Here is a 57,671-nt window from a genome sequence, read left to right on the forward strand (position 1 = left end):
GCGCCGGCCAAGCAGGTGCCGCTGCCGCAGGGCTCCCAGACCCCGCTGCCCGCTCCCCCGCCCAGCCCGTCCAAGGCGCCCGAGCCGCCGCCGTCGGCGCCCGCGCCCCAGCAGCCCAAGCCCAAGCCCGAAGGCGGGTCGGGGAGTTCCGGCGGCGGGGGTGGTGGCGGTGGCGGTCCGAAGAAGCCCCAGTACGACCCGACCAAGCTGGTACGCATCCAGTCCGGGCTCGGCAAGTACCTGACCACGGCGACGGACCAGAAGCCCGAGGGGCGCTACGTCTACAGCTGGGCCGAGATCAAGGACAACCCCACGTGGGACCAGTACTGGTACGTCCGGCCGCTGCCGCGCGACGAGTTCGCGTTCACCACGTCGTCCGAGCCGTGGGCCGTCGCGGACAACACCCGCGAGGGGAACCAGGTGCAGATGTGGGGGGCCTCGGGGGGTGAGCCCAGTCTCACCAACGGGCAGATGACCAGCAACCAGAAGTGGTCGATTCAGCCGATCGAGGGGGGTGAGGGGTTTGTGAAGCTGGTCAGCAAGGACGGGGGGTGGTGTCTGTCCGACCTCTCGCCCAATGACAAGGTCATGCAGGTGGCGGAGGTGCGGCCCTGCGGGGCGCTGCCCACCGAACAGCAACGCTGGCGCATCGTCCCGTAGCCCAGGGGCTCCGCCCCTCGAACCCCGGGGGTTTGCCCACCCGCCCGCCCGTGCAGCGGGTTGTAGAGGCTGAGCTCCCGGGGCTCCGCCCCAGACCCCGAGGGGTTTGCCCACCCGCCCGCCCGTACAGGGGGTCGGATAGGCCCGGCCCCTGGGGCTGCGCCCCAGACCCCCCGAGGGGCTCCGCCCCAGACCCCGAGGGGTTTGCCCACCCGCCCGCCCGTGCAGGGGGTTGAAGGGTGCCTGGCCCTGGGGCTGCGCCCCAGACCCCCTGAGGGGCTCCGCCCCTCGAACCCCGGCGGGGGCTCCGCCCCCTGCACCCCCCCATCGCGCCTGAACGGCGCTCGTCCTCAAACGCCGGACGGGCTGAGGTGCCCGGTGCTGGCCAGAACCGTGCCGCTAAGGGGCGCGGGGAACTGCGCGAGCAGCGACCACGGCCCGCAGACGGACGGGGGGTTGAGGGGCGCGGGGAACTGCGCAGACCCCGGGCACCTCCAGCCCTGCCAGGGGCGCGGGGAACTGCGCGAGGAGCGGGCACGGTCCGCAGGCAACCGGGGGGTTGAGGGGCGCGGGGAACTGCGCAGGCCCCGGGTGCCCAGCACCGCCAGGGGCGCGGGGAACTGCGCAAACCCCGGGCGCCCAGCACCCCAAGGGGCGAGGGCCCCGGGGTCAGGGGGACCACGGGGTGCCGGGGCTGGGGACCAGGCGGCCGGATTTTATGTACTCCCGGCGGGCGCCGACCCGCGCATCCCCGGCCGAAACCCCCTCCCCCCGCCCCGCCGCCAGATACCCCGCCGTCACCGCAGCGGAGCGAATCGCCCCACCCGCCAGCTCGAACTCCTTCGCCAGCACGTCGAGTTCCGCGTCCAGACCCGGCTCCTGCGGCACCCCCGCCAGGCAGCTGCGCCACAGGACGGCGCGCAGCGACTCGTCGGGGAAGGGGAAGTCGACCACCAGGTCGAGCCGGCGGGTGAAGGCCTCGTCGATGTTGGCCCGCAGGTTCGTCGTCAGGACGGCGATCCCGTCGAACGCCTCCAGCCGCTGGAGCAAGTACGCGCTCTCCAGGTTCGCGTACCGGTCGTGCGAGCTCTTCACCTCCGACCGCTTCCCGAACACCGCGTCCGCCTCGTCGAAGAGCAGCACCGAGTCCGTACGGTCCGCCTCGACGAAGATCTTCTCCAGGTTCTTCTCGGTCTCGCCCACGTACTTGTCGACCACCGACGACAGGTCCACCACGTACAGGTCGAGGCCGAGCTCCCCCGCGACCACCTCCGCCGCGAGCGTCTTGCCGGTGCCGGAGTCGCCGGCGAACAGGGCGACCACGCCGCGCCCGCGCCCGCCGCCGGTCCGCAGCCGCCACTCCCCGAGCACCCTGTCCCGGTGCCGGGCCCGGCCCGCGAGTTCGTGCAGCATGCCGAGCGGCTCCTCGGGCAGCACCAGATCAGCGAAGCCGACGGCCGGACGCACCCGGCGGGCGTGCCGGTCGAGCAGGGGGGCCGACAGGAGCCGCGCGCTCTGCTGGACGTGTCCGAGCCCCACCGGCACCCCCTCGAACCCCGCCAGGGCGAGCGCTCCCCGCGCGGCCCGCCGCACCTGTCCGGCGCCGAGCCGGTAGGGGCCGACCGCCTCGGCCAAGTCGCCCTCGTAGTGCGGGAGTTCCTCGGTCCAGGCGGTCAGCGGGTCGGTCTCGGCCGTGGTGTCCTCCAGGGCGAGCAGCGCCGCGCCCGGGGCCCAGGTGGGGTCGTACGGCGCGGTGCCGGCGAAGACCGCGGTCACGTCCGCGGTCGCCAACTCGCGCACCAGCGCGCCCGGATCATCGCTCGGCAGCTCGACCACCACCGCCGTCCCCGCACCCCGCAGGCGCGCCTCGCGCAGCAGGGCGCGGGCGGCCGTCGCGTCGGTGCGCTCGGGGCGGTGGCGCAGTACGGTCCGGCCCGCGCCGCGCAGGGCCGCGGTCACCGCGTCCGCGCCGCTGCCGGGCCGCCGCTCGCGCAGATGGACCGCGACCGGGTCCGGGGCGTGGGCGATCCGTGCCGCGAGGCCCTCGGCGGGCGCGGCGTCCGACGGGGCGAGCAACTCGACGTGTGCGTGGCGCAGTTGGCCGTCCAGCGTGTCGTCGCCCAGGAGGTGCGCCACCACGCGCTCGGGCACCCGCAGCGCGCGGCCGGGCAGCGGACGCTCCTCGTCCTCCAGGACCACCAGGCCACCGGTGATCAGCGGCGCCGCCGCGTGCAGCCGGCCGCGCGCGACCGGGTCGTACGGGCCCGAGCCCGAGAGTTCGAGGGCCAGCGCCACCGAGGCCCTGCGCCGCCCCACGTCGTCGTTGAGGTAGCCGTACAGCGGCTCGAAGCGCCGGTCCACGTCGGGGGCCAGCGCCGCCGTCAGGAGCAGGGTGTCGATCGGGCCGAGGCCGAAGTTCTGTGCCAGCTCGGTCAGTCGGTCGCCGGGAGCGGGCGTGAACGAGGCGTCCAGCGGCGCGAGTTGAGGCGTCTCCAGCGGGCCCGGGGCCGCGGCCAGGCGGGAGGCCGTCTCCGGGGCGACGTACAGGCCGCGCAGGGGGTCCTGCGCGGTCGGATCGTCGGCGGAACGTGCCTCCACCAGGGCCGCGACCGAGGTCCGCAGATGATCGAGCCGGAGCAGCAGGGCGCGGGCGGCCTGGTTCAGATCCCCCGCGGCGGAGCCGTCGAGCACCCCGCTCATCGCGCCCCGCCGTCCTGCGCACGGCGGGCGTCCGCCGAGGTGCCCGAGGTGCCCGAGGCACCCGACGTACCCGAGGCATCCGAGGCATCCGTGGCGTCCGTGGCACCGCGCGCGCCGCCGGTCCGCGTGCTGCTGCCCTGCCCGGCCCTCCCCCCGGTGCCCGGGCCCGAGGCCCCCGGTCCGCCCTGCCGGTCCGTCCGCATGAGGCGCGGCTTCGCGTCGGCGGGTACGCCGTCCCGGCCGCGCACGGTGATCACGCCCTCGGTGACCGGCGGGGCCACCGGGTAGACCGGGGTCACCGGGAACGGCGTCGTGATCACCACGTCGAGCGACGGCTTCAGCTCGCCGCCCAGCGCCGACCAGATGTCGGCCAGGGAGCGCGACTCGGCGGGCGGCACCGCCACGGTCAGCGGTATGGACACCTGGTAGGCGTCGAGCGCCTGCGGGACGTACTCCTGCGGCAGCATCTCGTGCGGCAGCAGACACGCCAACGCGCCCGACAGCAGGCGGTGTTCGTCCTCGGGCCGGGACGTCCAGGCCGTCAGGAGGTACGAGAGGCGGTACCAGCGGGGCGGCTGCCGCCTGCGCAGCACCACGCCGTTGGCGTCGCGCTCCGCGTACGAGCCGCGCTCGCGGCGGGCCACGTCCTCGCGGATGTCGTACAGATAGGCGTTGAGGGTGGGGGTGTTGCGCCGGGCCGCCCAGTCACGGGTGGGGGCCTCGAAGACGACCTCCCCCGTTCCCTCGGGCAGCGCCCCGCCGCGCAGGATGCGCCGCAGCGCCTCGTCGATTTCGTGGATCATGGAGCCAGTTTCCCGAGTTCCCGGACACGGCCGCGCAGGCGGGCGCGGCCGTGAGTGAGCGGTGCGGGCCCGCGGCGGCGCGTACGCCCGGCCGCGGGCCGGTGCGGCTAGATGTAGCCCTCGCGCAGGGCGTAGGCCACGGCGTGCGCGCGGTTGGTGAGCTGGAGGCGGGTCATGAGGGCGTGCAGGATGTTCTTGACGGTGCGCTCCGAGTAGGCCAGCTTCTCCGAGATCTGCCGGGTGTCCAGGCCCTCGGCGACGAGCCGCAGCACGTCCACCTCGCGCGGCGCCATGCCGAACAGCGGGGCGGTGGAGGAGGAACCGGCGGACGCCGAGGTGGTCTCGGAGCGCCGCAGCCGGCCGACCTGCACGAGCAGGCGGCTGATCAGGTCCGGCGGCAGCTCGCCCTCGCCGCGCGCCGCGCTGTGCACGGCCTTCAACAGGCGCTGCTCGGTGGCCTGGTGGCGCCACAGGATGGCCCGCACCCCGTACTCGACGACGGTCAGGAGGTCGGGCTCGCGCAGTTCACGGGCTATGAGCACGACGCGCTGTTCGCCGCCGCGCACCACCCGGCGCAGCTCGGCCGACGCCGTGTCGTCGACCTGGTCGACGAGCATGACGGCGACCGTGGGGTCGGCGGGGCGGCCGTCCGTCTCACGGCCCTCCCGGGTGTCGCGCAGGACTTCGACGGTCGGCTGGTGCTGAAGATGACTGATGACTCCGGCCCGGCTCAGCGGATCGGAGGCGTGAACGGTCACCGTGACACGATTCGCGAGCAATGGCATTCCCTGTCCTTTCCTTCCCCGTGCGTACCGACCGGCACAGACTGGTCGGCCCCGATCAACAGCGAATCAACAACCGTTGAATGGGCCACGGATACGGCCAAGAACAGTCGAGGTCGGCAGGAAGGGTGGGGCGGGGTGGGGCGCGGTGGTGCGGGCCGCCCGGGGCCCCGACGCCCCGGGCCGCCCGGTACCGCGACGGCCACGGGCGGGCCCGGCTCGGTGGCGGGCTCGTCGTGGCCGTCCGGGTGCCGGGGGCGGCGCCGTGCGTTACGGGCGGTACGAGCTGAGCAGGCCGCGGTAGACCTCGGCGTCGCTCAGTTCGCGCGGTGCCGGGCCCGCGTGGAAGAACCCCACGTGGCCGTGCTCGGCCTCCGCGGCCCGTGCGAAGTCGAACGCCTTCGAGTCGTCCTCGCCGAACGCCACGAACTGCCAGTACAGCGCCTTGTCCGCGACGTCGGCGAGCGCCTGGCGGGCGGGCAGCTTGGCGTCCGGGGCGCCGTCGGTCTGGAACACCACGAGCACCGGTCCCTCGTGCCCCGCCTTCTCGGCGTGCTCGGCGACCTCCTCGACGGCCCGGTGGTAGCTGGTGCGGCCCAGGCGGCCGAGCCCGGCGTGCGTCTCGTCGACGACGCCCTCGTAGGCGTCGAGCGTCAGGTCCACCGCGCCGTCGATGTCGGTCGAGAAGAACACCGTGTGCACGGTGGCCTCCTCGTCGAGGTGTGCGGCGAGCGCGAGCACCTGCTCCGCCAGGCCCTGGGCGCTGCCGTCCTTGTAGTACGGCCGCATCGACCCGGAGCGGTCGAGCACGAGGTACACCTTGGCCCGCGCCCCGGTGAGCCCCGCCTTCTTCAGCGCGGCCCCGGCCGCCTTGTACGCCCCGGCGAGCCCGGGCGCCCGGGACTTGACCTTGGCGGCGGACAGGGCGGGCTTCCCTGCGGGCGCGGGCTGCGGGGTGGGCTCGGCTTCCGCGGGCTGCGCTGGGGGGTTTGCCTCGGTGGAGGCGGGGTCGGCCTGGGCGGTCTGCGGTTCGGCCCTGGCGGTCTGCGGTTCGGGGGTCGCCTCGGTGGCGGGGGCGTCCGTCTTCTCGGGGGCTGCCGGCTTTTCGGTCGGCTGGGGGGCTTCGGTCGGCTGCGAGTCGTGGTCGCTTGTCGCGCCGTTCCCCGCGCCCCTGGCGGGGCTGGTGTTGGTCGGTGTTGCGGTCTGCGGCTCAGCCTGTGGCTCGGGGGCTGTTGGCTTTTCGGTCGGCTGCGGACCGTGCTCGCTTGTCGCGCCGTTCCCCGCGCCCCCGGCGGTGCTGGTGTCGGTCGGTGCCGCGGTCTGCGCGCCCCCGGCGGTGCTGATGTCCCCCGGTGCCGCGGTCTTCGCGCCCCCGGCGGTGCTGGTGTCGGTCGGGGATGCGGGGGTGGCGGTGGCGGCCTCTGTGCGGGGCTGGGGCACCTCGGCCGGCGTGGGCGCGGGGGCGGGGGAGTCGTCCGGGGTCGTGGCCGGGGGGCGGGGTCCGTCGAACGCCGCGGCCACCAGCTTCTCCGCGGGGGACAGACCGCGGCGCCCCGGCGCCGGGACGGACGGCGCCGGCGCCTCGACGGCCTCGGTGGCGCGTTCCGCCTGGGGCGGTACGGATGCCGCCGTCGGCTCGGCACGCTCCGTGCGATCGCGTCCGAACACCTTGCGCAGCAAGCTCCGAATGCCCATGGGCGAGGCCTTTCGCATGAGTTGGGTGCGATGAGTACCGCACTGCACCACGGTTCCGGGAGGAGACCCCTGGCCAGCGCAGACACGTAAGGTTAGCGACCCGGCGGGCCGATTCCCGGAAAGGGGCCGGGCCGAGCCCCGGGACGGCCGCCCCGCCCACCGCCCGGCACCCCACGCCCCGGGGGCTCACCCCGTCGCCGCACCCGCGCGCCAGCGCGTGATCTGCTGTGCGGGATCGCCGGTGTACACCCAGGGCACCGTGGCGACGCGTTCGCCGAGCAGCCCGACCAGGGCCGTGCCCTCCCGGGTCAGTCCGGCACTGCAGGCCGCGTGCGCGAGGTAGTTGAGCTCGGCCGCCTCCTCGGCCAGGACCGGTCCCGGCGCCCGGCCGCCGAGCCAGCGGTCGTAGGTGCGCAGCAGCTCGGTGACGGCGAGTTCGTGCGTCCAGTGCTGCCCGAAGCCCCGCACCGGCCGCCCCTTCGCGGCGTCGGCGACGTAGCGGTACTCCTCGACGCGGGCGATCTGCACCAGCACCGGCAGCGGCGAGCCGGCCGGGGCGGCGCCGGCCGCGTCGCGGGCGAAGTCGTACATGGTGCCGTGCGTGCCGTGCCAGCGGGCCGAGAAGTAGCGCAGCATCTGGACGTGCCCTTCGAGGTGGTACGGGTCGCGCCGCCGCAACTCGTCCCACCAGCCGCGCAGTTCGCGCCGCGGCACCCCGCCGTCGTACAGGCGCACCACCGTGAGCAGCGAGGCCCAGGGCATCGGGTCGGCGGGGCGGGCGTCGGCCGCGCCGAGGCAGGCCATCACGGCGACGTCCACGCGGTCGCGGTCGACCCCGGCGCCGCGTCCCGCCGCGATGGCGCCGTTGAAGACGCGGGTCACCTCGGTGGCGGCCCGCAGCACCGCCGCGTCCCCGCTGTCGGGCTCGGCGGCCCGCCAGGCCTCGACGAGCGAGGACCCGGCGGCGGCGCCCGCGAGCGCGCGGATGCGGTGGGTGCGCAGCGGCCAGTTGTCCCCGGTGGCGCGCAGCAGGTCGCGTACGCCCTGCCAGCGGCCGATGAGCAGGTCGTGGCGGGCCACGGTGAGTGCGCGGTCACCGAGGTCGGGGTCGAAACGAAGGGCCGTCCTGCGGTCGGGACGGCGTCGCAGTCCTGCCATCCGGGTGCCCCTCTCAGAAGTCGGTGGGGTGCCCGGCGTTGACATAACTGGGCCCGCGCGTCGCACTGTTGCTCTGCCCGGCGCCGGCCGCGAAGGAGCGGGCCGCGTCCAGGGGGGCGGGCCGGTAGTAGGCGCTGCCGCGGCGCCAGTACCAGAGCATGGGGATCACTCCGGCGAGCAGGCTGCCGATGCCGATCGCGATGGCCGCCGCGCTGAGCTGGGTCAGTGAGGCGCCGAAGACGCAGAACATGAAGACCGAGCCGAGCAGCGGCCACACCCCGCCGAGCAGGAACGAGGCGAGGGACTCGGTGAGCGTCCTGCGGTAGGCGACCACCGCGGCGAGACCGGCGAGCCCGTAGTACAGGGTGGTCTGGAGGCCGATCGCGGCGAGCGCGTCGGACATGATGTCCCGTACGGAGCCGAGCGCGTTGGAGGCGACGAACAGGAGCAGGGCCACCGCGCCCACGACGAGCACCGCGACCCACGGGGTGTTCCAGCGCCGGTGCACGGAGCCGAGGGCGCCCGGCATCGTCCGGTCGCGGCCCATCGCGAACAGGGAGCGGGTGACCTGGATGAGGGTGGTCTCCAGGGTGGCGATGGTGGAGAGGACCACGGCGAGCACCATGAGCTTCCCGCCGACGCCGGGCCAGATCCGGGCGCCGAGCAGAGCGAGCACATTGGTCTGGCCGGCCTCGATCTCACCGCTGGTGAGCAGGGCGTCGATGGCGACCGTGCAGGCGACGAAGAGGGCGAAGACGACGCCGACGCCGACCAGTGCGGACAGTCCCGCGGTGCGCCGGCCGTCGCGGGTCTCCTCGCTGAGGTTGCTGGTGACGTCCCAGCCCCAGTAGTAGAACGCGGCGATCAGGGTGCCGGCGGCGAACCCGGAGACCCCGGCGAAGTGGCCGAAGCCGAGCCATGCCCAGTCGAACGGCACGACCCCGCCACCCTCCCCGATGCGCACGAGCGCGCCGGCGCAGAACCCGCCGAGGATCGCCAACTCGACGCTCGATACGACCAGTTGGGCCCGGGCCGAGAGCCGGGCGCCGCCCAGGACCACGCCCAGCATCAGCAGGAACCAGCCCGCGCCGGTGGCGGTGGCCAGGGCCGTGTCGCGGGCCAGGGCGGGGTCGAAGAGGCCGAGGGTCATCTGCCCGGCGGGCAGCGAGCCGGCCACCATGAACAAGGTGGCGGCGACGACCAGGGCCCAGCCGCTGATGAAGCCGAGGAAGGGGTGCAGGGTGCGCCCCACCCAGGAGTAGGCGGCGCCCGCGTTCACGTCGATCCGGCCGAGCCGCCCGAAGGCGAGCACGATGCCGAGCATGGGTATCGCGCAGTACAGCAGGGCCGCGGGGCTCGCGAGGCCGACCGTTCCCACGAGGACGGAGGTGGTGGCGGCCAGGGAGTAGGCGGGGGCGCTTCCCGCCACCGCCATGACGACCGTGTCGAAGGTGGACAGGGCGTTGGGCTGGAGCCCGCGCCCTCCGGTGCTGTTGCTCATGCCCGTACATCCTTTGACGGCGCGACATATGGCGGTATGTCAGAAACCTCGGGCTTTGCGGCACCCCGACGACCCGAAGTGGACCGCATCGTAGCCGCCGCCGCTACGCCCGGCCGCCCCGCTCCCTCAGCCAGGCCCGGTAGGGGGGCGAGAGCGCGGCGGCCTCCCAGTACGCCGCCGCCAGGTCCGCGCCCACCCCGGCCAGTTCGCCGGCGTACGCGCCGCTGCGCACCGCGAGGAAGAGCCGCACCCCCAGCGGGTCGCCCCGCAGCGGGCGCACCACCATGTCGGCGCGGGGCAGCGAGGAGGGCTGGCACAGGGTGACCACCTCGCCGGTGGCGACCAGCCCCGCCGCGGTCAGGTAATCGCCGTGCAGGACACGGGGGTTGAGGCCCGCCGCGTTCAGGACCCGGCGCAGGCCCTCCCACTCGCCGTCCACGCTGGGGTCGATCATCCACTGGTCGGCGGCCAGGTCTGTCAGGTCCACGACCTGCTGGTGGGCCGCCGGGTGGTCCACCGCAAGGCAGACGAACTGAGGCTCGCGCTCGACGAGCGTACGGATGTCGAGGCCCGGCGGCACCCGCAGCGGGCAGCCCTCCACCTCGTGCACGAACGCCACGTCCAGTTCGCCGTCCGCGACCCGGCGCAGCAGCGCGCTGGCCGAAACCGCCACCTGCAGTTCGGTCTCGGTGGCCGGAAGGCGCTCCCGCAGCCGGCGCAGCCAGCCCGGGATCGCGCGGCTCGCGGTGGAGCCGATGCGCAGCCGGCCGCCCTGTGCCGCGCGGGCCGCCGCGGCCCGGGTCTCGGCGACGAGCGTGCCGAGCGAGGCGAGCAGGGGGCGGGCCCGGCCGACCACGTTCTGGCCCAGTGCCGTGGGCACGCAGCCGGTCCGCTCCCGCGAGAAGAGCCGCCCGCCCAACATGTTTTCGATGCGCCGCAGTTGGGTGGTCAGGGCCGGCTGACTGGTGCCGAGCGAGCGCGCGGCGGCGTGCAGACTGCCCGCGTCGGCGATGGCGCACAGCACCTTCAGATGTCTCACCTCCAGCTCCATGCGGCCGAGGTTAAGCCGCGGCCACTGATCGCACCAGGTGACCAAAACCACTCTGATACGCGGGAGTTATCGCAGATCGACATCATTCCCGTACGGCGCCGTGGCCTCCAGAATCACCAATCACCGGGACGAGGCCGCACGGCTTCCTCCCGTCATCAGCAGCGTGACCGATCAGTGAACACCCCCACCCGTGTGCGGCCCACCCAGCCGGGCGCGGATCCCCCCAACGATTGGTAACCCCCCATGAGACACCCCCGTACCTTCGCCGTGACCGCTGCCCTGGGCCTGGCCCTCGCCGGGTTCGGCGCGATCCCCGCCACCGCCGCCACCCCCACCGCCGCCACCTCGGCCGCGCCCACCGCGCACTACACCGCCGCGGGCAAGCACACCGCCGCCAACGACCGGGCGTTCTACGACGCCGTCATGAAGTCGGTCGCCAAGAAGCGCGCCGCGAACCCGCTGGCCGCCGCGGTGACCGTGTACTACAGCGCCTCGAACGCGCCCAGCTTCCGCTCCCAGATATCGCAGGCCGCGCAGATCTGGAACTCCTCGGTGCAGAACGTGCGGCTCGCCGAGAGCGGGTCGGGGGCGGACTTCTCGTACTACGAGGGCAACGACCCGCAGAACGGGTCGTACGCCTCGACCGACGGGCACGGCAACGGGTACATCTTCCTGGACTACGGCCAGAACCAGCAGTACTACTCGGTGCGGGTCGTGGCGCACGAGACCGGGCATGTGCTCGGGCTTCCCGACCACTACTCGGGGCCGTGCAGTGAGCTGATGTCGGGTGGCGGGCCGGGTACGTCGTGCCGCAACGCGTACCCGAACAGCACGGAGAAGTCCCGGGTGAACAGCCTGTGGCGCAACGGGCTGACCTCGGCGTTCAAGCCGGCCGCGTAGCGGTTTGCCCGGGGCCCGGGTTGTCCTCTGCCCGGCCCGGGCGGTCTTGTGTCCGGGTTCTGGGCGGCCTTGTGCCCGGGTTGTCCTTTGCCCGGCCCGGGCGGTCTTCTGCCCGGGTTCTGGGTTGTCCTTTGCCCGGGGCCCGGGCGGTTTTCTGTCCGGGTTCTGGGTGGCTCTCTGCTCAGGGCCGGGATGGTCCCTCGGTCGGCTGGGCCTCTGCCGAGGGGCTGGTCAGATCGGGGCCGGCCCTGAGCCGGGCTCTGGCAGCATGGGGGGATGTCGTCCAGCGCTTCTCCCCGTCGATCCTGTCCGTCCTGCGGTCGTGTGGTGGCCGTGGTGGCGGGCAGGATCGTGCGTCATGATCCGCCTACGCGGGTGCTGGGTGAGCTGACTCTGTGCCCGGGCTCCAAGATGCGGGCGCCCGCAGACCCGGGCCAGCGAACCCTGGCGGCCTTCGAGCTGCCCCCGACCCCGGGGCAGCTTCCGCTGTTCTGACCCTGGGGGGATTTGCCCACCCGCCCGCCCGTGCAGCGGGTTGGACCGGCTGAGCCCTGGGGCTGCGCCCCAGACCCGCTGAGGGGCTCCGCCCCTCGGACCCCGGCGGGTTTGCCCACCCGCCCGCCCGTGCAGGGGGTCGGATGGGCCCGGCCCCTGGGGCTGCGCCCCAGACCCCCTGAGGGGCTCCGCCCCTCGGACCCCGGGGGGTTTGCCCACCCACCCGCCCGTGACGGGGGTTGGAGGGTGCCTGGCCCTGGGGCTGCGCCCCAGACCCCCTGAGGGGCTCCGCCCCTCGGACCCCGGCGGGGGCTGCGCCCCCTGCACCCCTCTCGGGGGCTGCGCCCCCGGACCCCCCTTTCGCGCCTGAACGGCGCTCGTCCTCAAACGCCGGACGGGCTGAGGATGCCGGTGCGGGCCAGCACCAGCCCTGCCAGGGGCGCGGGGAACTGCGCGAGAAGCGACCACGGTCCGCACACGACCGCAGGACCAGGGGCGCGGGGAACTGCGCACACCCCGGGCCCCGGTCCCGCCAAGGGGCGCGGGGAACTGCGCGAGAAGCGACCACGGCCCGCACACGGACGCGGGACCAGGGGCGCGGGGAACTGCGCACACCCCGGGCCCCGGTCCCGCCAAGGGGCGCGGGGAACTGCGCGAGAAGCGTCCACGGTCCGCACACGGACGCGGGGTTAGGGGCGCGGGGAACTGCGCGCACCCTGGGCCCCCAGCACCCCCAGGGGCGCGGGGAACTGCGCGAGCTACCGGGCGCGGTCCGCACGCGAGCGGGAGGTTCAGGGGCGCGGGGAACTGCGCGTCGGGGCTACGTGTCGCAGGGCAGGACCGTGCGGCACAGGGCGCAGCGGACTCGTACCGCCCCCCGAACCCCCACCCGCACCCTCTGACAGCACACCGGACACGCGAAGCGGACCCGCAGCCCCTCGGGGCCGGACTCGAACGCGTAGGGGGCCCCGGGGTCCGCCCCGGTGCGGGCGGCGCCGTGCTCCTGGGCGTACCGGCGCTCCTTCGCATAGCGCCGCCGCCCCGCCCACCCCGCCCCCGCGAGCGGCGGCTGCCGGGCGTCCCGCCGCGAGCGGTCCGCCCCCGCCGCGTACGCCGGCTGCGCCTGCGGGCTGGTGAACCACGGCGAAGGGTCCTCGCCGAACAGCTCGGCCCGCTTGGCCAGGACGTACCCGAACTCCTCCGGCGTCAGATACCCCAGCTTCTGACTGGACACCGCGTCCTCGCGGAACGCGTCGAGCAGCAGCCACCCCGCGCCCAGATAGGTCGTCGCGGTGTCGGTGAGGATCTCGTTGTCGCGGGTCCCCGGAAATTCCAGGTCCAGACGGTGCAGCAGCACATGGGTGATCTCGTGCGCGAGCGCGGCCCCGATGTCGCGGCGGTGGTCGCGGAAGCGGTCGTTCAGCTCGATGAAGTACTCGGGCCCCGCGGCCAGTTCGACGTTCGCCGCGTGCCGCATCGCGCGGAACCCGATGATCATGCGGGCGTCCGGCAGCCGCAGGTGCTGCACCAGCGCGCGCGCCACCCGCTGGGCCCCCAGATGCAGGTCGTCGTGGTCGGCGAACGCCACGTCCGCGGGCAGCACGCTCGTCGCGTACGCCTGGAGCCCGTCGTAGGACAGGCGCCGGTGCAGCGCGGTGATGGCCGCGCGCACCGTGTCGAGGTGCGGATACCCGTGCACGACCGGACTCGACGTACCCACGCCGTCACCCCCGTCTCAGAGCCGCGGAGCCGGCCCCGTTGTCAGAGCCGCGGACCTGGTCCCGTTGTCAGAGCCGCGGACTCGGCCCCACCGGCAGAGTCACGGACCCGATCCCACTGTAGGGCGGTGGTACACCACCGCGGCAGGGCTTCGGTGCGGCTCCGCCTGGCCGGAAAGCGACCCTTGTGGGGGTGCCGGTCCCTCCTCATAATCCGGAGCACGGACCATGCATTGACGCGCCCATGACATTTCGTTGTCGGAACGTTCCACGCTTCGTGCACCCCGCCACTGCGCCGCGCCTCTGCATCCCGCCCCCGCACCCCGTCCCGCCCCGCGCCGCCGGCGCGTATGACAGCCAACCCCCCACGAGAGGCAGTCAGTTGAAGAGAATCATGCGAACCCTGCGCAGATGCCTGACCGTCACCGCCGTCCTCGCCGCCGCGCTCAGCCTGCCCGCCACCGACGCCCTCGCCTCCGCCGCCACTCCCGCCTCGCCGCACCCGGTGGTCGGCGGCACCCGGGCCGCGCAGGGCGAGTTCCCCTTCATGGTGCGGCTCTCCATGGGCTGCGGTGGCGCCCTGTACACGCAGCAGATCGTGCTCACCGCCGCCCACTGCGTCGACGGCAGCGGCAACAACACCTCCATCACCGCCACCGGGGGCGTCGTCGACCTGCAGAGTTCCAGCGCGATCAAGGTGAAGTCCACCAAGGTGCTCCAGGCCCCCGGCTACAACGGCCAGGGCAAGGACTGGGCGCTGATCAAACTGGCCAGGCCCATCAACCAGCCCACCCTCAAGATCGCCACCACCACCGCGTACAACAGCGGCACCTTCACCATCGCCGGCTGGGGTGCCCGCAGCGAGGGCGGCGGGCAGCAGCGCTACCTCTACAAGGCGACCGTGCCGTTCGTCTCCGACGCCCAGTGCCAGCAGGCGTACGGCGGCGAGCTGGTCCCGAGCGACGAGATCTGCGCCGGCTACCTCGACCGCGGCGGCGTCGACACCTGCCAGGGCGACTCCGGCGGCCCCATGTTCCGCAAGGACGACGCCGGGGCCTGGATCCAGGTCGGCATCGTCAGCTGGGGCAACGGCTGCGCCGAGCCCGGCTACCCCGGCGTCTACTCCGAGGTCTCGACCTTCGCCTCCGCCATAGCCCAGGCCGCCTCCACGCTGTAGCGCGACGGCGCCCCCTGCCCCCCCGCGGTCCGGCCGGACGCCCCGCGTTTGCGGGCGTCCGGCCAAACCTGCTCATATAGGTGCATGTCGATCACAGTGGTCATCGCGGACGACCAGGAAATGGTCCGGACCGGATTCCGCATGATCCTGGAGAGCAGGGCCGACATCGAGGTGCTGGCCGACGTCGTCGACGGACACGCCGCCCTCGAAGCCGTCGAACGCCTCAAGCCCGACGTCCTGCTCCTCGACATCCGCATGCCGGGCCTCGACGGCCTGGAAGTCACCCGCCGCCTGGCCGGCCGCGACCGCCCCCGCATCGTCATCTGCACCACCTTCGACCTCGACGAATACGTCCACGCCGCCCTGCACGGCGGCGCCAGCGGCTTCCTCCTGAAGGACGCGAGCCCCGAGATGCTCGTCGAGGCGGTACGCGCCGCGGCCGCCGGCGACTCCCTCGTCTCGCCCGCCATCACCGTGCGCCTCCTGAAGGAACTCGCCTCCGTCCGCCCACCTGACCCGGCCCGCACCCCCAGCGAACCCCTCACCGACCGCGAACGCGACGTCGTCCGCTGCCTGGCCCGGGGCGCCACCAACGCCGAGATCGCCGGTGAGCTGTACGTCTCCCTGTCCACCGTCAAGACCCACCTCGCCAACGTCCAGGCCAAACTCGGCGCCCGCAACCGCGTGGAGATCGCCGCCTGGGCGTGGGAGAGCGGACTCGCCACGAGCGCGGCGTGAGAGGCGTGTGCGTTGCGTCTGCCGTCATGACCCGCGGGGCGCATGTCATGCGCGCCGGGTGTGCCGTCGTCGGCCGCGGGTCCCGAGTGGTGCGTCCTGCGTGCGCCGTCGTCGGCCCCGCGCGCCGCCGGACGTGCCCGTGAGCCCCGTGCAACGCTGGCTGCGCCGGCATCCGCGTACGGCGGCTGCCGCACGGCCGCTGCTCGCCGCCGTCCTCGTCGCCCTCGTCACCTACGAAGGGGTGGCGCTCGCCCGTCAGCCCACCCGGCCGCACGCCATCGTGTGGTGCGCCGGCATCGTGGTGTGCCTCGCCGCCGTGCCCTGGGCGAGGATCCCGCTGGTCCCGCGCGCATGGGCGGCGGCCGTCGTCAGCTGGACCGCCACGGCCCTGCTCCTCACCGACCACCCCGAAGCCGTCTGGGGCATGGGCGAGGCCATCGCCCTCCTGGTGCTGCTCTCCTCGGTCCTGCTGTCCGCGCCCGCCCGCACCGCCGCCGTCCTCGGCCCGGTCCTCGCCCTCGCCTGCACGGCCGTTCCGGTACGCGACGCCACCCCCGGACCGTTCACCCTGCTGTTCACCGCGCTGGCCGTCGTGGTCGGCGCCTACTCGCTCCTGCTGCGCGCGCAGGCGACCCGGCGGATCCGCGACCTGGAGGCCGTACGCAGCGCCGAACGCATCGAACTCGCCCGCGAACTCCACGACTTGATCGCCCACCACGTGACCGGCATCGTGGTCCAGGCCCAGGCCGCCCGCTTCACCGCGCTCTCCGGCGAGCGCGCCGCCGAGACCTTCGCCCGCATCGAGGAGGCGGGCGGGGAGGCGCTGGGCGCGATGCGGCGGCTCGTGCGGGTGCTGCGCCAGGGCGACCCGGAGACCGAGCCGGTGGCCGGGCTCGCCCAGGTCCGCGAACTGGCCGCCCGCTTCTCCCGGGCCGGGCCCCCGGCCCTCCTGTACATCGAGCCGGGCCTGGAGGAGCGGCTGCCCGGCGACGCGGCGGCCCTGGCCCACCGGGTGGTGCGGGAATCCCTGACGAACGTACGCAAGCACGCGGCGGACGCGACGGCCGTACGCATCCAGATCCGCACGACGCCGGACGGTCTGGAGGTACGGGTCGCCGACGACGGGGCGAACGCGGCGGGGCTCGCGGAGGCGGCGCGGGGTGGGGGGTTCGGGTTGGCGGGGTTGGGGGAGCGGGTGCTGGCGATGGGGGGTGTGCTGGAAGCGGGGGCCGTGGGGGAGGGGGGTTGGGAGGTGCGGGTCCACCTCCCTCTGCCCACCCCCTAGCCCCGGGCGATCGGACCCCGTCGCCCGGGGCGGGGCGGGGTGGCTATTGCGGTCCCTCCAGCTCCAGTACCCACACCTCGTTGGCCCCGGGCCTCAGCACCGGTCCCGGCACGTACAGGCTCTGCTGGGGGCCGGTGTTCCAGTAGCGGCCCACGCAGAACCCGTTCACCCAGGCGAACCCCCGCCCCCAGCCCGGGAGTTGGAGCCAGGTGAAGGACGCGGGGTCCGGGGGCGTGCCCGGGGGCAGGTGCAGGCGTCCCCGGTGCAGGCCCGGTGAGCCGGGTGGGGGCGGGGCGGTGAAGGGGAGGCCCGCCACCGCGCCCGGTGCCGCGAGGGCGTCCAGGCGCAGGCCCCGGGCCCGTACCCCGTGCAGATACTGCCGCTCGTGCAGCACCCCGCCCGTGATGCCCTTAGGCTCCCCGCCGCGCGGACCGTAGTTGACCCGGCCCAGCGACTCCACCCACAGCTCGACCTCGACACCCCCCGGCACCGGCTCCGCCAGCGTCGCGTCCTCGGTGTCCAGCACCCCGGCGCGTACCCCGTCCACGTACACCGTCGCCACGTCCCGCAGGCCCAGCACCCCCAGGGGGTAGGGCCGGCGGGGGCCCGGCACCGCGACGCGGTAGCGGACCAGGCCCCGGTCCACGTCCAGCTCCTCGAACGTCGGCGGCACCGCCGCCTCCCGCTCCTCGCCCCCCAGCGCGTCCACGACGTCCGACAGGCAGACCCAGCCGTCGAACGCCAACCCCGGCGCCTCGGGCGTCAACTCCACTGGTGTGGCCGGGAGTTCGGGCAGTGGCTCCAGGGCCGGGTGAGCGGCCCCGGGGGGCCGGAGGGCCGCCTGTCCCTGGAACGCCGCCAGGACTTCCCTGAAGCGCCAGAACTTCTCCGTCGGCCTCCCCGCCTCGTCGATCGGCGCGTCGTAGTCGTACGACGTCGCCGTCGGCTCCAGCGTGCCCACGTGCAGCTCACCCGCACGGTTCGCACCCGACCAGCCCGCGAAGTTGGTGCCGCCGTGCGCCATGTACAGATTGACCGACGCCCCGCACTCCAGGATCTCGCGCAGGACCGCCGCCGCGTCCGCCGCGTCCCGCACCACATGGTCGGCGCCCCAGTGGTCGAACCAGCCGCACCAGAACTCCATGCACATCAGCGGGCCCGACGGCTGGTGGCGGCGCAGGACCTCGAAGGCCTCCCGCGCCCCGCTGCCGAAGTTCGCCGTGGCGAGGACGCCGGGCAGCGACCCGCCGGTCAGCATGTGGTCCTCGGGCCCGTCCGAGGTGAACAGCGGCACCCCGACGCCGCAGGAGCGCAGCAGCGCGGCCAGGTGCTCCAGATACCCCCGGTCGGTGCCGTAGCTGCCGTACTCGTTCTCCACCTGCACCATCAGGACCGGCCCGCCCCGGTCCGCGCCCCGCTCGGCGACCTGGGGGAGCAGCGTGCGGAACCAGCGGTCCACCTGCGCCAGGTACTCCGGGTCACCGGTACGCGCCCGGCGCCCCAGCGGGCCCGTCAGCCAGTGCGGCAGCCCGCCGTTCTCCCACTCGGCACAGATGTAGGGCCCGGGCCGCACGATCGCCCACAGCCCGGCCGCCCGCGCCGCGTCCAGGAACCGGCCGAGCGCCCCCACGTCCTCGTAACCGCCCGGACGCGGCTCGTGCAGGTTCCACGGCACATACGTCTCGACGCAGTTCAGGCCCATCGCCCGCAGCATCGCGAGCCGGTGCCCCCACTGCGCCTCGTGCACCCGGAAGTAGTGCAGCGCGCCCGACAGCAGCCGCACCGGGCGCCCGTCGAGCAGAAAGTCCTCGTCCCCCACGGTGAAGTCGCCCACCGGCCGCCCCGCCCATCTCTTCTCGGTCCCTGTGCCCGGCCACTCTCGCCCCTGGCGCACGGCGGGTCCATGGACAAAGATCGGCGCTGATTGGACGCAAGGGGGACGGCGCAGAACGGAAACCGGCATGTATCACACCTGGATGCGGTATTTCACCCCGAGCCCGGCCCACCACCGGCTCGGCCTGGTCTGCCTCGGCGTCGGACTCCAGCACGGCACCCTGCCCACCGTCGGACCCCGCACCCTCGACCACCACGTCGCCGTCGTCATCGGCGCCGGCTCCGGCTGGTTCCGCGGCGCCGACGGCCGCACGGTCCCCGTCACCGCCCCCGCCCTGCTCTGGCTCACCCCCGGCGTACCGCACCACTACGGGCCCGACCCCGCCACCGGCTGGGACGAGTCGTTCGTCGACTTCAGCGGGCCCGCCACCACCACCTACACCGAACTCGGCTACATCGAACCCGACCGGCCCGTCGTACCGCTCGGCGACACCGCCGGCGCCCGCGCCGCCGTCGGCCGCATCGCGAGGGCCGCCCGCCGCGGCAACCCTCTCCTGGAGGTCGAGACCGCCGCCGCCGTCCACGAACTCCTCGTCGCGCTGCGCCGCGCCCGCGCCGACGTCGCCCCCGACGGCGACCCCGTCCTCGACGCCCTGGCCCGCGACGCCTGCCGGCCGCTCACCGTCGCCGAACACGCCGCCCGGCACGGCATGAGCCCCGCCGAGCTGCGCACCGCCGTCCGCCGGTCCGCCGGATGCAGCCCCAAGGACTACCTCCTCGGCATCCGCCTGGGCCGCGCCAAGGAACTCCTGGCCGCCACCGACCTGCCCGTCGCCGCCGTCGCCCGCCGCGTCGGCTACGACGACCCCGCCTACTTCTCCCGCCTGTTCACCCGCCGGGTCGGCATCGCCCCCGTACGCTTCCGCGCACAGCAGAGCCGGGCCGTCCCCGGCGGCTGGAGCGACCGCATCCCGGATCCTGAGCACCCGCCGACCATCACCGGACACGGCACGTAAGCTCGATGACCATGACCACGATCGACCCCTCCGTGCAGGCCGAGCTGTCCCGGCTGCGCGACAGCATCGACAACATCGACGCCGCCGTCGTGCACATGCTGGCCGAACGCTTCAAATGCACCCAGCAGGTCGGCCACCTCAAGGCCGAACACCAGCTGCCCCCGGCCGACCCCTCGCGCGAAGCCGAGCAGATCGCCCGGCTGCGCCGCCTCGCCGAGAGCGCCAAACTCGACCCGGCCTTCGCGGAGAAACTGCTCACCTTCATCATCGCCGAGGTCATCCGCCACCACGAGACCATCGCCAAGTCGGCCTGACGCCCCGCCCGGGCGGGCCCGCCCCGCCCCGCGCGGACCGGCCGCCCGCGGGCCGGAGGCGAAGCGCGACAACCGGGTCGTGCCGCCCCGCCCCCTTCGGGCAGCATGGCCCCCATGTCCGTACTGACGCGCGACGAAGCGCAGACCCGAGCCCGACTCCTCGACGTACAGCGGTACGTCATCGACCTGGACCTCACCACCGGCGATGACACCTTCACCTCCCGCACCGTCATCCACTTCACCGCACACACCACCGGGGACACCTTCGTCGAGCTCAAGCCCGCGACGCTGCGCGCGGTCACCCTCGACGGCGCACCCCTGGACCCCGAGACCCTCACCGGCAACCGCCTCCCGCTGAGCCTCACCGAGGGCCCGCACGAACTGCGCGTCGACGCCGTCATGACGTACTCCCGCACCGGCGAGGGACTGCACCGCTTCACCGACCCCGCCGACGGCGAGACCTACGTCTACACCCAGCTGTTCATGGACGACATCCAGCGCGTCTTCGCCGCGTTCGACCAGCCCGACCTCAAGGCCGTCTTCGAGCTCACCGTCACCGCCCCCGACGGCTGGAGCGTCCTGGCCAACAGCCTCACCACCCACCTCGGCGACGGCCGCTGGACGGCCGCCACCACCCCCCTCATCTCCACCTACCTCGTGGCCGTCGCCGCCGGGCCCTGGCACTCGATCACCACCGAACACGCCGGCCTGCCCTTCGGCCTGCACTGCCGCCGCTCGCTCGCCCCCCACCTCGACGCCGACGCCGACGAACTGTTCGACGTGACGCGCCGGTGCTTCGACCGCTACCACGAGAAGTTCGACGAGCCCTACCCGTTCGACTCCTACGACCAGGCCTTCGTCCCCGAATTCAACGCCGGCGCCATGGAGAACCCCGGACTCGTCACCTTCCGCGACGAATTCGTCTACCGCTCCGCCGTCACCGACACCGAACGCCAGACCCGCGCCATGGTCATCGCCCACGAAATGGCCCACATGTGGTTCGGCGACCTCGTCACCCTCCAGTGGTGGGACGACATCTGGCTGAACGAGTCCTTCGCCGAATACATGGGCTACCAGACCCTCAACGAAGCCGCCCGCCAGACCCCCGGCACCCAGCCCCCCAGCTGGAGCACCACCGACACCTGGGTCAACTTCGGCGTCGCCCGCAAGTCCTGGGGCTACGACGCCGACCAGCGCCCCTCCACCCACCCCGTCGCACCCGCCCCCGACGCCGTCCCCGACACCGCCTCCGCGCTCCTCAACTTCGACGGCATCTCCTACGCCAAGGGCGCCTCCGCACTGCGCCAACTCGTCGCCTGGCTCGGCGAGAAGGACTTCCTCGCCGGCATCAACACCCACTTCGCCCGGCACAAGTTCGCCAACGCCACCCTCGCCGACTTCATCTCCTCCCTCGCCGACGCCACCGACCGCGACGTCCACACCTGGGCCCGGCAATGGCTCGGCACCACCGGCGTCGACACCCTCACCCCCACCGTCGAAGAGGCCGACGGCGCCTGGCACCTCACCATCGACCGGCACGGCGAACGCCCCCACCGCCTCACCGTCGGCGCCTACGACCGCGACCCCCACGACGAACGGGCCCTGGTCGCGCGCGAACACCTCGACCTCGACCTCCCCCAGGACGGCGGCGCCACCACCCGCCCCGGCCGCCGCCCCGCCCTCGTCGTCCTCAACGACCAGGACCTCACCTACGCCAAGGTCCGCCTCGACGCCGCCTCCACCGAGACCGCCCTGCGCTCCCTGTCCGGCATCCCCGACGCCCTCACCCGCTCCGTCCTGTGGAACACCCTGCGCGACCTGGTCCGCGACGGCGAACTCGAACCCGCCGCCTACCTGGAGACCGCCCGCGCCCACCTGTGCGAAGAGGGCGACCTCGCGATCGTGCAGGGCGTCCTCGCGTTCGCCGCCACCCACATCGCCGACCGCTACCTCACCGCCGAACGGCGTCCCGCCGCCCTCGCCCTGCTCACCGACCTCACCCGCGACCTCATCCGCCGCACCGAGGACGGCAGCAACCCGGGCCTGCGCCTGATCGCCGTACGCCACTTCATCGACGCCGCCGCACAGCCCGACACCCTGCGCGGCTGGCTGGAGGACGGCCACGTCCCCGGCGGACCCGAACTCGACCCCGAACTGCGCTGGCGCGTCCTGACCCGCCTCGCCGTGCTCGGCGCCACCGACGACACCGAGATCGCCGCCCACCTCGCCGCCGACCCCAGCGCCACCGGCGAGGAAGGCGCCGCCCGCTGCCGCGCCGCCCTGCCCGGCGCAGCCGCCAAGGAAGCCGCCTGGAACGCCCTGTTCCACGACGACACCCTGTCCAACTACCTCTTCACCGCCACCGCCCAGGGCTTCTGGCAGCCCGAACAGCACGACCTGCTCCAGCCCTACGTCGCCCGCTACTACGAGGACGCCGTCCCGCTCGCCGACCGCCGCGGCGCCACCATCGCCGAAGCCACCGGCCGCCACGCCTTCCCCACCCCGGTCGACCCCGAAGCACTGCGCCTCGGCGAAGCCGCCCTGACCCGCGAGGACCTGCTGCCCGCCCTGCGCCGCAAACTCACCGACCAGGTGGACGACCTGCGCCGCGCCCTGCACGTACGCGTCTGACCCACCCGCGCCACCCGCCACGCACGGGGCCGTACGCCGCCGCGCGGGCCCGCGCACGCCCGCCGCACGGCACGGCCTTCAGCGCCGCAGGGCACGGCGTTCAGCGCCGCACGGGCCCGGCCCGCCGCACCGGCCCGGACACGGCCCCGTACCACGCCGAACACCGCTCCCACCCGGGCGAGTTGGGGAGGGCACCCCCGCCATACCAGCAATCCCCCTCCCCAACTCGCCCCCACCGCAAGGCAGTACCACTTTCGGGTTGCGATCGTTGTGCACGGCGGCTCCACCGGCCCCCACGGGACCACGCTGGTGAAGTCGCTGCCCGCACACCCGAAGGAACCCCATGCACAGCCCGCCCCTCGCCGGAGGCACCGCGGGGCCCGCGGCCCTGCGCCCCCTGCTCGACGTCGTCCTCGACGCCCTCCACCAAGGGGCGAAGACCCGGAGCGGCCCCCTGCCCGCCGGCGGCCCCCACCTGGTCACCCGGCGCGTACAGGCCGCCGCCCCCACCGTGCTGCCCGACCACGGCACCGGCGCCGAAGAAGCCCTCACCACCCTGGTACGCGCCCTCGCCGAAGGCGCCGCCGACCCCGCCGAACCCCACTGCGCCGCCCACCTCCACACCCCGCCCCTCGCCCTCGCCACCGCCGCCGACCTCGCCGCGGCCGCCCTCAACCCCTCCCTCGACTCCTGGGACCAGGCCCCCGCCGCCTCCGCACTCGAACACCTCGTCACCCAGGCCCTCGCCCACCAGATCTGGCCCCACGGCGACGCCCTCATCACCACCGGCGGCACCGAGTCCAACCAGCTCGCCCTCCTCCTCGCCCGCGAGCACCACGGCCCCGTCCAGGTCGTGTGCGGCGCCCACACCCACCACTCCATCCACCGGGCCACCTGGCTCCTCGGCCTCCCCAGCCCCATCGTCGTCCCCGCCCCCACCGGCACCACCGACCTCACCGCCCTCGCCGCCACCCTCGCCGCCCCCCACCCCCACCCCCTCCTCGTCGTCGCCACCGCCGGCACCACCGACACCGGCGCCATCGACCCGCTGCCCGCCATCGCCGACCTGTGCGCCACCCACCGCGCCGAACTCCACATCGACGCCGCCTACGGCGGGCCCCTGCTGTTCAGCGACCGCCACCGCCCCCGCCTCGCCGGCCTGGAACGCGCCGACACCGTCACCCTCGACCTGCACAAACTCGGCTGGCAGCCCGTCGCCGCCGGCGTCCTCGCCGTCGCCGACCCCCAGCGCCTCACCGCGCTCGGCCACACCGCCGACTACCTCAACGCCGACGACGACACCGACGCCGGCCTGCCCGACCTCCTCGGCCGCTCCCTGCGCACCACCCGCCGCCCCGACGCCCTCAAAATCGCCGTCACCCTGCGCGCCCTCGGCCGCGACGGCCTGGCCCACCTCATCGACCGCGTCTGCGCCCACGCCGCAACCCTCGCCCAACTCATCGACCAGCACCCCCAGTTGGAGCTCTACGCACCCCCCACCATCTCCACCGTCCTCTTCCGCCCCCACGACGCCGACGACACGACCGTCGCCCACATCCGCCGCACCCTGCTCACCGACGGCACCGCCGTCCTCGGCCGCGCCCGCGCCGACGGCCGCCTCTGGCTCAAAGCCACCCTCCTCAACCCCCACCTCACCCCCCACGACCTCACCACCCTCCTCACCGCCACCCTCAGCACCACCCCCACACCCCCCTCCGCTCCCAGCACCCCCGCACGCCCCACTATCCCCAGCACCACCCCCGCACCCCCCACGGAAGGCACCCCCCGATGACCACCACCGCCCCCGAAGAACAACCCCACGACGTCGTCGGCATCGGCATCGGCCCCTTCAACCTCTCCCTGGCCGCCCTCGCCCACGGCGTACCCGGCGGACTCGACACCGCCTTCTACGAACAGCGCCCCGCCTTCCACTGGCACCCCGGGCTCCTCCTCGACGACGCCACCCTCCAAGTCCCCTTCCTCGCCGACCTCGTCACCCTCGCCGACCCCGCCAGCCCCTGGTCCTTCCTCAACCACCTCAAGCACCGCGAACGGCTCTTCCCGTTCTACTTCGCCGAGAAGTTCCACATCCAGCGCACCGAATACGACGCCTACTGCCGCTGGGTCAGCGAAAACCTCCCCGGCCTCCACTTCTCCCACCAGGTCGACGCCGTCCGCTGGAACCCCGAACGCGCCCTGTTCGAAATCGACTTCACCCAGCTCGACCTCCACGGCGAAGCCGAAGCCCTCGGCCGCTCCTACGCCCGCCACCTCGCCATCGGCGTCGGCACCCAGCCCCACATCCCCGAACCCCTGCGCCCCCTCGCCGACGCCCCCACCGTCCCCGTCCTGCACTCAGCCGACTACCTCGACCACCGTGAGCGCCTGCTCGCCGCCGGACACATCACCGTCATCGGCTCCGGCCAGTCCGGCGCCGAAGTCTTCCTCGACCTGCTGCGCCACCGCCCCGCCGGCGCCGAGAGGATCAGCTGGCTCACCCGCACCGAGGCGTTCGCGCCCATGGAGTACTCCAAACTCGGCCTCGAACACTTCACCCCCGACTACACCCGCTACTTCCACGCGCTCACCGAACCCGTACGCGACCAGCTCCTGCCCCGCCAATGGCAGCTCCACAAGGGCATCGACGCCGACACCATGGCCGCCATCCACGACGAGCTCTACCGGCGCATCCAGCACGGCGGCTGGCCCGACGTCACCATGACCCCGGGCGTCAGCGTCCGCACCGCGGGCCGCGTCGCCACCACCAAGGTCGAACTCCACCTGGAACACACCCAGCAGGGCGTACGCGACCGGCTCACCACCGACGCCGTCGTCCTCGCCACCGGCTACCGCGAACGCCCCCTCGGCCGGATGCTCGCCGGACTCGACCCGTACATGCGTTACGACAGCGCCGAACGCCCGCGCATCGACGCGGAGTTCAAACTCGTCCTCGACGCCTCCGTCACCGGCAACGTCTACGTCCAGAACGCCGAGAAGCACACCCACGGCGTCGGCGCCCCCGACCTGGGTCTCGCCGCCTGGCGCAGCGCCGCCATCCTCAACTCCCTCACCGGCAAGGAGCCCTACCCCCAGCCGGCCCGCACCGCCTTCACCACCTTCGGCCTCGACAAAAAGAACCAGGCCCGCCCGGCACGATCACCGGAGGGCCTGGTGCCACTCATCGAACAGCCATGACGCCTCGTCAAAAAGCTGTATGCGCAGTCAGGTTGGCAGAAACGAACATGCAGAGCCGGATCAGAACAGCGGCACGCCGTTCTGCGTCAGCCGCCAGTCCACCGACGCGAACTCCGCCGGATCGATCACACCCTTCGCCTTCACCCACGCGATCATCGTGTTGCGGATCTCGTCGGAGTTCGCCCACAGCTGCTTGGCGGTCGCCACCCCCGGGAAATTGCCGCCCCCGTTGGCCCGGTAGTTGTTCACCGCCAGCACGAACCGCGCCGCGTCGTCGATCGGCTTCCCGTCGAACATCACCTTCGACACCCGCGAACCGGCCGGCTTCGCGATGTCCACCTCGTACGACACACCGCTGACCACGTCGTAGTTGTAGTCCGGCGTGCTGTTCGCGTTGGTGATCTTCGCCGGGTCCACCGCACCCGTCGTCTGCACGTAGTAGTTCGCCGAGAACTCCAGGTACGCCCGCACCTGAGCACCCGTCAGAAGACGTGCCTCCAGAGTGTTCTCGTACACATACAGACCCGCCACGTCCCTGATGGTCACCTTGCCCGCCGGAATCACCGCCGAACGCGAGAAACACGCCGCCTGCGACAGCACCGGCAACGAGGCGTACTCCGACGACGCCAGCGCCGCCTTCACCGTCTCCGCCTGGATGTGATTGATCAGATCGATGATCGGCACGTCCTTGAACGGCGCCTGGTCCGAGCGCATCTCCACCGCGTTCGTCCCCACCACCTGGTTCACATACGCCACGACCTTGTCGTGCTCCGCCTTCACCAGACGCTTCACCACCGCGTCCTCGGCCACCGCGTTCGCGTTGCGCACCCCCGCCGTCACCGACGTCACGTGCCAGCGCCCCCGTGAGAACTCCAGCTCGAAGTCGAAGACACTCAGCCGCATGCCCCACATGTACGGCTCCGACAGCACCACGGACCTGCCGGTCTCCTGGTTGACCACCGTCCGCGACGCCACCTCCTTGTGCGTATGACCCACCAGGATCGCGTCGATCCCCGGCACCTGCTCCGCCACCAGCGACGAGGCGTTCTCCGGATACGGCAGCGCGTCCCCGTACGACGTCCCCCCGTCCAGACCCGAATGGTCCGTACAGATCACCACGTCACAGCCCAGCGCCCGCAGCTTCGGCACATAGATCCTCGCCTGCTCCACCAGACCCGGGAACGTCATCCGCCCCTGCACGTTCGCCTTGTCCCAGATCGCGATCCCCGGGTTGGTGAGCCCCAGGATCCCCACCTTCACGTCCGGCCCGTGCGGCACCCTCAACCGCCGCACCGCATACGGAGGAAACGCCGGCTTCAGCGTCTTCGCGTCCAGCGCGTTCGCACCGAGCAGCGGAAAGTCCAACTGCTCCTGGAACGCCCGCAGCGTCTCAATCCCGTAGTTGAACTCGTGGTTGCCCAGCGCCGCCGCGTCATACCCCATCCGGTTCATCGCCAGCGCCATCGGGTGCTTGGGCCCCCGCCTGCCACCCGACCCCGTGATCGGCTCCACCCGCGCGTAGTAGTACGACAGCTGGGTGCCCTGGATGATGTCGCCCGCGTCGATCAACAGCGTGTTGTGGCGGCCCTTCTCCTCACGGACCTGCTCCACCAACGTCGCGATCTTCGCCAGACCGACATCGTTGTGCGCCGCGTCGTCGTACTCCTTGTCCGTGAAGTAGTCCCAGTTGAAGACATGGCCGTGCAGATCCGTCGTGCCCATCACCGAGAACGCGTACCGCTTCGGCGGACGGCCGTGCCCGTGATCCCTGCCCTGGGCCGGCACCGGGCCCCGGCCCTCGGCGGCGGCGGGCGACGCCACACCCCCGGCCACGGCCACACCGGCCCCGGCGGCGGCCGTGGTGCCCAGGAACGTCCTGCGGTTCAGCGGCATGCTCTCTCCCTGAAGTCGTATGACGCGCGTAGAAGTTGAGCGGACGGCGACGCGCGTAGACCCCCGGATTCTGACCCAGGACCAGCCACCCGCAACACCCCCCGCAGGTTGCGATCTGATGACCGGACCCTGACAGAAGCAGATGCCACAGTGGACCCATGACCGACACCCAGCCCTACGGCACACCCGACCAGCCCCGCCTCGCCGTCCACGGCGAAGCCCACCTCGAAGTCGACCCCGAAATCGCCGGCCTCACCATCACCATCGCCACCCGCGGCCCCGACCGCCGCGCCACCCTCGACGACCTCACCCGCCGCAACACCCACGTCCTCGACCTCATCAAAAGCTACGGAGACACCATCGAAAAACTCGAAACCGGCGCCTTCACCCTCACCCCCGAACTCACCCGCCACGGCCGCGGCGAACGCGTCCGCACCTACCACGGCACCGTCCACATCAACGCCGAACTCACCGACTTCACCACCCTCGGCGAACTCACCACCCGCCTCGCCGACCTCGAACTCACCCGCGTCGACGGCCCCCGATGGTCCCTGCGCCACGACTCACCCGCCCACAGCGAAGTCCGCCGCCGCGCCGTACAACAAGCCGTCGTCCGCGCCCGCGAATACGCCGACGCCCTCGGCGCCACCCTCGCCGCCCTCGTCGAACTCTCCGACCCCGGCGCCGACACCCCCACCCCCGGCTACGGCCGCCCCGCCGGCGGCGGCATGGCCTTCCGCTCCATGGCCCCCGGCGCCGCCGAACCCGCCCCCGCCCTCGACCTCGAACCCCAGCGCCAATCCGTCCACGCCCGCGTCAACGCCCGCTTCATCATGACCCCGCCCCGCCTCTGACGCGCACCCCCACACCCACCCGCAGGGCGCCCCGAACCGCTCATCGGAGCGCCTCCGCGCACACTTCAATACTTGTCAACCACCTTTCACCCAAAGGTGGTTGGGCAGTAATCCCGGACCAAATCCCTACCCATCGGTAAGCCCTACGCTCGACCCATGCGCCGAGCCAAAATCGTCTGCACCCTGGGTCCAGCCACCGACACATACGACCAGATCAAAGCCCTCATCGAAGCCGGAATGGACGTAGCCCGCTTCAACCTCAGCCACGGCACCTACGCCGAACACGAAGAGCGCTACCACCACGTCCGCAAAGCCTCCGAAGAAACCGGCCACAACGTCGGCATCCTCGCCGACCTTCAAGGCCCGAAGATCCGTCTCGGCCGCTTCCGCGAAGGCCCCGTACTCCTTGAACGCGGCGACGAGTTCACCATCACCGTCGAACCCGACACCCACGGCGACCGCCACCTCTGCGGCACCACCTACACCGGCCTCGCCACCGACGTCACCACCGGCGAACGCATCCTCATCGACGACGGCAAAGTCACCCTCCAAGTCACCGGCGTCGACGGACCCCGCGTCCACACCCTCGTCACCGAAGGCGGCATGGTCTCCGACCACAAAGGCCTCAACCTCCCCGGCGTCGCCGTCTCCGTCCCCGCCCTCTCCGACAAGGACGAAGAAGACCTCCGCTGGGCCCTGCGCACCGGCGCCGACATCATCGCCCTGTCCTTCGTCCGCAACGGCCACGACATCCACGACGTCCACCGCATCATGGACGAAGAAGGCCGACGCCTCCCCGTCATCGCCAAAATCGAAAAACCCCAAGCCGTCGACACCATCGACGACATCGTCGCCGCCTTCGACGGCATCATGGTCGCCCGCGGCGACCTCGGCGTCGAAATGCCCCTCGAACAAGTCCCCATCGTGCAAAAGCGCGCCATCAAACTCGCCAAGCGCAACGCCAAACCCGTCATCGTCGCCACCCAGATGCTCGACTCGATGATCGACAACTCCCGCCCCACCAGGGCCGAAGCCAGCGACGTCGCCAACGCCATCATCGACGGCACCGACGCCGTCATGCTCTCCGGCGAAACCAGCATCGGCAAACACCCCGTCGAAACCGTCAAAACCATGGGCCGCATCGTCGAAGCCGCCGAAGAAGACGTCCTCGCCAAGGGCCTCCCGCCCCTCACCGACCGCAACAAACCCCGCACCCAAGGCGGAGCCGTCGCCCGCGCCGCCGCCGAAATGGGCGACTTCCTCGGCGCCAAACTCCTCGTCGCCTTCACCCAGTCCGGCGACACCGCCAAACGCCTCTCCCGCTACCGCTCCCCGATCCCCCTCCTCGCCTTCACCCCCGACCCCGCCACCCGCTCCCAGCTCAACCTCACCTGGGGCGTGGAAACGTTCCTGGGCCCGCACGTCGAGTCCACCGACGAGATGGTGGCCCAGGTCGACGAGATGCTCCTCAAGGTCGGCCGCTGCCAGAAGGGCGACGTCGTGGTCATCACCGCCGGCTCGCCGCCCGGTGTCGCCGGCTCCACCAACCTGGTCCGCGTCCACCACATCGGCGAGGACGACAGCCCCAAGTAACCCTGGGCCACGGCCCCTTGCCCCACCCCTCGCAGGGGGCCGCCACACTGTCGGGTCAGTACTTGGGGCCGATGTGGTGGTCCATGAGGGCGACGGAGGCCTTGCGGGCGATGGATATGTTGAAGGGGTCGCTGCCACGAGCGAGGGTGCTCCACTCAACCCCGACGAGATCAAGGGCGGCGCCGCAGAGGGCACGGATGTCGTCCGACTTGTTGGCAAAGAAGTACCGCGGGTACTCGTAGCGCTTCCGCACTCCGCCGACGACCCTTTCGGTCCAGTTGGTGATGCGGCATCCGTCGGACTGGATGAGACCGCGGAGGAACATCCAGGGGTACGCCTCGACGATGTCCTGTTGCCAGGGAGCGAGGGCGATGAGACGGTCGTGCTTCTTTCCGGGGCCGTGCTGCGGGAACAGGCAGTGCAGGTGCTTCGAGTAGACCTTGATGTTGTGGCAGCCGGTCCTGCGTACTCGACAGGTCGCGTTGTCGGGAAAGACCGTCCGCATCGCATGTTCGGCTTCGGCCTGAACACCGGGCCAGGCGTCATCGAGCGTGATCATGAGGTTCGGTACCCGGTGCGCCGAGTACTGGCTGATGTGGCCGTCGCCGAGATAGAGCCCGAGCAGGTAGGCATACGCCGCGGAGTCCAGTGAACGGCCGTCGCAGCGTGGGCACTTGGGGTCGTGCGGGCCCGGACATTCACCCCGCTTGGAGCGGTCCATGTGGAGCCAGTACGAAATCGTGCCGAGCGGCACGTTCAGCTGGCGCGCCACGTCGGCGTTCCGCCCACCGTCTCGGAGCAGTGTGAGCGCCCGTTGTCGCACTTCTGTGCCGTGAAGGTTCATGTGCACACCCTGAGTCACCCGCCATCGCTCCGGGTAAAGAAAAGCGGAGGTTCACGCGCACGTGAACCTCCGCTTGCCAAAAGTGCCGGGTACGGGACTTGAACCCGTACGCTCTTTCGAGCAATCGCTTTTGAGGCGATCATGTCTGCCGATTCCATCAACCCGGCAAAGGTCGCTGGCAGGAGTGTACCCGCTCACGCGCGCTGCCAGCAGCTAGGTACCCTGCTGGGAAGCAGCACCCTGCCTTAAACAAGGAGCCTCCGTGACCGCCCCCGAGTCGCCCCAGCCCGTCGCAGACGACGACGCGTCGCACGTCCCCCCGCTGACGACCCGTGTCGTCATCGCCGAGGACGAGGCCCTCATCCGCCTCGATCTCAAAGAGATGCTCGAAGAAGAGGGCTACGCGGTCGTGGGCGAGGCCGGTGACGGGCAGAAGGCCGTCGAGCTGGCCCGTGAGCACCGCCCGGACCTGGTGATCCTGGATGTGAAGATGCCCGTCCTTGACGGGATCTCGGCGGCGGAGCTGATCGCGAAGGAGTCGATCGCGCCGGTGCTGATGCTGACCGCGTTCAGCCAGCGCGATCTGGTGGAGCGGGCGCGGGACGCCGGTGCGATGGCGTATCTCGTGAAGCCGTTCTCGAAGAGCGATGTGGTGCCGGCGATCGAGATGGCGGTGTCGCGGTTCACCGAGCTGAAGGCGCTGGAGCAGGAGGTCGCGGACCTGTCGCAGCGGCTGGAGACGCGGAAGCTGGTGGACCGGGCGAAGTCGGTGCTGCAGACGCAGTACGGGCTGTCGGAGCCGGCGGCGTTCCGGTGGATCCAGAAGACGTCGATGGACCGGCGGATGTCGATGCAGCAGGTGGCGGAGGCGGTCATCGAGGACGCCGAGGAGAAGAAGGCGGCGAAGGGGGAGTAGTCCCCGGGTCGGTACGCGAGTGGCCCGCATCCGGGGTTCCGGGTGCGGGCCACTCGCGTTTGTGTGAGGGCTCAGTCTTCGCCGAGGTAGGCCTTGCGGACGGATTCGTCGTGGAGGAGGTCCCGTCCGGTTCCGGAGAGGACGATTTTGCCGATTTCCATGACGTGGCCCTGGTCGGCGAGGGAGAGCGCGGCTTGGGCGTTCTGTTCGACGAGCAGGATGGTGGTGCCCTGGGCTTTGAGTTCGGTGATGGTGGCCATGATCTTCTGCATCATGATGGGGGAGAGGCCCATGGAGGGTTCGTCCAGCATGAGCAGTTTGGGCTGGGACATGAGGGCGCGGCCCATGGCGAGCATTTGTTGTTCGCCGCCGGAGAGGGTGCCGGCTGCTTGTTTGCGGCGTTCTCCGAGGATGGGGAAGAGGTCGTAGGCGCGCTGGATGTCTTTTTCGATGCCTGCTTTGTCGTCGCGGAGGTAGGCGCCGAGGCGGAGGTTGTCCTCGATGGTCATGCGGGGGAAGATGTGGCGGCCTTCGGGGGAGTGGGCCATTCCGAGGGCGACGATTTTGTGTGCGGGGACGTTTTTGAGGGGTTTTCCGTCGAACGTGATTTTTCCGGCGAGGGGTTCGAGGAGGCCGGAGAGGGTGCGCAGGGTGGTGGTTTTTCCGGCGCCGTTGGTGCCGATGAGGGTGACGACCTGTCCTGCGTCGACGCTGAAGGAGATGCCTTTGACGGCTTCGATCTTGCCGTAGGCGACCCGGAGGTCCTCGACTTCGAGGAGTGCGGTCACTGGGTGTCTCCCTCGGTGCTGGTGGTGCTGTGTGCCGTTTCGGCGGCTTCTACTTCGGCGAGTTCCTCGTTTCCGGGTGCGCCTTCGAAGGGGGTGCCGAGGTAGGCGGCGATGACGCGTTCGTCGGCCTGGACGACGTCGGGTGTGCCTTCGACGAGTTTTTGGCCTTGGACGAGGACGGAGACGCGGTCGCAGAGGTTCATGATGAAGCGCATGTCGTGCTCGATGACGAGGACGGCGATGCCTTGGTCGCGGATGGCGAAGATGAGTTCTTCGGCGGCGCGGGTTTCTTGGGGGTTCATGCCGGCGGTGGGCTCGTCGAGGAGGAGGAGTCCGGGTTCGCTGGCGAGTGCGCGGGCGATTTCGAGCTTTCGCTGTTCGCCGTAGGGGAGGTTGCGGGAGAGGTGGTCGGCTTTTGCGGCGAGTCCGGTGAACTCGAGGAGTTCCATGGCTCGTTCGCGGGATGCGTCTTCGGCTTTTTTGAATCCGGGCAGGCGCAGGAGTGCGGACCAGAGGCCTTCTTTGGTGCGGGTGTGGCGGCCGACGAGGACGTTTTCCAGGACGGTCATGTTGGGGAAGAGGCGGATGTTCTGGAAGGTGCGGGCGACGCCGGCCTGGGTGACGAGGTGGGGTTTGGGGGGAAGGGTGGTGCCTTTGTAGGTCACCTTTCCTTCGGTGGGGACGTACAGGCCGGTGAGGCAGTTGAAGAAGGTGGTTTTGCCGGCGCCGTTGGGGCCGATGAGGCCGATGATTTCGCCGCTGTTGACGGTGAGGTCGACGTTCTGTACGGCGGTGAGGCCGCCGAAGCGCATGGTGACGCCGCTGGCGTGGAGGACGGTGTCGGTGGTGGTCATGCTGGTCACGCCCCCGCCTTGGTGACGCCGACGGGTGTGTCGGTGAGGCTGGTGTCGGGTGTGTCGAGTTGGCCGGTCTCGTGGAATTCGAGCTTTTTCCTGCGGTCGGCGACGATGCCTTCGGGGCGCAGGCGCATGAGGACGATGAGGGCGACTCCGAAGAGGAGGAGCTGGTAGTCCTGCATGAATTGGAGTTTGGCCGGGATGAGGTAGAGCAGGGAGGCTCCGATGAGGGGTCCGCTCATGGTTCCCATGCCGCCGAGGATGACGGCGGCGAGGAGGAAGGCGGAGTTGGGGGGTACGGAGCCGGCGAATTGGTACTGCTCGGGGGTGACGGTGCTGGTGAGGTGGCCTTGTACGGTGCCGGCGAGTCCGGCGAGGGTGGCGCCGAGTGCGAAGGCGATGAGTTTGACGCGGAAGCCGTTGATGCCCATGGCGGTGGCGGCGGTTTCGTCTTCGCGGATGGCGACCCAGGCGCGGCCGATGCGGGAGTCGGCGCTGCGGCGGAAGACGGTGACGACGACGAGGGTGACGAGGAGCATCAGCAGGTAGTAGTTGCCGGGTTTGCCGAGGGTGAAGCCGGCGAGGTCGTGGCTGATGCCGAGGTCGTATCCGAAGATCGTGATGTCGGGGATGGCGGGGATGCCGCGGGAGCCGTTGGTGACGTTGGGTCCGCTGTTCCCGTTGAGGTTGTTCATGGTGATGCGGAAGATCTCACCGAAGCCGAGCGTGACGATGGCGAGGTAGTCGCCGCGCAGGCGCAGGGTGGGGGCGCCGATGAGGACGCCGAAGATCAGGGATGCGCCGGCGCCGACGAGGATGGCGGCCCAGAACGGGAAGTGGACGCCGAGGCTTGAGGTGCCGGCGCCGGAGACGAGGGCGGCGGCGTAGGCGCCGACGCCGAGGAAGGCGACGTAGCCGAGGTCGAGGAGGCCGGCGAGGCCGACGACGACGTTGAGGCCGAGGGCGACGGTGGCGAAGATGAGGATGTTGGCGCCGATGAGGGCGTATTCGTCGCTGGATTGTGTGAAGGGGAAGCAGATGGCGGCGACGAAGGCGGCGCTGAGGGTGACGGTGCGGTGTTGTGCGGTGAGTGCGGAGAGGCGGGCGATGAGGCCTGCCTGGGTGAGGGCGGCGAACGTGAACACGGCGGTGATGAGGAAGCCGATGAACAGTTCGGTGTATTCGGTGTCGATGCCGTACGCGAAGACGTAGAGGCCGATGGCGAAGGCGGCGACGATGATGAGGATGCCGGCCCAGTCGGGGATGGTTTTGGCGGTGCGGGGGCTGGGGGCGGCGAGGGTGTGGCGGACGCGCTGCCAGGGGGTGTCGCCGGTGGTGTCGTTGCCGGGGGTGTCGCCGGGGAGGGCGAAGGCGGCGATGAGGGCGATGAGGGAGCCGAGGCCGGAGACGTAGGCGCCGGGTTCGAGGTTGACGATGCCGCCGAGGTCGCTGGATATCGCGCCGAGGGTGTAGCCGGTGGTGGCGAAGGTGGCGAGGGTGAGCAGGCGCAGGGGGGCGTTGACGGCGCCGGGGGTGAGCCAGCGCAGGCCCTTGACTCCGTAGGCGGAGAGCGCGAACAGGAGGGTGAGGAGTGCGCCGGTGAGGGTGAGGAGCTGGAGGCCGCCGGGGTAGCCGGTGACGGTGAGGTCGCCGGGGAAGTCGCTGGTCCAGGTCCAGGCGAGGAAGGTGCCGATGAGGGTGATGGCGGCGCCGGCGGTGACGGTGTGCCGGGCGGCGGTGGCGGGCAGCAGGCCGATGAGCGGGGTGCCGCTGTCGCGGGTGGTGGTGTCGGTGGTCATGGTGATCACGCCCTGTCCGCGACGCGTTCGCCGAGCAGGCCCTGGGGTCGCACGAGGAGGACGACGATGAGCAGGACGAAGGCCCATACGTCCTTCCAGGCGCCGCCGCCGAAGAGTTCCATGCTGGGGATGTTGCCGATGTATCCGACGGCGAGGGCTTCGGCGAGTCCGAGGACTATGCCGCCGAGCATGGCGCCGTAGATGTTGCCGATGCCGCCGAGTACGGCGGCGGTGAAGGCCTTGAGGCCCATGATGAAGCCCATGCGGAAGCCGACTTGGCCGTTGTGGAGGCCGTAGCCGACGGCGGCGACGGCGGCGAACGCGGCACCGATGGCGAAGGCCATGACGATGATGCGGTCGGTGTTGATGCCCATGAGTTTGGCGGTGTCGGGGTCCTGGGCGGTGGCCTGCATGCCGCGGCCGGTGCGGGTCTTGGTGACGTAGAACCCGAGGGCGATCATGCAGAGGGGGGCGGCGATGAGGATGAAGAGGTCGCCGCGCTGGATGTTGGCGCCCAGGACGTGGAAGGGGGTGCCGTCGAACTGCGGGAAGGAACGGTCCTTCTTGGCGTCGGGGTACCACTTCCACACGGCCTGCTGGAGGGCGAGGGAGAGGCCGATGGCGGTGATGAGGGGGGCCAGGCGGGGGGCGCCCCGCAGGGGCCGGTAGGCGAATCGTTCCGCGGCGGTGGCGACCAGGACGGAGACGATGACGCCGCCGATGATCATCAGGGGGATGGCGGCGAGGAGCGAGAAGCCCGAGGGCAGTGCGAGGAAGACGGTGAGAGCCCCGAAGCCCCCGACCATGAATATCTCGCCGTGGGCGAAGTTGATGAGCTGGACAATGCCGTAGACCATCGTGTAGCCGATCGCGATCAGTCCGTACATCGCGCCGAGGATGAGTCCATTGGCCAGCTGTTGCGGCAGTTCGTGCACCGCGGGGCCTCCGTGAAGTGATCGGATATGGCACCGCGCGGGAGCGCTGGTGGCGCTCCCGCGCGGTCCTTTGTGTGCGTGTGGCGGGATGTCGCCGGGTTACGGCTTGTAGGCCTCGCTGAGCTCGGGCTTCCACGTGCCGTCGGTGACCTTGTAGGCGGTCATCATGGTGTTGGTGGTGTCGCCGTACTCGTCGAAGGAGACGGGGCCGGTGACTCCGTCGAACTTGACCTTGCCGACGGCGTCGAGGACCTTGGCGCGCAGGTCGCCGCTGGGGAGCTTGCCGTCGTTGGCGGCGACGACGTCCTTGACGGCCTGGATGATCGCCCAGGTGGCGTCGTAGGTGCCGCCCCCGTAGGCCTCGTAGGCGTCCTTGTAGCCGGCCGTCTTGTAGTTGGCGATGAAGCTCTTGGCGGAGTCGAGCTGTTCGACGGGCTTGCCGACGGAGGTGGCGAGGTCGCCGTTGGCCTTCTTGTTGAGCTTGATGAAGTCGCCGCTGTAGATGCCGTCGCCGCCCATGAGCGGGATGTTGGTGCCGCTGTCCTTGAGCTGCTGGCTCAGGGGGCCGGCCGCGGGGTATTCGCCGCCGTAGTAGAGGGCCTTGGCGCCGGTGGCCTTGACCTTGGCGACGATGGCGTTGAAGTCGCGGTCGTCGGGGTTGACGTGGTCGGAGCCGACGATCTTCCCGCCGAGCTTGGTGAAGGTGTCCTTGAAGGACGCGGCGAGGCCGGCGCCGTAGGTCTTCTGGTCGTCGATGAGGTAGACCGAGTCGACCTTGGCGGTGTTGAACAGGTACTTGGCGGCGAAGGCGCCCTGGACCTGGTCGGTGGTGGCGGTGCGGAAGTACGTCTTGTAGGGACGCTTCTTCGTGCCGGTCTTCCAGCCGTCGCCCTGGGTCAGCTCGGTGCCCGTGTTGGCGGGGGATATCTGGGTGAGCCCGGCGTCGTTCAGCGGCTTCTGCATGGACTGCGAGACGCTGGAGTTCAGGGGGCCGACGACGCCGACGACGCTCTTGTCGCCGATGAACTTGGTGGCGTTCTGCTGGCCGACCGAGGGCTGCGCCTGGTCGTCGAGCGGCTGGGTCTTGAACTCGACGCCGGGCACGAGGTTCTGCTTGTTCGCCGTCTGGGCGGCGAGGTCGGCGGAGTTCTTGATCCCGAGGCCGAGGGCGGACAGGTCACCCGTGAGGGGTGCGTCTACGCCGATGACGACGGTCTGCTTCTTGCCGCTGCTGTCGTCGCCGCCTTTGTCGCGCGAACCGCAGGCGGTGAGCGTGAGTGCGCCTGTGGTGAGCACTGTGGTGAGGATGAGCAAGGAACGGTGTCGCACGATGGGTCCTTTCCCTGGCGCGGCCTCCTCGTGAGTGAGGTGCCGTGTCGGTCGCCGGGCCGTACTGGGCGGTAAGGGCCGTGCAGTGGTCGCACCCGGCGGCGCGGTGACTGGCCGTGACTCTAAGCGCAGCTGAGGGGGGTGGGGAGCGGCCGGGACAGGATGTGACTTTCTTGTTATGCCAAGGCCAAACGTTGGTGGCACAGGGCGGACAATTTGTACATTCCGGTATGCCGGGATTTCTCGCATGATGAGAATCCCCAGTTCCGCTAAGGGGCTTGAGGGGATCATGCTGCTGACACGGCCCGACGGGCCCCGTTCGGGGGCGCCCGGGGGCGAGGTGCTTGCGCGTGGCGCGAAAGTGCCCTTCGCGCCTCTTAAGATCGTTACGCAGCGTTACGGCGAGCCGGAAGGGCTCGGCTGCTTCGTCTGCGCCCACGGGTCGCCCGTCGGGGGCCCGTTGCGGTAGCGCTCGGCGCAGCCCTGCTCGGCCCGCTGCCCGATGACCCGGTCGCCGGCCGCCGCGCCGTGCGCCGCGCGCTCGGCGCGGGCCGCCGCCAGCGCGGACAGGAGGATCGCGTTCTGCCCGTCGGACAGGCCTTTCTCCTGGTAGTCGAGCCCCGAGCCCTGCCCCTCGTCCAGCTCCCGCCGCGCCCAGTACGTGATCAGATGGGTGCAGAGCTCGGCGGGCGAAGTGGTGTGCGGCGAAGGCGGGTTGGGCGACGCGGAGGCCGGCGCCGGCGTGCCCCGCGCCGAGGACTCCCCGGCGTGTGAACAGCCCGCCACGGCGCCGCCCGCGGCGAGCACACCCGCCAGGGCGAGCCCCGCCCCCACCCGTGACCGCGCTCGGGTCCTCATGACACGACGTTAGAACGCGTCCCGGGACGTGGCAATGGCCGGTGAGTTCCCGCCTCACCGGCCATCGCGTCCCTCAACTGGCCCACGACTGAACGGAGTTGAACCCTCCGAACGGAGGGGATCGCTCCGGGCCGCCGGGGCCCGAATTCCCGGCTCTCAGCCCTTGACACCCTCGGCGTCCCGTAGCAGACAGGTCAGCCGAGCCGAGCAGACCCGCTTGTCCTGCTCGTCGGTGATCACGATCTCGTACGTCGCCGTCGAGCGCCCGCGGTGCACCGGCGTCGCCACCCCGGTGACCAGGCCGCTGCGCACCCCGCGGTGATGGGTGCAGTTCAGATCCACCCCCACCGCGATCTTGCCGCTACCGCCGTGCAGCATGGAGCCGACCGAGCCCAGCGTCTCGGCGAGCACCGCCGACGCCCCGCCGTGCAGCAGCCCGTACGGCTGGGTGTTGCCCTCCACAGGCATCGTGCCGACCACCTTCTCGGCGGAGGCCTCGATGATCTGCACCCCCATCCGCGTGCCCAGGTGCCCCGCGGAGAACATGGCCGGCAGATCCACCCCGAGGGCCGCGTACTCCTCGACGACTTCCTGCGGAAACTTCACGCTGCGCTGCTCGCCCATGGGCCCCGGCTCCGTTCATCTGCGTTCATCTGCGTCCACCGCGGTCGCTCCGCCGTGTCCGCACCGTCATATCAGATGCCTGAGCGAACGCTTAGGGCTCGGCCCTCATTCCCGGCGCCCCGCCGCCACGGGCTCCAGGCGCACCACCACCGACTTGCTGGCCGGGGTGTTGCTGACATCGGCCGTCGCTCCCAGCGGCACCAGGACATTGGTCTCCGGGTAGTACGCCGCGGCGCAGCCCCGCGCCGTCGGATAGTGCACGACCCGGAAACCGGGTGCCCGGCGCTCCACACCGTCCTTCCACTCACCGACCAGGTCCGTGTACGAGCCGTCGGCGAGCCCGAGACGGCGCGCGTCCTCGGGGTTGACCAGCACGACCCGGCGGCCGCCCTTGATCCCGCGGTAGCGGTCGTCCAGGCCGTAGATGGTGGTGTTGTACTGGTCGTGCGAGCGCAGCGTCTGCAACAGCAGCCGCCCCTCGGGCAGTTCGGGCGCCTCGACCGGCGCCGCCGTGAAGTTGGCCTTCCCGGTGGCCGTCGGGAAACGCCGCTCGTCACGCGGGGCGTGCGCGAGCTGGAACCCGCCGGGGCGGGCCACCTTCGCGTTGAAGTCCTCGAACCCCGGCACCACCCGCGCGATGCGGTCCCGCACGCTTGCGTAGTCGTGCTCGAACGCGGCCCAGTCGACCGACGACTTGGACCCCAGCGTGGCCAGCGCCATGCGCACCACGATGGCCGGCTCCGACAGCAGATGGGGACTGGCCGGGGTCAGATTGCCGCGCGAGGCGTGCACCATGCCCATCGAGTCCTCCACCGTCACGAACTGGCGGCCGCCCCTCTGCACGTCCTTGTCGGTACGGCCGAGCGTCGGCAGGATCAGCGCCCGCCTGCCGGTGACCGCGTGCGAGCGGTTCAGCTTGGTGGACACGTGCACCGTCAGCGACGCCCGCCGCACGGCCGCCTCCGTGACCTCCGTGTCCGGCGTCGCGGCCACGAAATTGCCGCCCATCGCGAAGAACACCTTCGCCCTGCCGTCCCGCAGCGCCTCGATGGCCCGTACGACGTCCAGGCCGTGGTGGCGCGGCGGGGCGAACCCGAACTCCTTCTCCAGGGCGTCCAGGAAGGCGGGGGCGGGCCGCTCGAAGATGCCCATCGTGCGGTCACCCTGCACATTGGAGTGCCCGCGCACCGGGCACACCCCGGCGCCGGGCCGGCCGATGTTGCCGCGCAGCAGGAGGAAGTTGACCACCTCGCGGATCGTCGGCACCGAGTGCTTGTGCTGGGTCAGGCCCATCGCCCAGCACACGATGGTGCGCCGCGAGGCGAGGACCATCGCGAGCGCCTGCTCGATCTCGGCACGGGACAGGCCTGTCGCCGCCAGCGTGGTGTCCCAGTCCGCCGCGAGGGCCGCGTCCCTGAACTCCTCGTAGCCATGGGTGTGTTCCCGCACGAACAGCTCGTCGACCGCGCCCTCGGTCTCCAGGATCAGCCGGTTCAGGAGCCGGAACAGGGCCTGGTCGCCGCCGATGCGGATCTGCAGGAACAGATCGGTCAGCGAAGCGCCCTTGATCATGCCCTGCGGCGTCTGCGGATTCTTGAACTTCTCCAGGCCCGCCTCCGGCAGCGGGTTCACCGAGATGATCTTGGCCCCGGCGGACTTCGCCTTCTCCAGGGCGGACAGCATCCGCGGATGGTTGGTGCCCGGGTTCTGGCCCGCGATCACGATCAGGTCCGCCTGGTGCAGGTCCTCGAGGGACACACTGCCCTTGCCGACGCCGATCGTCTCCGTCAGCGCCGAACCCGACGACTCGTGGCACATGTTGGAACAGTCCGGCAGATTGTTCGTGCCGAACTCGCGGGCGAACAGCTGCAACAGGAACGCCGCCTCGTTGCTGGTGCGCCCCGAGGTGTAGAAGACGGCCTCGTCGGGCGAGGACAGCGCCCCGAGCTCCTCGGCGATGATCTCGAAGGCCCGCTCCCACGTGACCGCCTCGTACCGGTCGGCCCCCTCCGGCAGATACACCGGCTGCGTGAGGCGGCCCTGCTGCCCCAGCCAGTAACCGCTGCGCTCCGCCAGATCCGCGACCGGATGCGCCGCGAAGAAGTCCGGCGTGACCCGGCGCAGCGTCGCCTCCTCGGCGACCGCCTTCGCGCCGTTCTCGCAGAACTCCGCCGTGTGCCGCTTGTCGCCCTCCGGCCAGGCGCAGCCCGGACAGTCGAACCCGTCCTTCTGGTTCACCTTCAGCAGCGTCTGCGCCGTGCGCCGCAGCCCCATCTGCTGCTGCGCCATGAGCAGCGTGTGCCCGACGGCGGGGAGCCCGGCCGCGGCGTGCTTGGGCGCCTCGACCTGCGGCGCGTCCTGGACCGGATCACCTGTGGGCGGCTTGCTGGCCATGGCGCTGCTCCCCTTCGAGCGAACACGTCGTACGGCTGTGCCGGGCGGACACCGCGGGCTGCCGCGTCGTGCGGACCTGTCGTGCGGACACCGCGCGGGGCCCGCCGGGGCGGGCGCGAGGTGCGTACACCTCCGATCCTGCCACGAGCCGCCGACACCCGCGCCGGGCCACCCCGCCCCACCGTGCACAGCCGCCCGCGGGGGCGACTGGCCAGGATTGTCAGTGGGGCGTGGCAGGATCGTGGGCATGGCTGAGACAGCATCGAAGAAGACCCCGGACCACCGACCGCGCCTGCTCCTCATGGACGGGCACTCCCTGGCGTACCGGGCGTTCTTCGCGCTGCCCGCGGAGAACTTCACGACCGCGACGGGCCAGCCCACCAACGCCGTCTACGGCTTCATGTCCATGCTGGCGAACACCCTGCGTGACGAGGCCCCCACGCACTTCGCGGTCGCCTTCGACGTGTCCCGCAAGACGTGGCGCTCCACGGAGTTCCCCGACTACAAGGCGAACCGGTCGAAGACCCCCGACGAGTTCAAGGGCCAGGTCGAGCTGATCGGCGAACTGCTCGACGCGATGCACGTCGACCGCTTCGCCACCGACGGCTTCGAGGCCGACGACATCATCGCCACCCTCGCCACCCAGGCCGAGGCCGAGGGCTACGAGGTCCTCATCGTCACCGGCGACCGCGACGCCTTCCAGCTCGTCTCCGACCACGTCACCGTGCTCTACCCCACCAAGGGCGTCTCCGAGCTCACCCGCTTCACCCCGGCGAAGGTCGAGGAGAAGTACGGCCTGACCCCGCAGCAGTACCCGGACTTCGCGGCCCTGCGCGGCGACCCGTCCGACAACCTGCCGGGCATCCCCGGCGTCGGCGAGAAGACCGCCGCGAAGTGGATCAACCAGTTCGGCTCCTTCGCCGAGCTCGTCGAGCGCGCCGACGAGGTCAAGGGCAAGGCCGGGCAGAACTTCCGCGACCACATCGAAGCGGTCAAGCTGAACCGCCGCCTCACCGAGATGGTCAAGGACGTCGAGCTGCCCAAGACCGCCGCCGAGCTCAAGCGCGCCGCCTACGACCGCGCCGCCGTCACCGGCGTCCTCGACGTCCTGGAGATCCGCAACCCCTCCCTGCGCGAACGCCTCCTGGCCGTCGACCCCGGCGCGGGCGAGGCCGAGGACACCCCCGCACCGGCCGCCGGCGTCGACGTGGACGGCGCCGTCCTCGGCGCCGGCGAACTCGCCCCCTGGCTGGCCGAGCACGGCGGCGCGCCGCTCGGCGTCGCCACCGTCGACACCTGGGCCATCGGCGTCGGCAGCGTCACCGAGATCGCCCTCGCCACCGCCCACGGCCCGGCCGCCTGGTTCGACCCCGCCCGCCTCGACGAGTCCGACGAGCGCGCCTTCGCCACCTGGATCGCGGACGCCGCCGCGCCCAAGGTCATGCACAACGCCAAGGCCGCGATGCGGGTCTTCCCCGAACACGGCTGGAGCATCGCCGGCGTCACCATGGACACCGCGCTCGCCGCCTACCTCGTCAAGCCCGGCCGCCGCTCCTTCGCCCTGGACGCCCTGTCCGTCGAATACCTCGGCCGCGAACTGGCCCCCGCCAGCGCCGCCGACGGCCAGCTCGCCTTCGGCGCCGACGACGAGGCCGAAGCCGGCGCCCTGATGACCCAGGCCCGCGCCGTCCTCGACCTCGGCACCGCCTTCACCGAACGCCTCGAGGAAGTCGGCGCCACCGGCCTCCTGCACGACGTGGAACTGCCCACCTCGCTCCTGCTGGCCCGTATGGAACGCAACGGCATCGCCGCCGACCGCTCCCACCTCGAAGCGATGGAGCAGCAGTTCGCCGGCGCCGTCCAGCAGGCCGTGAAGGAGGCCCACGCCTCGGTGGGCCACGAGTTCAACCTCGGTTCGCCCAAGCAGCTCCAGGAAGTGCTGTTCGGTGAACTGGCCCTGCCCAAGACGAAGAAGACCAAGACCGGCTACACCACCGACGCCGACGCCCTGGCCTGGCTCGCCGCGCAGACCGAGCACGAACTGCCCGTCCTGATGCTGCGCCACCGAGAACAGGCCAAGCTGCGGGTCACCGTCGAAGGCCTCATCAAGACCATCGCCACCGACGGGCGCATCCACACCACGTTCAACCAGACCGTCGCCGCCACCGGCCGCCTGTCCTCCACCGACCCCAACCTGCAGAACATCCCCGTGCGCACCGACGAAGGCCGCGCGATCCGCCGGGGCTTCGTCGTCGGCGAGGGCTACGAGTCGCTGCTCACCGCCGACTACAGCCAGATCGAACTGCGCGTCATGGCCCACCTGTCCGAGGACGCGGGCCTCATTGAGGCGTTCGCCTCCGGCGAGGACCTGCACACCACGGTCGCCTCCCAGGTCTTCGGCGTCGCCAAGACCCAGGTCGACCCGGAGATGCGCCGCAAGATCAAGGCCATGTCCTACGGCCTGGCGTACGGCCTCTCCGCCTTCGGCCTCTCGCAGCAGTTGAACATCGAGGCGGGCGAGGCCCGCGGCCTGATGGACACCTTCTTCGAGCGCTTCGGCGGGGTGCGGGACTACCTCCAGCGCGCCGTCGAGGAGGCCAGGGCGACGGGCTACACGGAGACGATGCTGGGCCGCCGCCGCTACCTGCCCGACCTCAACAGCGACAACCGCCAGCGTCGCGAGATGGCCGAGCGGATGGCGCTCAACGCCCCCATCCAGGGCACCGCGGCCGACATCGTGAAGGTCGCGATGCTGAACGTGGACCGCGCCCTGACGGACGCCGGCCTCACCTCGCGCCTGCTGCTCCAGGTCCACGACGAAATCGTCCTGGAGGTCGCGCCCGGCGAGCGCGAGCAGGTCGAGGCGCTGGTCCGCCGCGAGATGTCCGGAGCGGTCGAACTGCGCGCCCCGCTGGACGTGTCGGTGGGCGCGGGCCACGACTGGGAGTCGGCGGCGCACTGACGGCGGTGTACTGACGGCGGTGTCACTGACCGTGGTGCCGTAGGGGGGCGTTAGTCGGCCGTTAGGCGGGGGCTGTTGGGTGGGGGAGTGACGCCTGACAGCTGACGCCCGACGGCTGACGCCCGACGGCTGACGCCCGACGGCTGACGCCCGACGGCTGACGCCCGACGGCTGACGCCCGACGGCTGACGCCCGACGGCTGACAGAGATCGGATGGCCGATTTCGGCGTTCGGGCGGCGCACGGCCCTTGCCCCTCGGCGCTCGACGGGGTTCGGTATGCGGACCCGTCGTGCGCATGACGGGCCGCGCCGCACACGTGGCGAATCAGTGAAAACCGGTACTCCCGCGGTGCCATCGCGCGAGCGGGTGCCGTAGGGTCACCTGAGTCCGGCGCTGGGGAGCGCGGACAGCCGAACACGGGGAGGGACTTGACGTATGGCACCGCACATGGGCCGACGACTGCGCAAGGGAGCGGGCACCACGGCGGTGGCCGCGCTGGCGGTGGCGGCGCTGTCCGCGTCGCAGGCGCCGGGAGTCGTGCACGCGAGCAGCCCGAGCGACCAGTCGGCGTCCGATGTGACGCCCACGCCCACGCCGAGCCCGGACGCCCCGGCCTCCGGCAACTCCCCGTACTACACCGACCTTCCGCCGCTCGTGTCCCCGACACCGCCGCCGAACGCGTCGACCGGCACGCTGCCCGGTGGTGACCAGCAGGGCATACCGGCCACCGTGCTCGACGCGTACAAGAAGGCGCAGGCCACGCTCGCCACGGACCGGCCGGGCTGCCACCTCCCCTGGCAACTGCTCGGCGGCATCGGCAAGGTCGAGTCGGGCCACGCCAATGGTGGCCGGGTCGACGTCAACGGCACCACGCTCACCCCGATCCTCGGCCCGGTGCTCAACGGCGCCGGGTTCGCGAACATCACCGACACCGACGGCGGCGCCTACGACGGCGACAAGGTGCACGACCGCGCGGTCGGCCCCATGCAGTTCATCCCGTCGACCTGGGCCTCCTCGGGCCGGGACGGCAACGGCGACGGCGTCAAGGATCCCAACAACGTCTACGACGCCGCTCTGGCGGCCGGGTTCTACCTGTGCGGGAACGGCCGCGACGTCGCGGTGAAGGCCGACCTGGACAGGGCGATCCTGAGCTACAACCAGTCGCAGGAGTACCTGACCACCGTCACCACGTGGTTCGACTTCTACCGGCGCGGCACCCACGAGATCCCCGACGGAACGGGCTCGCTGCCCAGCCACCGCAGCACCCCGCCGCCCGCCGGCCCGACGTACGTCCCGCGGCCGCCGGTCACCCCGACGCCGCCGCCCAGCAAGAAGCCGCAGTCCAAGCCGACTCCGCCCGCCCCGCCGGCCAAGCCCACGGTGCCGCCCGCCAAGCCCGGCGGCGACGCGACCCCGACGCCCGTGCAGCGGCCCGCCGCGTTCGAGAACACCGGGGCCAAGGAGCTGACGGCGTTCGCGGGCGGTGCGTTCAGCGAGCAGCCGACGGCGCGCGTCAAGGACGCGTCCGGCAAGGCGATGGCGAAGGTCGCGGTGCGGTTCGAGATCGTCGGCGACACCGACACCCGCTTCGCCAAGGGCGCCACCTCGGTGACCGTGCCCACCGCGGCCGACGGCTCGGCCGTGGCCCCGGCCCTCACGGCGGGTGAGAAGACCGGCACGTTCAGCGTGCGGGCCTCCCTCGCCGGTCCGTCGCTCGCCGCCCTGGACTGGAAGGCGACCGTCGTCGCCCGGCAGGCCGACAAGCTGGTCCGCGCCGACGACAAGGCGCTGACGGCCGCGCCCAACGGCGAGTTCGCCCACCAGGTGTCCGTGAAGGCGACCTACCAGGGCGCCGTCGCCTCCGGTGTCGCCGCCACCGCCACCATGGTCGCCACCCCGGCGGCCGGCGCCGACCCGAAGGCCGCGCCCCGGACCAACGACAAGGGCCCGTACTTCAAGGACGCCAAGAACAACCCGGTCCGCGAGCTGAAGGACCTGAAGACCGACGCGAACGGCGTGCTGGTCCTGCCGAAGATGTACGCGGACGGCCAGAGCGGCACCTTCCTGATCCGTCTCACCACCGAGGGCGGCGGCACGCTCACCCTCGAACTCACGGTGGCCGCCGCCTCCTGAGGCGCCCCGGTTCCGTTCTCCTCAGCAGCCCCTTCGCCGTGCGACGGCGAAGGGGCTGTTCGACGTGTTCTCATCTCGGCCGGGCGTTGCTACGGTGCCCACTCCTGACGACCCATCAGCTTCCGGAGGCCGAGCATGCGTGCCCTGACAGCCGCCGCGATCGGTCTTGTCGCCGCCCTCGCCCTCGTCCTGACGGTCTCGGCCATCGGCGCACCCGACGGCACGACCTCGCCGAAGCCGCTGCTGACCACCGTGCCCAGTGCCCCGGGGCAGATCACCCAGACGAAGTGAGGGAGAGCAGGCCCATGCGACGCAAAGCCGGTCTCGTCCTGCTCGCCCTCGCCGTGTTCTTCGGCGCGCTGTCCCCGCTGCTGCGCTGGTACGCCTTCCCGCGCCTGGCGAAGATCCCGCCGAGCCAGTACCAGGAGGCGGTGCTCGAAGCGAAGAACGCCACCCTCATCGACTACTCCACGATGCAGTCGAAGACGGTCCCCAAGGTCACCGTCGTCCAGACGCTCAAGGGCAACGTCGAGGCCGCCAAGGAGATCGGGAAGAGCGCGGGCCGCGACGTGGTGGTGTGGGACACCCTCTCCTACATCCAGGGGCCCGACGGCAAGATGGTCTCCCAGATACCCGAGCGCTACATCTTCGACGCCCACAGCCAGGCGCCCGTGCACGCCACCGGCGAGATGGTCGACGGCGACCCCGTGCAGCGCAGGGGCATCGAGTTCAAGTGGCCCTTCCTGACCGAGAAGCGGGACTACGAGTACTTCGACTTCCAGGCCCGCACCTCGGCGCCCATCCACTACCGGGGCACCCAGCGGTTCCACGGCCTCGACGTGTACTACTTCGAGCAGACCATCCCCTGGACCAAGGTGGCGTATCCGAAGAAGATGCCGCTGCCCGGCATCGACTCCAGCACCCTGGAGAAGTCCACCGGCACCTCCCTCTGGTACACCACCACCCGCAAGTTCTGGATCGACCCGGTGACCGGCGCCCCCGTCAACGGTGAGGAGGTCAACCAGGAGGAGATGCGCGGCGGCACCCTCCTCGGCGGCCGCGACAAGGTGACCGTGTTCGCCGGCGACGTCAAGATGCGCGCCGACTACATCGAGCACACCGTCGACCTCGTCAAGAAGAACCGCGTCCTGATCCTGCTGCTCACCTCCTATCTCCCCTGGGGCTTCCTCGGCCTCGGTCTCGTCCTGCTCGCCCTCGCGCTCTGGCTGGAGGCGCGCGGCCGGCGCCCCGGCGACCCGCCGCCGGCCGTCACCGAACGGCTCGAACCCGTCGTCGCCTGAACCGCGGACCGCTCTGCTGCCGAGCGCTATCCAAGCCACCGCCGCTGCCGGCCACTGCCGCTGCCGGCCACCGCGAGCCACCGCTGCCGTCGGCCACTGCGACCGCCGGCCACCGTGACCCCCGGCCACTGCTACCGCTCGGCCCGCGCCTTGGTGAACCGCGTCGCCCGCGCCTGCGCCGGGTCCTCGGGCCAGGGGTGCTTGGGATAGCGGCCGCGCAGCTCGGCCCGCACGGACCGGTACCCCTCGCGCCAGAAGCTCGCCAGATCGGCGGTGACGGCGGCGGGCCGGCCCGCGGGGGAGAGCAGATGGACGAGCACCGGCACACCGGCCACCTCCGGTGTGCCGTCCAGGCCGAACATCTCCTGCAACTTGACGGCGAGGACCGGCTGTTCACCCCCGTACTCCACCCGTATCCGCGACCCGCTCGGCACCTCGATGCGTTCCGGCGCCAGCTCGTCGAGCCGGGCCGCCTCCCCGGTCGCCCACGGCAGCAGCCTGCGCAGCGCGGCCCCCGCCTCGATGCGGCCGAGGTCGGCCCGGCGCCGGGCCCGTGACAGTTCGGGCTCCAGCCAGGCGTCGGGCCGGGCGAGCAGCGCCGCGTCCGAGACCTCCGGCCAGGGGGGCCCGAGCACCCGGTGCAGGAAGGCGAGCCGTTCGCGCAGGTGCTGCGCGTCCCTGGTCCAGCGCAGCAGACCGAGCCCGTCCCGCGCGAGACCGTCGAGCAGGGCGTCCCGTACGAGCGCGGGGTCGGGGCTTCTGAGCGGGCGTACGGACAGCTCGACCGCGCCGAGCCTGGCGACCCGGCGGGCCACCACGTCCCCGTCCTCCCAGTGCACCTCCTCGCCCTCGGCCAGCAGATGCCCCGCCGCGGCCCGGGCGGTGTCCTCGTCGATGACCGCGGCGAGCCGGACGCGCGCGGACGCCGCCTGCACCGGCCGGTCCGCCACGGCCACCGCCAGCCAGCCGGACGTGCCGAGCCCGGAGCCCGCGGTCACCTCGGCGCCGGTGCCGGACGCCATGAGGAAGGAGCTGCCGCCGCGCGCCCGCGCCACCCGTTCGGGAAACGCCAGGGCCGCGACGAGCCCCGCGACGGCCTCGTCGGACCCGCCCCGCGCGCCACCCCCGGGCCTGCCCGCGCTCCCAGAACCGCCCCCGCCCCCGGCCCGGCCCGCAGGCCCGCTCTCCGTGCCGCCCCCGGAACCGCCCTCGTCCCCGGCCCGACCCGCGCGCCCGTCTCCCGCACCGCCCCCGGCGGAGGAGGTCAGGCGCCGGACCTCCTGGAGCCAGCGCCCCGCGTATCCGTCTCCGCCCCGGCGCGCGGCGCGCCAGGCCGCCGCGAGGTCGTCCCCGTACTCACGCGGTGGTTCCTCACTGAGCAGGGCCACCACCTCGGCGGCCCGCCGGGCCCCGACCTCGGCGGCGCCGTCGACCAGGGCCCGGGCGAGCCGGGGGTGCAGGCCGAGCCGGGCCATCCGGGCGCCCCGGACGGTGGCGCGGCCCTCCCCGTCCACCGCGCCGACCGCGGTCAGCACCGCCCGGGCCGCGGCCATCGCCCCGGCCGGCGGGGCGTCGAGCAGGGCGAGCCCCTCGGCCGTCGGGTCGCCCCAACAGGCGGCCTGCAGGGCGAAGGCGGCCAGATCGGCGACCTTGATCTCGGGCGCGGGAAAGCGCGGCAGCCGGCCGTTCTCGGCCTCGGCCCAGCACCGGTAGACCGCACCCGGAGCCTCGCGCCCGGCCCGGCCCGCGCGCTGGCGGGCCGCGGCCCGCGAGGCCCGTACCGTCGTCAGCGCGCCCAGGCCCCGGGCATGGTCGACCCGGGGTTCGCGGGCCAGCCCGCAGTCCACCACCACCCGCACGCCCGGCACCGTCAGGGACGACTCGGCGACCGAGGTGGCGAGCACCACCCGCCGTCCCTGCGACCCGGCGAGCACCGCGTCCTGCACCGCGGCCGGGGCCCGCCCGTGCACCTGGAGCACCTCGACACCGGCCGGGGCCCCCAACTGCCCTGCCACACGGGCGATTTCACCCACGCCCGGCAGGAAGCACAGCACATCGCCGTCCCGCTCGGACAGGGCACGGCGCACGGTGGCGGCCACGTGGCCCAGCAGCGCCGGATCCACCCGCATGCCGTGCGGCGGCCGGACCGGGCGGGGCGGTGGCGCCCACACCACCTCCACGGGGTGGGCGACCCCGGCCGCCTCGACGACCGGCGCGTTCCCGAGCAGCCGGGCCCAGCCCTCGGCGTCCGTCGTCGCCGAGGCGGCCACCAGGCGCAGCTCGGGCCGCAGCGCCGCCCGCACGTCGAGGAGGAAGGCCGCGACGGTGTCCGCGTCGAGATGGCGCTCGTGGCACTCGTCCAGCACCACGACGTCGACCCCGCTCAACTCCTGGTCACGCTGCAGGCGTTGGAGCAGCACACCGGTGGTGACGACCTCGACGACGGTGCCGGCGCCGACGGACCGCTCGCCGCGCACGGTGAAGCCGACCCGCTCACCGGTCCGCTCACCCAGCAGCCAGGCCATCCGGCGCGCGGCCGCCCGGGCCGCGATCCGGCGCGGCTCGGCGACTATGACCCGCCGCACCGGGCCGCCCCCGACGAGCCCCGCGAGGACGAGCGGCACGAGGGTGGTCTTGCCGGTGCCGGGCGGGGCGCACAGCACCGCGGTGCCGTGCCCGTCGAGCGCGGTGAGCAGCTCGGGCACGGCCTCGCGTACGGGGAGGGCGTCGAGTGCGGCGGTTCGGATCATGCGCTCAGTGTCGTACGTCCCGCCGCGCCGTGTGCCGCTCCGTCCACAGGCCCGGTGGGCTTGTACGACCAATGCGACCGGGCGCGGCACGATCCCGATCCCGATCCCGATCCCGATCACGGTCGCGGTCCGGGATGGCGCGGACCCGGAGCGGAACCCCGGCCCGGCCCCGCACCGGGATCAGTCCCGCACGCACACGAAGATCGCCGTGCCGGGGATCAGGTTGCCGCGCAGCGGGGACCAGCCGCCCCACTCCTGGGTGTTCCACGCCGGCCACTCGGGCTCGACCAGGTCCACGAGACGGAAGCCGCCGGCCACCACGTCCCGTACCCGGTCGCCGAGGGTGCGGTGGTGCTCCACGTAGACGGCGTCGCCGTTCTCGTCCTGCTCGACATAGGGAGTGCGGTCGAAGTAGGAGGCGGCGACGGACAGGCCCTCGGGGCCCGGCTCGTCGGGGAAGGCCCAGCGGACGGGGTGGGTGACGGAGAAGATCCAGCGGCCTCCGGGCCGCAGCACCCGGCGCACCTCGCGGAACACCTTCACCGGGTCGGCCACGAACGGGACCGCACCATAGGCCGAGCACGCCAGGTCGAAGGAGCCGTCCGCGAAGGGCAGGGCGCCGGCGTCCGCCTCGATCAGCGGAAACGTGCCGCCGTCGATGCGCAGGGCGTGCTGGAGCTGGCGGTGCGAGAGGTCGAGGGCCACCGGGCGGGCGCCCTGGGCGGCCAGCCAGCGCGAGCACTGGGCGGCGCCGGCGCCGATCTCCAGGACGTCGAGGCCGGCGAGCGACCCGGCCGGACCGAGCAGCCGCGCGTCCGCCTCGTCGAGCCCCTCGGGCCCCCAGACGAAACGGTCGTCACCGAGGAAGGTGCCGTGGTCGCTCTGGTACTCGTCGGCGTTGCGGTCCCACCAGCCGCGGCTGGCCCGGCTGCTCTCCGTGTCCCCGGCGGTACGCCGGGTCGCCTCGGGCTCCGGACCGTGGCCGTTCTCGGACTCGTACGCTTGGATCTCTTGGCTCATCGTGTCCGTCGTTGTAGTTTGCGCGGAACGCGACCTCGCGTTTCCGAGGCTTCTCGAAAGAGGTCTGCGGGGCCCATCGTGGCCTCGGGGAACCTTAGTTGTGCCGGGAATGCGGGGATCCGCCCCGGGTGTGCGCCTTCGCGCATTGACCCTGTCCGGCTGCCCCCGTATGCTACAAGTTGCGCTGCGAGCCTGCGCACCTCAGACGTAGCAGGCGCGCTTCCATCTGTTGTATGTCCCCTCGGTTGTCGAGGCGCCATCCGGACCGACCCGGATCGGCGCTTCCCAGGCTGTCCGGCTTCTGCAGAGGCGATACGGGCTCTCGGCGTGGCAGTACCTACGACTTTCTGTCCGTAACCGGAGCCCTTTCCCACATGACGAGCAGCACCGAGACCACCGCCACCACCCCGCAGGTTGCGGTCAACGACATCGGTAACGAGGAAGCCTTCCTCGCCGCGATCGACGAGACGATCAAGTACTTCAACGACGGCGACATCGTCGACGGCGTCATCGTGAAGGTCGACCGGGACGAGGTCCTGCTCGACATCGGTTACAAGACCGAAGGTGTGATCCCGAGCCGCGAGCTCTCGATCAAGCACGACGTCGACCCGAACGAGGTCGTCAAGGTCGGCGACGAGATCGAGGCCCTGGTTCTCCAGAAGGAGGACAAGGAAGGCCGCCTGATCCTCTCGAAGAAGCGCGCTCAGTACGAGCGTGCCTGGGGCACCATCGAGAAGATCAAGGAAGAGGACGGGATCGTCACCGGTACCGTCATCGAGGTCGTCAAGGGTGGTCTCATCCTCGACATCGGCCTCCGTGGCTTCCTGCCGGCCTCCCTCGTCGAGATGCGCCGCGTCCGCGACCTCCAGCCCTACGTGGGCAAGGAGCTCGAGGCGAAGATCATCGAGCTGGACAAGAACCGCAACAACGTGGTCCTGTCCCGCCGCGCCTGGCTCGAGCAGACCCAGTCCGAGGTTCGCCAGACGTTCCTCACCACCCTGCAGAAGGGTCAGGTCCGCTCCGGCGTCGTCTCCTCGATCGTCAACTTCGGTGCGTTCGTGGACCTGGGTGGCGTCGACGGTCTCGTCCACGTCTCCGAGCTGTCCTGGAAGCACATCGACCACCCCTCCGAGGTTGTCGAGGTCGGCCAGGAAGTCACCGTCGAGGTCCTCGACGTCGACATGGACCGCGAGCGTGTCTCCCTGTCGCTGAAGGCGACGCAGGAAGACCCGTGGCAGCAGTTCGCCCGTACGCACCAGATCGGGCAGGTCGTCCCCGGTAAGGTCACCAAGCTCGTTCCGTTCGGTGCGTTCGTGCGCGTCGACGAGGGCATCGAGGGCCTGGTCCACATCTCCGAGCTGGCCGAGCGCCACGTGGAGATCCCGGAGCAGGTCGTCCAGGTCAACGACGAGATCTTCGTCAAGGTCATCGACATCGACCTCGAGCGTCGCCGGATCTCGCTGTCCCTGAAGCAGGCCAACGAGTCCTTCGGTGCCGACCCGGCGTCGGTCGAGTTCGACCCGACCCTGTACGGCATGGCCGCGTCCTACGACGACCAGGGCAACTACATCTACCCCGAGGGCTTCGACCCCGAGACCAACGACTGGCTCGAGGGCTACGAGACCCAGCGCGAGGCGTGGGAGGGCCAGTACGCCGAGGCGCAGTCGCGCTTCGAGCAGCACCAGGCCCAGGTCATCAAGTCCCGCGAGGCCGACGAGGCCGCCGCTGCCGAGGGCGCTGCCGCTCCGGCCGGTGCCCCGGCGGGCGTCTCCGGCGGTTCGTACTCCTCGGAGTCGGACGACAACTCCGGCGCCCTGGCGTCGGACGAGGCGCTGGCTGCCCTGCGCGAGAAGCTGGCCGGTGGTCAGAGCTGACGCTCTGCCCCTGCTGGTAGACGGCTGAACGCAAGGCCCGCTTCCCTTCGGGGGAGCGGGCCTTGCGCCATGTGGTGCCCCAACTCGGCCCGCCGCGGCGCCGGTTCGGGGAAAGCGGCGGGCGCGGGAATGCGCCGGTCGCGGCGGTCGTTCTTCCCTATGAACACGAGGAGGAGCGGTAATCGTGCTGGATCCGCAGAGTATGTACGAATGGGAGCCGAAGGGCCTCGCCGTCGTCGACATGGCGCTCGCGCAGGAGTCGGCCGGTCTGGTCATGCTGTACCACTTCGACGGCTACATCGACGCGGGCGAAACCGGCGAGCAGATCGTCGAGAAGCTGCTCGACACGCTGCCCCACCAGGTGGTGGCCCGCTTCGACCACGACCGGCTCGTGGACTACCGTGCCCGCCGCCCGCTGCTGACGTTCCGCCGCGACCGCTGGACGGACTTCGAGGTGCCCGCCCTTGAGGTGCGCCTCGTACAGGACGCCACGGGGGCGCCCTTCCTGCTGCTGTCGGGCCCCGAGCCGGACGTGGAGTGGGAGCGCTTCGCGCTCGCCGTCCGCCAGATCGTCGAGCGCCTCGGGGTGCGCCTCTCGGTCAACTTCCACGGCATCCCCATGGGCGTGCCGCACACCCGTCCCGTCGGCATCACCCCGCACGGCAACCGTACGGACCTGATGCCGGGGCACCGTTCGCCGTTCGACGAGGCGCAGGTGCCCGGCAGTGCCGAGTCACTGATCGAGTACCGCCTGATGGAGGCCGGCCACGACGTCCTGGGCGTCGCGGCGCACGTGCCGCACTATGTGGCGCGCTCCTCCTACCCGGACGCGGCGCTGACCGCCCTGGAGGCGGTCACGGCCGCAACCGGCCTGGTGCTGCCCAGTGTTGCGCACGGCCTGCGCACTGAGGCCCAGCGCACCCAGACCGAGATCGAGCGGCAGATCGGCGAGGGCGACGAGGAACTGGTGAGCCTGGTGCAGGGTCTTGAGCACCAGTACGACGCGGTGGCCGGCGCGGAATCGCGCGGCAACCTGGTCGCCGAGCCGGCCGATCTGCCCTCCGCCGATGAGCTGGGCCGTGAATTCGAGCGCTTCCTCGCCGAGCGGGAGGGCGACGCCTAGGGCGTGCCTTTCGGATCGTGCCGGTTCGGTTCCGCCGAGCTGTCGTGCCGGCCCCCGCGCCCCAGGCAGGATCCGAAAGACACGCCCTGGGGGCGCGGCCTAAGCTTCCGCTCATGCTGAAGGTGGGCCTGACCGGCGGTATCGGCGCCGGCAAGAGCGAAGTGTCACGGCTGCTCGTCTCCTACGGAGCCGTACTGATCGACGCGGACAGGATCGCGCGGGAGGTCGTCGAGCCCGGTACGCCGGGTCTGGCGGCCGTGGTCGAGGCGTTCGGCCCGGACGTCCTGTCCGCGGACGGCACCCTGGACCGGCCGCGTCTCGGCAACATCGTCTTCTCCGACCCCGACCGGCTCGCGACCCTCAACCGGATCGTGCATCCGCTGGTGGGGGCGCGCTCCGCCGAGCTGGAGGCGGCGGCGGGAGCGGACTCCGTGGTGATCCACGACGTCCCCCTGCTGACCGAGAACGGCCTGGCGGCGCTGTACGACCTGGTGGTCGTCGTGGACGCGAGCCCGCAGACCCAGCTCGACCGCCTCGTGCGGCTGCGCGGCATGACGCCCGACGAGGCCCGCGCCCGCATGTCCGCCCAGGCCGACCGCGCCCAGCGTCTAGCCGTTGCCGACCTCGTCATCGACAACGACGGCGCCCTGGAGGCGCTGGAGCCCCAGGTGCGGAAGGTGTGGGCGCAGCTGGTGGAGCGGGCGGGGCGCTAGGCGCGGGAACGCCGCGCGGTCTCCGGCCGGCCCGACGACCGGGCGATGCGCACACCGTGATCGCCTTCGGGCGTGAACGCGCCGTCGGGGGCCGGGTGTTCGTGATGGCGAGCGAGGTGCGGGTGTTGCCGGGCCCGACCCTGGCGGCCCTCTGAACGCCGCCCGGCGCGAGCGCCGGTGTCCGTAGGCGTACGGAATACCGGAGATGGGCATGGCGTTGACATCGCGCAGCGAGGGAAAGGACAGGGACGTGGCCGAAAGCACCCCCGAGACGCACGTCATCGACTTCCGCGCGGCCGAGCACCTGCTGGCCGCACGTGACCCGCGTGGTGCCGTGAAGCTCCTCGACTCGGTCATCGCGGCCCACCCCGAGAACACCGCGGCCCGCCTGCTGCGGGCCCGCGCCTTCTTCGCCGCGGCTCAACTGCGGTCGGCCGAGCTGGAGTTCCAGCTCGTCCTGGAGCGCGAACCGGACAACGCCTTCGCGCACTTCGCCCTGGCCCGCACCTACGAACGCCAGGCCCACCCCGACCAGGCCAAGCGCCACTTCCGGCTCGCCGCGGCCCTCGACCCCAAGCCGGAGTACCTGGCGGCGGCGCGGTTCGAGGACGAGGCGGGGCAGTAGCCGGGCGGACCGGGGGAGTGGTCGGCCCTCGCCCCGTCCGGACGGCGTGGTTCCGCTGGACGGCGTTGGCTCAGGGCAGGCGCGTCCGCGGCGGCTCGTACGGAGGGATGTCGCGGCCGGGCTGGTAGTGCGGGCCCTGGTGGATATGGCGGACGATCATGACCAGGTCGACCACGATCACGGCGGACAGGGCCGCACAGGCCGCCATCCAGCCGGGCCGCCCCTCGATCGCGAAGCCGACGGTGCCGCCGAGGGCCCAGATGAGACCCCAGATGCTCAGCCAGAGCCGCATCCGCAGGGGGCTGCGGGCGGTGATCGGTTCGTTTCCGGTGCGCGGCATGGGCATGGCGATCGCCTCTGTGGCTGTTCAGAACTCCCGAGGGGGCTCTTTCGGGGCTCTACGCTTTCAGGGCTCTACGAGGGGTGTACCCGGTGAGCGGGGGCTGAAAGCGCGTCGTGGGTATCTTTGCGGGCATACCGGCGCATTTCGCCCCTGGGTGCGTGGCCGGTACCCGCGTACCTCCACAGCGCTCGGGCGCGCCCCGTACCCCGCAGCGTCGCGGACCGTGCCCGGCCCCCACCGCGTCGCGAACCGCCCCCGGGCCGAAAAATGTCGCCGCACCGCCCGCTCCGGATGGTTAGGGTGGCGCGCATGCCGCTCCTCGATGGTCTTCCCGAGACGCTGCTCGACCTCGCCGTCCCGCACGAGGACATCAACGATCTGACCTCCCTGTCCGCCCGCGTCCGCGCCGATCCCGAGCTGAGCGAGCTGCTCGAACGGTCGGCGCGGATCCTCGTCCAGGACATCGGGGCCGTGGGTCTCCACCCGGAACTGCCCGCCCCGCCCGACGGGCCCGACGCGCTGCGGCGCTGGTTCCCCGTGCTCGTGGCGGTCGCCGCGCTGCCGTCCACCCGCGCCTACCACCAGGAACGCGGCATCCCGGACGACGTCGCCCGCCGTACGCTCGCCGACCTCGGCCGGCACATCGCGCTGCACCACCGGCGGCACGGGAACGGCGGGCTGTCCGTGCCCGCATGGCTGCGGCTGCACCTGCGCGGGGAGATCTATCAGCTGGGCCGGCTCCAGTTCCAGCGCTCGCGGCTGGGCGGCCGGACGAGCCGGGAGATGCGGGCCGCGGGTCTGGACGCCGCGCAGGGAGAGCGCTGCCTCGACGTTCATGTCCCGGACTTCCAGGGCCCGTTGACGCCCGAGGCCTGTGCCGACTCCATCGACCGGGCCAGAGCGTTCTTCGCACGGCACTTCCCCGAGGAGCGCTACCGGGTCGCCGCCTGCCACTCCTGGCTGCTCGATCCGCAACTGCGCGACCATCTGCCGGCGACGTCCAACATCCTCCGCTTCCAGGATCTGTTCCGTACCGGCCGCGCCGAGGGCCGGCCCGCCGAGGACGAGCCGGCGGACAGCGAGCCCATCGGCTTCGTCTTCGGCGATCCCGAACGCGCGCCGGAGCAGCTCCCGCAGCGCACCAGCCTGGAGCGCGCCGTGGTCGGCCACCTCATGGACGGCGGCCACTGGTACGTGGGCCACGGCTGGTTCGAGCTGTAGCGGGCGGGCGGGGCGCCCCGGGAGTCGCGGCGCCTGCTCAGTGCACGAAGCTGTAGCTCCGCCAGGGCCTGGTGTTGGGCGCGATGTTGTTGGTCAGCCGGCTGCCCAGGTAGATCGAGTCCTTGCCGGTGCAGTCGGGCGTCCGGTACATGACCATGTCGACCAGGGTGTTGTTGCGGACCTCGGTCGCGCCGGACGGCGGGAGCCGGTGGCAGCCGGTCACCTTCGGGCTGGTCAGGGTGATGGCCGTCTCGGGCCCGATCGGGTAC

The 57,671-nt window shown here is 71.8% G+C and carries 45 protein-coding genes and 1 tRNA gene (1 of these 46 running past the window's edge); 22 read left to right on the top strand and 24 right to left on the bottom strand.

The genetic code is table 11. From position 1 onward, the window contains the following. Nucleotides 1-660: RICIN domain-containing protein (locus ACGF3I_RS28585; protein ID WP_393136935.1), on the top strand; the 660-nt coding region annotated here is incomplete at its 5' end. Between the two features lie 669 nt (nt 661-1,329). On the opposite strand, the gene ACGF3I_RS28590 is transcribed toward ACGF3I_RS28585, so the two are convergent. The 7 genes from ACGF3I_RS28590 to ACGF3I_RS28620 all read right to left on the bottom strand — a co-directional run bounded on the left by ACGF3I_RS28590 (nt 1,330) and on the right by ACGF3I_RS28620 (nt 10,350). Beyond that, nucleotides 1,330-3,360 (bottom strand): AAA family ATPase, encoded by a 2,031-nt coding sequence (locus ACGF3I_RS28590; RefSeq protein ID WP_393136937.1) that lies wholly within the window; start codon nt 3,358-3,360, stop codon nt 1,330-1,332. Further along, entirely contained in the window at nt 3,357-4,163 is an 807-nt protein-coding gene (locus ACGF3I_RS28595; RefSeq protein ID WP_393136939.1) for a DUF4255 domain-containing protein, read from the bottom strand. The genes ACGF3I_RS28590 and ACGF3I_RS28595 overlap by 4 nt, the downstream gene beginning before the upstream one ends. Before the next feature lie 107 nt (nt 4,164-4,270). After that, entirely contained in the window at nt 4,271-4,948 is a 678-nt protein-coding gene (locus tag ACGF3I_RS28600; protein WP_393136941.1) for a LuxR C-terminal-related transcriptional regulator, read from the bottom strand. A 267-nt stretch (nt 4,949-5,215) separates the two neighbouring features. Then, nucleotides 5,216-6,640 carry a VWA domain-containing protein gene (locus ACGF3I_RS28605; protein WP_393136943.1) on the bottom strand — a complete coding sequence of 475 codons (1,425 nt, stop codon included), beginning with the start codon at nt 6,638-6,640 and terminating at the stop codon, nt 5,216-5,218. A 186-nt stretch (nt 6,641-6,826) separates the two neighbouring features. Further along, nucleotides 6,827-7,798 (bottom strand): hypothetical protein, encoded by a 972-nt coding sequence (locus ACGF3I_RS28610; protein WP_393136945.1) that lies wholly within the window; start codon nt 7,796-7,798, stop codon nt 6,827-6,829. A gap of 13 nt (nt 7,799-7,811) precedes the next feature. Then, complete coding sequence (locus tag ACGF3I_RS28615; protein WP_393136947.1) at nt 7,812-9,299, bottom strand: APC family permease; 1,488 nt, start codon at nt 9,297-9,299, stop codon at nt 7,812-7,814. 103 nt (nt 9,300-9,402) lie between these two features. Then, on the bottom strand, nt 9,403-10,350 hold the full coding sequence (locus tag ACGF3I_RS28620; RefSeq protein ID WP_393136949.1) for a LysR family transcriptional regulator: 948 nt from the start codon (nt 10,348-10,350) through the stop codon (nt 9,403-9,405). A 243-nt stretch (nt 10,351-10,593) separates the two neighbouring features. On the opposite strand from ACGF3I_RS28620, the gene snpA reads away from it, so the two are divergent. Further along, nucleotides 10,594-11,250, top strand: a complete 657-nt coding sequence (snpA, locus tag ACGF3I_RS28625; RefSeq protein ID WP_393136951.1) for a snapalysin — start codon at nt 10,594-10,596, stop codon at nt 11,248-11,250. Nucleotides 11,251-12,565: 1,315 nt separating this feature from the next. On the opposite strand, the gene ACGF3I_RS28630 is transcribed toward snpA, so the two are convergent. Continuing rightward, nucleotides 12,566-13,465, bottom strand: a complete 900-nt coding sequence (locus ACGF3I_RS28630) for a hypothetical protein (RefSeq protein ID WP_393136953.1) — start codon at nt 13,463-13,465, stop codon at nt 12,566-12,568. Nucleotides 13,466-13,857: 392 nt separating this feature from the next. On the opposite strand from ACGF3I_RS28630, the gene ACGF3I_RS28635 reads away from it, so the two are divergent. The 3 genes from ACGF3I_RS28635 to ACGF3I_RS28645 all read left to right on the top strand — a co-directional run bounded on the left by ACGF3I_RS28635 (nt 13,858) and on the right by ACGF3I_RS28645 (nt 16,663). Next, nucleotides 13,858-14,640 carry a S1 family peptidase gene (locus tag ACGF3I_RS28635; protein ID WP_393136955.1) on the top strand — a complete coding sequence of 261 codons (783 nt, stop codon included), beginning with the start codon at nt 13,858-13,860 and terminating at the stop codon, nt 14,638-14,640. Between the two features lie 84 nt (nt 14,641-14,724). Beyond that, nucleotides 14,725-15,378: a response regulator gene (locus tag ACGF3I_RS28640; RefSeq protein WP_393136957.1), complete on the top strand. Its 654-nt coding sequence runs from the start codon at nt 14,725-14,727 to the stop codon at nt 15,376-15,378. Between the two features lie 139 nt (nt 15,379-15,517). Further along, nucleotides 15,518-16,663, top strand: a complete 1,146-nt coding sequence (locus tag ACGF3I_RS28645; protein WP_393136959.1) for a sensor histidine kinase — start codon at nt 15,518-15,520, stop codon at nt 16,661-16,663. 43 nt (nt 16,664-16,706) lie between these two features. On the opposite strand, the gene ACGF3I_RS28650 is transcribed toward ACGF3I_RS28645, so the two are convergent. After that, nucleotides 16,707-18,497, bottom strand: a complete 1,791-nt coding sequence (locus ACGF3I_RS28650) for a beta-galactosidase family protein (RefSeq protein WP_393136961.1) — start codon at nt 18,495-18,497, stop codon at nt 16,707-16,709. A 127-nt stretch (nt 18,498-18,624) separates the two neighbouring features. Here ACGF3I_RS28650 and ACGF3I_RS28655 point away from each other — a divergent pair, with 127 nt between their 5' ends. The 5 genes from ACGF3I_RS28655 to ACGF3I_RS28675 all read left to right on the top strand — a co-directional run bounded on the left by ACGF3I_RS28655 (nt 18,625) and on the right by ACGF3I_RS28675 (nt 25,652). Next, nucleotides 18,625-19,512, top strand: a complete 888-nt coding sequence (locus ACGF3I_RS28655) for a helix-turn-helix domain-containing protein (protein WP_393136963.1) — start codon at nt 18,625-18,627, stop codon at nt 19,510-19,512. A gap of 5 nt (nt 19,513-19,517) precedes the next feature. Further along, nucleotides 19,518-19,826: a chorismate mutase gene (locus ACGF3I_RS28660; protein WP_393136965.1), complete on the top strand. Its 309-nt coding sequence runs from the start codon at nt 19,518-19,520 to the stop codon at nt 19,824-19,826. A gap of 114 nt (nt 19,827-19,940) precedes the next feature. Further along, nucleotides 19,941-22,457: an aminopeptidase N gene (gene pepN / locus ACGF3I_RS28665; RefSeq protein WP_393136967.1), complete on the top strand. Its 2,517-nt coding sequence runs from the start codon at nt 19,941-19,943 to the stop codon at nt 22,455-22,457. A 343-nt stretch (nt 22,458-22,800) separates the two neighbouring features. Next, entirely contained in the window at nt 22,801-24,249 is a 1,449-nt protein-coding gene (locus ACGF3I_RS28670; RefSeq protein ID WP_393136969.1) for a pyridoxal phosphate-dependent decarboxylase family protein, read from the top strand. Beyond that, nucleotides 24,246-25,652, top strand: a complete 1,407-nt coding sequence (locus ACGF3I_RS28675) for a lysine N(6)-hydroxylase/L-ornithine N(5)-oxygenase family protein (RefSeq protein WP_393136970.1) — start codon at nt 24,246-24,248, stop codon at nt 25,650-25,652. The genes ACGF3I_RS28670 and ACGF3I_RS28675 overlap by 4 nt, the downstream gene beginning before the upstream one ends. Before the next feature lie 60 nt (nt 25,653-25,712). Here ACGF3I_RS28675 and ACGF3I_RS28680 read toward each other — a convergent pair whose 3' ends face one another. Beyond that, complete coding sequence (locus ACGF3I_RS28680; protein ID WP_393136971.1) at nt 25,713-27,545, bottom strand: bifunctional metallophosphatase/5'-nucleotidase; 1,833 nt, start codon at nt 27,543-27,545, stop codon at nt 25,713-25,715. Nucleotides 27,546-27,703: 158 nt separating this feature from the next. Here ACGF3I_RS28680 and ACGF3I_RS28685 point away from each other — a divergent pair, with 158 nt between their 5' ends. Together ACGF3I_RS28685 and pyk are read left to right on the top strand one after the other, a co-directional pair. After that, nucleotides 27,704-28,399 carry an SIMPL domain-containing protein gene (locus ACGF3I_RS28685; RefSeq protein WP_393136973.1) on the top strand — a complete coding sequence of 232 codons (696 nt, stop codon included), beginning with the start codon at nt 27,704-27,706 and terminating at the stop codon, nt 28,397-28,399. Nucleotides 28,400-28,555: 156 nt separating this feature from the next. Beyond that, a complete protein-coding gene (gene pyk, locus ACGF3I_RS28690; protein ID WP_393136975.1) occupies nt 28,556-29,992 on the top strand; it encodes a pyruvate kinase in 1,437 nt (478 codons plus the stop codon). Nucleotides 29,993-30,047: 55 nt separating this feature from the next. Here the strand turns inward: pyk and ACGF3I_RS28695 are convergent, their stop codons facing one another. Further along, nucleotides 30,048-30,836: a helix-turn-helix domain-containing protein gene (locus ACGF3I_RS28695; protein ID WP_393136977.1), complete on the bottom strand. Its 789-nt coding sequence runs from the start codon at nt 30,834-30,836 to the stop codon at nt 30,048-30,050. A gap of 83 nt (nt 30,837-30,919) precedes the next feature. Continuing rightward, nucleotides 30,920-31,003, bottom strand: a tRNA-Leu gene (locus tag ACGF3I_RS28700). 95 nt (nt 31,004-31,098) lie between these two features. Here ACGF3I_RS28700 and ACGF3I_RS28705 point away from each other — a divergent pair. Continuing rightward, the gene (locus ACGF3I_RS28705; protein ID WP_393136979.1) at nt 31,099-31,752 is read left to right on the top strand and encodes an ANTAR domain-containing response regulator; all 654 of its coding nucleotides are present in this window, start codon (nt 31,099-31,101) and stop codon (nt 31,750-31,752) included. Between the two features lie 71 nt (nt 31,753-31,823). Here the strand turns inward: ACGF3I_RS28705 and ACGF3I_RS28710 are convergent, their stop codons facing one another. The 8 genes from ACGF3I_RS28710 to ACGF3I_RS28745 all read right to left on the bottom strand — a co-directional run bounded on the left by ACGF3I_RS28710 (nt 31,824) and on the right by ACGF3I_RS28745 (nt 41,336). Continuing rightward, nucleotides 31,824-32,540 carry an ABC transporter ATP-binding protein gene (locus tag ACGF3I_RS28710; protein ID WP_393136981.1) on the bottom strand — a complete coding sequence of 239 codons (717 nt, stop codon included), beginning with the start codon at nt 32,538-32,540 and terminating at the stop codon, nt 31,824-31,826. After that, nucleotides 32,537-33,394, bottom strand: coding sequence for an ABC transporter ATP-binding protein (locus ACGF3I_RS28715; protein ID WP_393136983.1), 858 nt, complete (start codon nt 33,392-33,394; stop codon nt 32,537-32,539). Before ACGF3I_RS28715 ends, ACGF3I_RS28710 begins: the two co-directional genes overlap by 4 nt. A gap of 5 nt (nt 33,395-33,399) precedes the next feature. Then, nucleotides 33,400-35,196 carry a branched-chain amino acid ABC transporter permease gene (locus ACGF3I_RS28720; protein ID WP_393136984.1) on the bottom strand — a complete coding sequence of 599 codons (1,797 nt, stop codon included), beginning with the start codon at nt 35,194-35,196 and terminating at the stop codon, nt 33,400-33,402. Nucleotides 35,197-35,201: 5 nt separating this feature from the next. Further along, nucleotides 35,202-36,131 (bottom strand): branched-chain amino acid ABC transporter permease, encoded by a 930-nt coding sequence (locus tag ACGF3I_RS28725; protein WP_393136987.1) that lies wholly within the window; start codon nt 36,129-36,131, stop codon nt 35,202-35,204. 99 nt (nt 36,132-36,230) lie between these two features. Then, nucleotides 36,231-37,445, bottom strand: coding sequence for a branched-chain amino acid ABC transporter substrate-binding protein (locus tag ACGF3I_RS28730; protein ID WP_393137065.1), 1,215 nt, complete (start codon nt 37,443-37,445; stop codon nt 36,231-36,233). Nucleotides 37,446-37,856: 411 nt separating this feature from the next. Continuing rightward, nucleotides 37,857-38,318: a hypothetical protein gene (locus tag ACGF3I_RS28735; RefSeq protein WP_393136989.1), complete on the bottom strand. Its 462-nt coding sequence runs from the start codon at nt 38,316-38,318 to the stop codon at nt 37,857-37,859. Nucleotides 38,319-38,474: 156 nt separating this feature from the next. Continuing rightward, the gene (locus ACGF3I_RS28740) at nt 38,475-38,942 is read right to left on the bottom strand and encodes a PaaI family thioesterase (protein ID WP_393136991.1); all 468 of its coding nucleotides are present in this window, start codon (nt 38,940-38,942) and stop codon (nt 38,475-38,477) included. Between the two features lie 105 nt (nt 38,943-39,047). Then, nucleotides 39,048-41,336 (bottom strand): FdhF/YdeP family oxidoreductase, encoded by a 2,289-nt coding sequence (locus ACGF3I_RS28745; RefSeq protein WP_393136994.1) that lies wholly within the window; start codon nt 41,334-41,336, stop codon nt 39,048-39,050. A 247-nt stretch (nt 41,337-41,583) separates the two neighbouring features. On the opposite strand from ACGF3I_RS28745, the gene polA reads away from it, so the two are divergent. The 4 genes from polA to ACGF3I_RS28765 all read left to right on the top strand — a co-directional run bounded on the left by polA (nt 41,584) and on the right by ACGF3I_RS28765 (nt 47,733). Continuing rightward, nucleotides 41,584-44,298, top strand: a complete 2,715-nt coding sequence (gene polA / locus ACGF3I_RS28750; RefSeq protein WP_393136996.1) for a DNA polymerase I — start codon at nt 41,584-41,586, stop codon at nt 44,296-44,298. Nucleotides 44,299-44,734: 436 nt separating this feature from the next. Next, nucleotides 44,735-46,432: a lytic transglycosylase domain-containing protein gene (locus tag ACGF3I_RS28755; RefSeq protein ID WP_393136998.1), complete on the top strand. Its 1,698-nt coding sequence runs from the start codon at nt 44,735-44,737 to the stop codon at nt 46,430-46,432. 135 nt (nt 46,433-46,567) lie between these two features. Next, nucleotides 46,568-46,723: an SPW_0924 family protein gene (locus ACGF3I_RS28760; RefSeq protein WP_393137000.1), complete on the top strand. Its 156-nt coding sequence runs from the start codon at nt 46,568-46,570 to the stop codon at nt 46,721-46,723. 14 nt (nt 46,724-46,737) lie between these two features. Beyond that, nucleotides 46,738-47,733 (top strand): DUF3068 domain-containing protein, encoded by a 996-nt coding sequence (locus tag ACGF3I_RS28765; RefSeq protein WP_393137002.1) that lies wholly within the window; start codon nt 46,738-46,740, stop codon nt 47,731-47,733. A gap of 131 nt (nt 47,734-47,864) precedes the next feature. Here the strand turns inward: ACGF3I_RS28765 and ACGF3I_RS28770 are convergent, their stop codons facing one another. After that, nucleotides 47,865-50,483, bottom strand: a complete 2,619-nt coding sequence (locus tag ACGF3I_RS28770; RefSeq protein WP_393137004.1) for an ATP-dependent RNA helicase — start codon at nt 50,481-50,483, stop codon at nt 47,865-47,867. Nucleotides 50,484-50,663: 180 nt separating this feature from the next. Then, complete coding sequence (locus ACGF3I_RS28775) at nt 50,664-51,503, bottom strand: class I SAM-dependent methyltransferase (RefSeq protein ID WP_393137006.1); 840 nt, start codon at nt 51,501-51,503, stop codon at nt 50,664-50,666. A gap of 374 nt (nt 51,504-51,877) precedes the next feature. Here ACGF3I_RS28775 and rpsA point away from each other — a divergent pair, with 374 nt between their 5' ends. From rpsA to ACGF3I_RS28795, 4 genes are all read left to right on the top strand, one after another. Then, on the top strand, nt 51,878-53,377 hold the full coding sequence (gene rpsA, locus ACGF3I_RS28780) for a 30S ribosomal protein S1 (RefSeq protein ID WP_100574468.1): 1,500 nt from the start codon (nt 51,878-51,880) through the stop codon (nt 53,375-53,377). A gap of 184 nt (nt 53,378-53,561) precedes the next feature. After that, complete coding sequence (locus ACGF3I_RS28785; RefSeq protein WP_393137008.1) at nt 53,562-54,500, top strand: PAC2 family protein; 939 nt, start codon at nt 53,562-53,564, stop codon at nt 54,498-54,500. Between the two features lie 113 nt (nt 54,501-54,613). Beyond that, nucleotides 54,614-55,213 (top strand): dephospho-CoA kinase, encoded by a 600-nt coding sequence (coaE, locus tag ACGF3I_RS28790; protein ID WP_393137010.1) that lies wholly within the window; start codon nt 54,614-54,616, stop codon nt 55,211-55,213. Nucleotides 55,214-55,424: 211 nt separating this feature from the next. Beyond that, nucleotides 55,425-55,838, top strand: coding sequence for a tetratricopeptide repeat protein (locus ACGF3I_RS28795; RefSeq protein ID WP_393137012.1), 414 nt, complete (start codon nt 55,425-55,427; stop codon nt 55,836-55,838). Nucleotides 55,839-55,908: 70 nt separating this feature from the next. Here the strand turns inward: ACGF3I_RS28795 and ACGF3I_RS28800 are convergent, their stop codons facing one another. Further along, nucleotides 55,909-56,184 (bottom strand): DUF6343 family protein, encoded by a 276-nt coding sequence (locus ACGF3I_RS28800; RefSeq protein ID WP_393137014.1) that lies wholly within the window; start codon nt 56,182-56,184, stop codon nt 55,909-55,911. Nucleotides 56,185-56,490: 306 nt separating this feature from the next. On the opposite strand from ACGF3I_RS28800, the gene ACGF3I_RS28805 reads away from it, so the two are divergent. Further along, nucleotides 56,491-57,402, top strand: a complete 912-nt coding sequence (locus ACGF3I_RS28805; RefSeq protein WP_393137016.1) for an acyltransferase domain-containing protein — start codon at nt 56,491-56,493, stop codon at nt 57,400-57,402. A 37-nt stretch (nt 57,403-57,439) separates the two neighbouring features. Here ACGF3I_RS28805 and ACGF3I_RS28810 read toward each other — a convergent pair whose 3' ends face one another. Then, a protein-coding gene (locus ACGF3I_RS28810) for a hypothetical protein (RefSeq protein ID WP_393137018.1) crosses the window boundary here: on the bottom strand, nt 57,440-57,671 show its 3' portion. The gene runs 140 nt beyond the window's last position; 232 of the gene's 372 nt are visible here — the last part of the coding sequence; its start codon lies off the right edge, out of view; its stop codon occupies nt 57,440-57,442.

Origin of the sequence: Streptomyces sp. NPDC048111, assembly GCF_043202815.1 — a bacterium.
Classification (GTDB): Bacteria; Actinomycetota; Actinomycetes; order Streptomycetales; family Streptomycetaceae; genus Streptomyces.

What these genes read in the sequence shown, in the direction of transcription:
- coaE (WP_393137010.1), top strand. Translation starts at nt 54,614, where the DNA reads ATGCTGAAGGTGGGCCTGACCGGCGGTATCGGCGCCGGCAAGAGCGAA.
- ACGF3I_RS28675 (WP_393136970.1), top strand. Translation starts at nt 24,246, where the DNA reads ATGACCACCACCGCCCCCGAAGAACAACCCCACGACGTCGTCGGCATC.
- pepN (WP_393136967.1), top strand. Translation starts at nt 19,941, where the DNA reads ATGTCCGTACTGACGCGCGACGAAGCGCAGACCCGAGCCCGACTCCTC.
- ACGF3I_RS28735 (WP_393136989.1), bottom strand. Translation starts at nt 38,318, where the DNA reads ATGAGGACCCGAGCGCGGTCACGGGTGGGGGCGGGGCTCGCCCTGGCG.
- ACGF3I_RS28610 (WP_393136945.1), bottom strand. Translation starts at nt 7,798, where the DNA reads ATGGCAGGACTGCGACGCCGTCCCGACCGCAGGACGGCCCTTCGTTTC.
- pyk (WP_393136975.1), top strand. Translation starts at nt 28,556, where the DNA reads ATGCGCCGAGCCAAAATCGTCTGCACCCTGGGTCCAGCCACCGACACA.
- ACGF3I_RS28655 (WP_393136963.1), top strand. Translation starts at nt 18,625, where the DNA reads ATGTATCACACCTGGATGCGGTATTTCACCCCGAGCCCGGCCCACCAC.
- ACGF3I_RS28615 (WP_393136947.1), bottom strand. Translation starts at nt 9,299, where the DNA reads ATGAGCAACAGCACCGGAGGGCGCGGGCTCCAGCCCAACGCCCTGTCC.
- ACGF3I_RS28795 (WP_393137012.1), top strand. Translation starts at nt 55,425, where the DNA reads ATGGCGTTGACATCGCGCAGCGAGGGAAAGGACAGGGACGTGGCCGAA.
- rpsA (WP_100574468.1), top strand. Translation starts at nt 51,878, where the DNA reads ATGACGAGCAGCACCGAGACCACCGCCACCACCCCGCAGGTTGCGGTC.
- ACGF3I_RS28715 (WP_393136983.1), bottom strand. Translation starts at nt 33,394, where the DNA reads ATGACCACCACCGACACCGTCCTCCACGCCAGCGGCGTCACCATGCGC.
- ACGF3I_RS28605 (WP_393136943.1), bottom strand. Translation starts at nt 6,640, where the DNA reads ATGGGCATTCGGAGCTTGCTGCGCAAGGTGTTCGGACGCGATCGCACG.
- ACGF3I_RS28720 (WP_393136984.1), bottom strand. Translation starts at nt 35,196, where the DNA reads ATGACCACCGACACCACCACCCGCGACAGCGGCACCCCGCTCATCGGC.
- ACGF3I_RS28600 (WP_393136941.1), bottom strand. Translation starts at nt 4,948, where the DNA reads ATGCCATTGCTCGCGAATCGTGTCACGGTGACCGTTCACGCCTCCGAT.
- ACGF3I_RS28770 (WP_393137004.1), bottom strand. Translation starts at nt 50,483, where the DNA reads ATGATCCGAACCGCCGCACTCGACGCCCTCCCCGTACGCGAGGCCGTG.
- ACGF3I_RS28760 (WP_393137000.1), top strand. Translation starts at nt 46,568, where the DNA reads ATGCGTGCCCTGACAGCCGCCGCGATCGGTCTTGTCGCCGCCCTCGCC.
- ACGF3I_RS28740 (WP_393136991.1), bottom strand. Translation starts at nt 38,942, where the DNA reads ATGGGCGAGCAGCGCAGCGTGAAGTTTCCGCAGGAAGTCGTCGAGGAG.
- ACGF3I_RS28805 (WP_393137016.1), top strand. Translation starts at nt 56,491, where the DNA reads ATGCCGCTCCTCGATGGTCTTCCCGAGACGCTGCTCGACCTCGCCGTC.
- ACGF3I_RS28755 (WP_393136998.1), top strand. Translation starts at nt 44,735, where the DNA reads ATGGCACCGCACATGGGCCGACGACTGCGCAAGGGAGCGGGCACCACG.
- snpA (WP_393136951.1), top strand. Translation starts at nt 10,594, where the DNA reads ATGAGACACCCCCGTACCTTCGCCGTGACCGCTGCCCTGGGCCTGGCC.
- ACGF3I_RS28800 (WP_393137014.1), bottom strand. Translation starts at nt 56,184, where the DNA reads ATGCCCATGCCGCGCACCGGAAACGAACCGATCACCGCCCGCAGCCCC.
- ACGF3I_RS28775 (WP_393137006.1), bottom strand. Translation starts at nt 51,503, where the DNA reads ATGAGCCAAGAGATCCAAGCGTACGAGTCCGAGAACGGCCACGGTCCG.
- ACGF3I_RS28695 (WP_393136977.1), bottom strand. Translation starts at nt 30,836, where the DNA reads ATGAACCTTCACGGCACAGAAGTGCGACAACGGGCGCTCACACTGCTC.
- ACGF3I_RS28590 (WP_393136937.1), bottom strand. Translation starts at nt 3,360, where the DNA reads ATGAGCGGGGTGCTCGACGGCTCCGCCGCGGGGGATCTGAACCAGGCC.
- ACGF3I_RS28685 (WP_393136973.1), top strand. Translation starts at nt 27,704, where the DNA reads ATGACCGACACCCAGCCCTACGGCACACCCGACCAGCCCCGCCTCGCC.
- ACGF3I_RS28620 (WP_393136949.1), bottom strand. Translation starts at nt 10,350, where the DNA reads ATGGAGCTGGAGGTGAGACATCTGAAGGTGCTGTGCGCCATCGCCGAC.
- ACGF3I_RS28765 (WP_393137002.1), top strand. Translation starts at nt 46,738, where the DNA reads ATGCGACGCAAAGCCGGTCTCGTCCTGCTCGCCCTCGCCGTGTTCTTC.
- ACGF3I_RS28635 (WP_393136955.1), top strand. Translation starts at nt 13,858, where the DNA reads ATGCGAACCCTGCGCAGATGCCTGACCGTCACCGCCGTCCTCGCCGCC.
- ACGF3I_RS28745 (WP_393136994.1), bottom strand. Translation starts at nt 41,336, where the DNA reads ATGGCCAGCAAGCCGCCCACAGGTGATCCGGTCCAGGACGCGCCGCAG.
- ACGF3I_RS28660 (WP_393136965.1), top strand. Translation starts at nt 19,518, where the DNA reads ATGACCATGACCACGATCGACCCCTCCGTGCAGGCCGAGCTGTCCCGG.
- ACGF3I_RS28670 (WP_393136969.1), top strand. Translation starts at nt 22,801, where the DNA reads ATGCACAGCCCGCCCCTCGCCGGAGGCACCGCGGGGCCCGCGGCCCTG.
- polA (WP_393136996.1), top strand. Translation starts at nt 41,584, where the DNA reads ATGGCTGAGACAGCATCGAAGAAGACCCCGGACCACCGACCGCGCCTG.
- ACGF3I_RS28640 (WP_393136957.1), top strand. Translation starts at nt 14,725, where the DNA reads ATGTCGATCACAGTGGTCATCGCGGACGACCAGGAAATGGTCCGGACC.
- ACGF3I_RS28680 (WP_393136971.1), bottom strand. Translation starts at nt 27,545, where the DNA reads ATGCCGCTGAACCGCAGGACGTTCCTGGGCACCACGGCCGCCGCCGGG.
- ACGF3I_RS28595 (WP_393136939.1), bottom strand. Translation starts at nt 4,163, where the DNA reads ATGATCCACGAAATCGACGAGGCGCTGCGGCGCATCCTGCGCGGCGGG.